We start from the raw sequence: 53,914 nt of genomic DNA on the forward strand, positions 1-53,914 counted from the left end.
CGCCTTCATTCCTGCAGCGATCCTGACGGCATTTGTGCTTTTCCCTGGATTGGTCGATCAACTGCACCAATTCGTCGAGGAAATGCTGCTTTCCAAGGCCGAGAGCCAGTCCGGCAGGGAGCGCTTCATGTGGAATGCCGTGGCCTTCCAGACCTTTCTCGATACCCATGGTTTCGGCGCAGGGCTCGGCAGCGCCCGCGCATCCAGCTATATCCTCGTCCTGCTCTCCAATGTGGGTGTCATCGGCTTCGTGCTGTTTGCCACATTCGTCTCCGCGGTTCTCGCCGCACGCCCATTGCGCAACGGCGGCGCGCTCGATATCGGCAATGCGACCGTTCGCGCGGCCAAGACGGGCCTGATCGCCTCGCTCACCGCCGCTTGTGTTTCCGGCACGGTCTACGATCTCGGGCTGATGTTTTATATCCTCGCCGGCAGCGCTGCCGCTCTTGCCAGCGAACGAGCGCCCGTGGGAAGCCCGCTTTCCGCTTCCGGCAACCTTCATTCCTTTCCGGTCGCTCCGGTGAGGCGGCGATGAAAATCCTGATCTTCAATGTGAAATACAGCGAGAATCTCGGAGACGGGATACTCGCACAATGCATCGAGCGCGCTTTGGCCGCCGATCCGGACGTAAGGGTCGAGACGATCGACCTGGCCGGACGCGCCGATTTCGGCACCACCCATCAGCATCGACAATACGCCATTCGAGTGCTTCACGCGCTGCCCGCATTCGCCCGGCGGGCGGCTGTCGAACGGATACTCGGGCCGAAACTCGAAAAACTCCGGGAGGACTGGGACCGGAAACTCGCTTCCGCCGATGCGGTGATACTGGGCGGCGGCAATCTCTTCCAGGACGACGACCTGAATTTTCCGTTGAAGATCGGCAGCCTTCTGGATTGCGTCAGCCGCAGCGGCAAGCCACTGGCAGTTTACGCCGTCGGTGTGGGAAGTCACTGGTCTGCCCGCGCCGTGGAATTGTTCGGACGTGTAAGGGCGACGGACCTAACCTGCCTTTCGGTGCGCGACGGCAAAGCCTATGACAACTGGATGAGCCATTTCCCCGAGGGGCCGGCTCCCGCGGTCGTTCCGGACCCAGGCCTGCTGGCCGGGCGTTTCTTCCCCGCTTCCGAGGAGCCGGCTTCCGTTCATGGCAAGGTCGGCATCTGTGTTACCGATCCGGTGATCCTCATGCGCCATGCCGGTCGGCATTCGCCGGACATATGCTTCAAAACCGCAAGCGACTATCGCGAACTGATCCGCGAGCTGGCAAAGCGGGGATATGCCATCCGGCTCTTTTCCAACGGAGCCCGTGAGGACCAGGCATTCGCCGAACGCATCCTGGATGAGAATGAGATGGCGCGGTACCGCACCACCGGCGTCGTCGACCTGGTCGAGCGTCCCCGCCTGCCTGAAGACGTCGTTCAGTTCCTCCGGTCCCTGTCCGTTGTCATCGCCCATCGCCTGCATGCCTGTATCGCCGCCTATTCGCTCGGCATTCCGCATGTCGGTCTGGGCTGGGATTCCAAGGTCGCGGGCTTCTTCCGATCCGTCGGTCGCGAAAGCTATTTCGCCGCCGGTAAAGCCGCGACACCGGCCCATGTGGCCACTCTGGCGGCCGCTGCGGAGGCAGAAGGAATCGACCCGGATCGGCACAACGCCACCCTCGCCGCCGCCCTGGAGGGCATACAGCACATGCAGACATGTCTGCGGCGACCGGAGGCCGATACCCTGGTTTCAGCCGGGTATCCCTCGCCTCTCTGACGCGGTTTTTCATCAATTCGCGAAATAACATTTTAATTCAGGACAATCTAATATTTGTTTCCTGAAATGTTATTGCCGTTCTGCCCACAAAAAATCCCTAGATTTTTATTAAAATTGCGAACAATTTGAGTGCACACAAGTGACTTTCTTATCTTAATATTTGCTGATACAATTTTTTCCGTCAAAAGGGGTAGTTTGGGTGGGCGTTTGAATGAGTACCGGCGATCTGTCGAATGACAGACAGACAGTAACGTTTCAGTACAGTAAGCACGGTCCGAAACTGAGTGGCGCCTATCTGCGCACCTATCCCGCCGGCGCCACCATCTTTGAACCCGACAACGACAGTTCACGCATCCTGTTCATCAAGAGCGGCTGGGTTGTCTCCAGCAAGAACCTGTCCAACGGCACGAGGATCGTCACGGAATTCGCGCTCCGCGGAGACATGCTGTCGTCGGTATCGGCCGCGCTGGCGCAGGAAAATGTCCAGGCGGTCTCGGCGGTCACCGGATATGAATTCGTCGGCCAGTTGCCCGGCAAGGGTTCCGACACCTCTTCGCAGCTCGCCCTGATTATCATCATCGAAATGATGAAGCGGCAGGCCCGCATGGCCGAGCGGCTCGCCAATATCGGCCGGCGCGATGCCCTGGAACGGACCGGTCATCTCCTGCTCGAACTCGCGACCCGTTCCGGCGCAAGCGACAGGCCGGGCTTCGACGGTTTCGAATGCCCCCTCAAGCAGTCGGATATCGGAGACGCGGTCGGCCTCTCGACGGTTCATATCAACCGCGTCCTCAAGGACATGCGACTGAACGGTCTACTCTCCTTCCGGAACGGGATCGTCGAGTTCCTGAACCGGAAGAAGCTCGAGGATCTCATCGAGTTCGACCCAGCCTATCTGGCAAGCCATATAGGCTGACGCGACGGACGGCCGACCCTGCTTAAAAAGCCGACCGACCTCGTGTGCCCTCGTCCATTCGTCGGACGTGCCGGGTGCTACCTCCACTTGCCGTTTATTTAGCCCTATGGCCTAACCCATCCGGGTAATACTGTAATCATATTTTATTTTTATCCAAGAATACGCAGTAATTCTTACCCTATTACGATTACAAATTAACTCACGTTAATGCGTTCAATATTATTTTATGAAAACCTGTCATTATACGTTGGTCGAGGATGCGAAGGATATCGCGATACGCCTATCGGCGGTGTTTCAAATCGAAACAAATATAGGAATCCCGACCTGCGTAAAGAAGAATGCAAAAAAACAACAGGGGCAGGAGAAAGTAAATGAACACGCATACTGCACTTCCCGATAAAATCGCATCTCTTCAACCGACTGACTTCAAGTACCTCTCGAAAATCACGGACAAGGGGACAGATCTCGACGCAGAAGAATATATCCTGATTATCGATCCGCGGGCTCTCGACCGCGAATGCCTGTCGCGCAGCCTTTCGATCTACAATCCGGCCATGAACATCGTCACCGCCGGGTCGATAGAAGAGTGGCGCAAACGGCATATGACCGATCATCCCTCCGCCATTCTCCTGGTCTTCAGCAGCAGGAAGCCGACGGAGGCCGATGCCTGTGACAAGATCAAGGCCGCGGCGGAAACCTTCAGGCAGAGTCCTGTCATCGTCATCGCCGATTCCGACGATCTCGGAGATATCCTGAAAGCCGTGGAATGCGGTGCTCGCGGCTATATTCCGACAAGCGTCAACATCAGCGTGGCCGCGGAAGCGATCGCCTTGGCGCGAGCCGGCGGGGTCTTCATTCCGGCGAGCAGCATTCTCGCCAAGAAGGATGTCCTGAGTTCCGTCGTAACCGGCTCAACCTACTCCAACGAAGCGTTCACGCCGCGCGAGATCGAAGTGGCCGAGGCATTGCGCCGGGGAAAGGCCAACAAGATCATCGCCTATGAAATGAACCTGTGCGAAAGCACGGTCAAAGTTCATATCCGCAACATCATGAAGAAACTGAACGCCACCAATCGCACCGAAGTCGCCTTCAAACTGAAGTGACCGACAATCCGCCGAAGCCGAACACGAAGGCTCCGGCCAAAATCGCTGGCGGCTGAAGACACCAAACCCAAACGAGCAGCAGAAAATCCCTCCCGTGCATCGCCTCAAGGCGGCACGGCAGGGCGCTCCGCCCGTTGGCCGTGTTTGGATGCAACCCGATGCACTCGACGCATCCTCTTGCCGTTCCGGCAGCGAACCGGCATGCGCGGCCGTCATCCCGGTCATCCTATTCCATTTTCATCAATCGCCGGGCAATCAGCAAATAGAGGACCAGCGTCAACACGGCAAGACCGACCGCATAGAAGACGACATATTCAAGCGGATGCAGGAAGAGGGCGAAAAAACGGGATGTGCTTCCCGAGGTCCTTGGGCCGCCCATCCCGTGCCGGTCAAGCGCGAGGTAACGTCTGGTGATGAGGTTCATGTCGGCACTCTCCTCCTGCCCCGCCAGGTTCCTCAATGCAGGGGAACCGGTCTGCCATCGCTGTAGAAGGACGCGGGAGCGAGAACGTCCGTCCCCTTCGCTCCGGGCGCCTTCTTCGCCGCAAGTTCGTCATCGATGATCTTCTGCATGCTGGCGCGAAACCTCGCGGCGCTGAACTGGGCCGCGTGCATGCGGATGGCATCGGGGTGAAAGCTTCGCTCCCGTTGCTCGAACGCATGGACCGCCTCGATCAGCGCGTCCACCGATTGCTCGTCGAAGAGGATGCCTGTCTGCCCCGGCACGACGGTCTCCAGGGCGCCGCCGCGACCATAGGCGATCACCGGTCGGCCGCTGGCCATGGCTTCAACCGGTACGATGCCGAAATCCTCCTCCCCGGGGAAGACCAGGGCCCGGCAATGAGCGAGATTGGCTTTCAGCACAGGAAACGCCGCCCGCCCCATGAAACGGACGCTCGGCCCGGCGATGCGTTTCAGCGCGTCCACGTCAGCCTTGGCGCCGTCGCCGATGATAACCAGTTGGCGTCCCATTTCGGAAAAGGCGCGCACCGCCAAATCGATCCGCTTGTAGGGAACGATCTGGCCAGCGCAGAGATAGAAGTCACCGAGATCGGCAGCCGGGGCGAAATCCTCGACCGCGACAGGGGGCGGAACGACCGTCGCCGAGCGGCGGTAATATTTGCGGATACGCCCGGCAACGTGGTGGGAATTGGCGACGAAGCGATCAACGCGCAGGCTGGAATTTGCATCCCACGATCGCAGCATCGGTGCCAGAACCGGCATCATCAGCCTGGCCAGCAGGCCGGCATTCTCCCGATAGGCATGGTAGTGATCCCAGATATACCGCATCGGCGAGTGGCAGTAGCAGACATGCGTCGCATGCGGCGGAGGAATGATGCCTTTCGCCGGCCCGGATTCGCTCGAAATAATGAGATCGTAGCCTCGCAGGTCGAAACTCTCGAGCGCGAAAGGCATCAGCGGCAGCAATGACTGGTAATAGCGCGTGGCACCGGGAATTTTCTGCAGGCCGGATGTGATGATCCTGTGACGGCGGATCTTCTCCGATATGCGGGCCTCGTCGCAGACGAGCGTGAAGATATCGGCGTCCGGATACATGTCGCAGAGCGCTTCGACGACTTTTTCGCCGCCACGCATCGACACAAGCCAGTAGTGGATAATCGCCACCCGCATTTCGCCCCTCGCATGAAGTTGTGCAGGCATCCTAGAGGCAGCCACAGCGCCCGGCACAGGACCACCTTAGGGCTGCCGCCCTAGTCAAAGGGGCGGATCGACCGTGGAGAAGGCCGGGCGGCTGGCCGATCGGTCAGGATCGTGGCGCAAACCTCGACCACGGCTCATCCATTCGAGGTGAAGGCTTAGAAAAACCTGCCCGAAGGGCGTATCCCCGTGACGACACGCAGGGGATTTACTCGCATCGCTTTGGGTCGACAATCGATCCTATCCGGTCCCGTTCAATCGCCGGAGCCGACATTTTCATTGTTGCCGGAATTGCGAGGCGCGTTCATGCCGATAGTCTGTTTCGAAAAACGGCTTAACTCCACAAGCAGGCGCATTGGTATCGCCTGCGCACTGGCGGGAATGCTGCAACTGGTTGCCGTTCCCGATGCGATCGCCGCGAGCGATGATGGCTTCCGCCTCCGCCCGCAGACCCGGGTCAAGGTCTCGATTGTCGAATGGGTCTCCTCCACCGGCGAGTACAAGGAGTGGACAGCCCTCAACGGCGAATATTCCGTCTCGCCGCTGGGCACGATCTCGGTTCCCCTCATCGGTGAACTTGTGGTGGCAAACGAAACCACCAGCGAAGTGGCGGATCGCATCGCCCGCAGCCTGAGGGAGAAGACCGGACTGTCATCGCCGCCGACAGCCACGGTCGAAGTCATCCGTTATCCGATGATCTATGTCTCCGGCGCGGTGGACCGCCCCGGAGAAATGGAATACCGCCCCGGCCTGACGGTCATGCAGGCGGTGGCAATGGCCGGCGGACGGGAGCGTCGCTCCAACCCCAATGGCTATTCGGACCTGGAACAGATCCGTTATGCCGGTGAATTGAACCGCTACGACCTTTCCCTGCAGCAGCTTCTGGCACGCCGCGCACGGCTTGTCGCCGAACTCAAGGAAAGCCCCAGGATCGACTTCCCGCCGGAACTTGCCAATGCGAGGGACCAAAGTACCGGCCGATTGATCGTCGAGAGCGAAAACGCGCTGTTTGTCGCGCGCGCTGAAGCGCTGAAGCGACAGCTGGATTCGCTCAGTGAGCTCCAGAGGCTGCTCGAGAACGAAATCAAGGTGCTGGAGGAAAAGTCCGCCGTTCAGGAGCGCCAGGTCAAGATCGCGCAGCAGGAGCTCGCCAACATTTCATCGCTCGTCGAGACCGGCACCCTGGCAAAATCGCGGGAAACCTCGCTCGAGCGCGTCGTCGCCGACTTGAACAGCGGCAAGCTCGATCTCGTCGTCGCCCAGATGCGTGCCAGGCAGAAGGTCAGCGAGACCCAGCGCGATGCAATCGCACTCAAGGGACAATTCCGCACGGAAGCGGGACGCAGCCTGCAGGAGGTCGAGGGGGAAATCGACGACACCAGGTTGAAGCGCGCCACGACCCTTCAGCTCCTTCAGGCAAGCGGCGCCTCGTTGTCCCGCTACAACGCCATGAAGGCCCTGGAGATCCAGCCGATGGAATACTGGATCACGCGCCGCAACAACGTCCGTTCCCCGGAAAAGGTGCAGGAGACGGCAATACTCGAGCCCGGGGATGTTCTCGACGTCCGCTACGATGTTTCCGCGGGTCTTGGGGGAGCGGTGCAGTTGTCCAGCGCTCCAGAGCAATCGCAATAGTCAGGTTGGTGCGGTCAAACAATGTGCAACAGGGTGGCGTAAATGGGATTCCATGAGTTCGGAAACGTCGAGACGATGTCCAGCCTCGACAAGAAGGATACCGCGAAAAAGGAATATGTTTCGTTCCGCGACGTCTTCAACTTCCTGAAGAAGAACCTGCTCATCCTCGGCATATGTTCCGCTTCCGGAGCGGTGCTCGGGGGCCTCTACATCCTCAACTCCGAGTCCACCTACATGGCGACGACACGCCTGGTCATGGACCCGGAGCAGGGCCGGATCGTCTCGCAGGACGCAGCCACCGGCACCGTAATCATTGAGGCCGCGGAGATCGCGAGCCAGGTTGAAATCGTCAAGTCGGAAGCGATCGCCCAGGCAGTAATACGTAAACTTGGGCTTACGGAAGATCCTGAAATCCTCAACACCCGTTCGTGGCAATCGATCGTCAAGGGCTCCTTGAAGGCGGTGGCTGACCTGTTTACTGGCGGAAGCGGCGAAGAGACGGAAGCGACCAGCGAAGAGGAAGTGATGAGACGCACGATGGGCGGCTTCCTGTCCCGCGTTTCGGTGCGCCGCGTTGGGCAATCCTACGTGCTGGAGATCGGCTATGCCTCCAGCGATCCGCAAAAGGCTGCAAGGACCGCGAATGCCCTGGCCGAAGCCTATATCCGTAACGGCATGAACGACCGCGCGGACGCCGCCAAGCGGGGCGCGATATGGCTGGAGAGCCGGCTGATCGAGGTCGGGCGCAAGGCACGCGAGGCAGCGCTGGCCGCTGAGGAATATCGCAACGAGCATGACATCACGGCCATGGCCAATTCCTCCACGCTCGACCAGCAGCAACTGGCCGAGGTCAGCAGCCAGATGCTTGCGGCAAGGGCAGCGACAGCCGCCGAATCCGCCAAGCTCACCACGCTGGTGAAGCTGATCGAGGGACGAGCAGCCGATGGCAACATGGAAGAGATCGCCAACAATCCGCAGATCCAGAAGCTGCGGGACGATATCCGGGCAGCCGAGACGCGGCTCGAAAGTCTCAGGAGCCGCTATAATGAAGGAAATCCGGCGATCACCGCCGCACACGACGAAATTGCCCGGCTGAAGGCGGCGATCAACGGCGAACTTCGCCAGATAGAGGCCGTCTACCGTTCCAACCTCGAAACGGCGCGGACGCGCGAACAACTGGCTGAGGCGCAATTCCTCAATGCGACCAAGAAGGGCGCGGACAAGAATATCGCCCGCGTCGAACTCTCGGAGATGGAAAGCCGGGCCAACACCTATCGGCGCCTTTATGAAAGCATCCTGCAGCAATATGTGGGCACCATGCAGACCCAGTCCTTCCCGTTGGGCAAGGCCCGCATCGTCACCGCAGCCACGGCACCGTTCGGCAGGATCTGGCCCAAGCCTTCCATCATCCTGCCGTTTTCGACCGTTCTCGGTTTTGCCGGCGGCTTGATGGCGGCGATCCTGCGCAACGGTCTCGACCGCCGCGCCGGCTCCGGCGAAAGGCTGCAGCGTGAACTCGGCATCACCTCGCTCGGAAGCATTCCCGTATACCGGCCGCAACTCGACAGCGGCAATGGCAGCAAGCCCCTGCCCACAACCATGCTGCCGCTAAGATCCGTGCTGGACATGCCATATTCGCGTTTCTCGGAAGCGCTGCGCAGTGTCAAGAACTCGCTCGACTCGATCATTCCGGCCAATGGCTCGATGGTGATCGGCGTGACCTCGATCGGCCCCGGCGAAGGCAAGACGACGGTCGCAACGAACCTCGCCCAGCTCTACCAGAACGAAGGGCAGTCCGTGCTTCTCGTGGATGCCGATTTCATCGGCTCCCGCCTTTCGCGGCTCGCCGCAAGCGCCGCGCAGGACGTCGGCATGAAGCCCGTCGACCTTTCCTATATCGGCGAACAGCCCCTCGTTCTGCAGAACAGCCGCACCTCCGCGGGCAAGGCGGCCCGGGGCGTAGCAGTCTCCGAACTCGAAAGGGAAAACCTCCACGTGGAGGAAGCGGATGAGGCGAACCCGGTCCCCCTCGTCACGGTCGAACAGATGAAGCAGGCTTCCGTGTCCAGCCAGCGCTACGGCCATCTGACCACGCTGAAGGAAGCCATCGCGAAGATGCGCCGGCGTTACAAGGTGGTGGTCGTCGACATGTCGGGTTTCGAGGACTCAGCCGACACCCGGACGATCTGCACCTATGTCGACGGGATCATTCTCGTCCTCGGTAACTCCAACAAGATGACGATCGAACGCCTGGCGGACGCGCTGTCCGCCTTCGGCAAGTCGCGTATCTCCTTGCTTGGGGTGATTGCCAACCGAAGTGATGCGCGACGGCGCCAGGCGACAGTCTAGAACCTGCAAAAGCGGAAAACAATTTTGCGCCGGGCGCCGCGAGAAACAAAGAAGCAGGGCATCGAAACCGTTGATCGGAAGCGCCCTGCCAGTGTGCTAGGAAGGCGGAAGCCCATGACATATGCCACGATCCAGATCGGCAAGCATCGCGATGAAGCTGCCAGTCCTCGTCAGTTCAGGCTTGTCGTTGGAATACCGAGCGCCGGAAGACGGGACATCCTCGCTGCGGTTCTCCCGCATATACCCCGTCAGATCCGCCTGCCCGATGAGGTCGTCATCTGTGTGCCCTCTGTCGAGGACGTGGATCATGCCGAACTGGCAAAGCTGCCCTGTCCGGTCAGGGTGCTCGTCTCCCGGCGCGGCAGCTGCCGTCAACGCAACCACATCCTCGAATCCATCCCCGAAGCGGATATCGTCGTGTTTCTGGACGACGACTTTCTCATGGCGCCGCCCTACCTCGAGCAGACCGAGGAGATCTTCGCCGCCAATCCAGATGTCGACATCTGCACCGGCAGGGTCATTGCAGACGGCATCACCGGACCCGGCATTTCCGTCGCCGACGGCTGGCGCATGCTGAAGGACCATGTGCGTCGGGACAACAGGAGCCCGCCTGTCGAGACGACCTATACCGGCTATGGCTGCAACATGGCCGTGCGCATGTCCGCCGTCAGGATCGGCGGCCTGCGCTTCGATGAGAACCTTCCGCTCTACGGATGGCTGGAGGACGTCGATTTCAGCCGGATCGCCGCCCGGCATGGCCGGATCGTTTCGTCGGCCAGCCTCGTCGGCGTCCATCTCGGGACCAAGGTCGGCCGCACCTCCGGCTTGCGGTTCGGCTATTCCCAGATCGCAAATCCCATATACCTCATGCGCAAGGAGACCATGAGCGTCCGCCATGCCGGCATCCAGATGGCGCGTAACCTGCTCGCCAACGTGGTGAAGATCTGGCGGCCGGAGCCCTGGATCGACCGGAAAGGACGATTGCGAGGCAATCTTCTGGCCTTTTCGGATCTCCTCGCCGGACGCCTTGCTCCGCGCAATATCGAGAGGCTGGAGTGATATCCGTGAACCAGAGACAACCCGACCGTGTCGTGGTCATCAACGACCGCTCCGCCATGGTCGGCGGCGCATCGAACCTCGCGATCCTCTCGGCCGGCCTTCTCGAACGGCGTGGCATCGGCGTGACCTATCTTGCCGGCGATACGGCGGAACATGAAAAACCAGCGGGCGACACCATCAATATCGCGGGAAAGCCGCTCGTGCAGCAGGGCAGGCTGTCTGCTTTCGCGGGTGGCCTCTATAATTCCAAGGCTTTCGAAACGCTTCAGGACCTGATCTCGATGCGCGATACTCCTTCGACCATCTATCACGTGCATGGATGGTCGAAGATCCTGTCGCCTTCCATTTTCCGGGCACTGGCCGCTGTACGCGATCGAACAGTCCTGCATGCGCACGATTATTTTCTCACATGCCCGAACGGTGGCCTCGCGAACTACCGCAAGCAACAGGTCTGCCATCTCCGGCCGATGTCGGCCTCCTGCCTTGTTACCCAATGCGACAAGCGAGGTTACCATGAGAAGCTCTGGCGCACGGCACGCCACCTGCTGCGGGAACACTTCTATCCCACCGGCGACCTGCCGGCGAACATCGTGGTCGTGCACGAGCGGATGCGGCAGATATTCGAGCGCGCCGGCCTGAATGTCGAACACGTCGAAACGATCCGCAACCCGGTGGAGCCTTTCCTTGCCGAAGGCGCGGAGCCGGCGGCGCATCGAACCTTCTATTTCATCGGCAGGCTGGAGCCGGAAAAAGGCTTCGAGGAAGCCGCCCAGGCGGCCAGGATCGCCGGCGTCGGACTGCATGTCATTGGCGACGGTGCCGGGCGAAGCATCCTGGAGCGGAATTATCCGGAGGTCGTCATTCATGGATGGCGGTCCCGGCAGGGTATGCGCGAGATCCTCCGGGATGCCCGAGCCATCGTGATTTCGTCCCGCGTACCCGAACCCTTCAGCCTTGCCGCCCTTGAAGCAGTGTCGAGCGGCATACCGGTCATCATGCCGGATTCGGCTCTGCTCGGCGCCGAAATTACTGCGCGGGAATGTGGCTTGGTCTTTCGGAGCGGCGACACCGTGGCTCTCGCCGAAGGGTTGCGCCACCTGGCGATTGACGACGGGCTTATCGGGAAGATGGCCCAAAATTGCCGGCGGGAGGCGCCTCGCCTTGCCCACACCGCCACGTCATGGATCGAGGCGCTGATGGCGCTCTACGGTCGAGTGCTGGAACGCTCGGAGACGTCCCGCTCCGCCGAGATTCGGCCTGTCCGTCAGTTCACAGCTTTTGGCTCACGCTTATTGAACCGTTGAAGCGAACCGAGGTCCATCGTCGAGCCTGAAGTAGAAACCGGCATTCTCGCTCGCCCCAAGCTCGGGATGGGTTTCGATGACATGGGAAAGCGAGGGGATAGCCCAGCGGTCGACCTTGCTATAGCCAAGCTTCTCGATATCCCTCAGGAAAGCGATCTCGTCGCGCATCTGGTAGGGCACATGAGCCTTGCCGATCCGCTCCAGGGTCACCACCGGACCGCCCTGCCGAAAGGCAACCTTGTTCAGCAGCAGATGCCGGGGGCGCGATGGAAGGCCTTCCAGCAGCGTTGAAAGGGGGATGTCGAGATATTGCAGGAGCCCTGACCCCAGAAAAAGCGGCGTCGCCGGAGCGTCTTCGATACGGTCGACGAAACGGAGCTGGGTCAGTCCTTCGCGCTCGGCCATGCGCCGCCCCGCCGAAACAATCGCCGGCAGGTCGTAAACCACCCAGTCGAACCCTTCGGGCAGGGACAAAAGATCGCGAAAGGCTCGATACTTCGTCCCCATGTGCCCGCCGGCATCGAGCAATCCGCCGACTTCGTCACGCAGGTTGCGGAGCCAGAACAGCACCGGATAGTCCCAGGGCATGACCCTGCACATCTGCTCGAAGGCAACGTGAGCGATCTCGTCATGGTCGTAACCGGCGAGGGCCTTGGTTTTGGCCGCGGCGATGGCCTCCTCGAAGGAACCATAAGCGCCGGAGAACCGGCGCGGAAAAGGCGACAGGTAGCGAAGCCGCCCGCCGATCGCGCGAAACGGCACAAGAGAATGCCCAAAGCCGCTCACCGTGCTCTGGAGAATGTTATGAACGCTTTTCCTCACAATCGCGGTATTCATTCCGGACCTTCCTCCGCTCCGTTCGACAAACCACACTCAGGTCTTTTGCGCCTTTCGCACAATGGCGAAAATAGGCACGGAACCGCCGTCGAGCCGCTGCAGGCCAGCCAGCGTACCGAGATAGATGATCGCTCCGGCGAGCATCTGCAGGAGATTGGTCGACAGTCCGCTCATGGCCGATCCCGCCGCAACGCTGCCGAGCAGAACGACCACGACGATCATCGCAAGAAGCGCGATCGCCGGATGGGCACAGCCCCGAAGGACCCGCGTCCAGCTTACCTCCCCGTAACGGCTTTGCAGGTGCGCCGAAATGGCGAAGGAGAAGACCGCTGCCGCGCATTGTCCGGCGGCGGCAGCCACCATGCCGAAGGGGGAAAGCGCGAACATGAAGGCGAGGGAAACGAGGCTGTTGACGAGGATCGCCGGCGGCATCTTCCGGATCGTGCCTGAAAGCGAGAGGATTGGCTCCGTGACGTAGCCGGGGATCAGCAGCACCTGCTTGATGGAGAGAAGCGTCACCAGAAAAGCAGCAGGCGCCCACGCATCGCCCAGTGCGATTTGGACCAGACTACCCGACATCAGCGCGAGACCGATGTAGACGGGCGCGGAAACCGCCATGAGGAGAACGACGAATTTGGTCGCGGCCGTGCCGATCCGCCTCGTCGCCTCGCCGTCGTCCGCACCGCGCACCGCAACTCTTCTCAGAACCACCCAGGCCAGCATGCGCGCAGGTTCGCCGACCACTTCCGAAAAGGCTGCGACCACCCTTTCGGCAGCCCGGTAGTAACCGGCCTCCGTCAGCCCCAGGACACTGCCAACGACGAGCGTGCCTGAATAGGACCGGACATAGATAATCAGCCGGTTGGCAACGATGTGGCGGGAAAACTCCAGAAGCTCCCGGAGAAAGACGGTATGAAGATGTATTTTCGGCACCCAGCGGAGAATCGCCGTGAAGAGCACGACGCTCACAATCTGGGTGGTCAGCCGCCCCGCCACGAGCGCAAGGATATTACAGCCGAAAAGGAGACCGGCAACGGCGACTCCCATGCCGCAGGCTTCCGCAACGATCCTGACGATTGCCTGCTGCCTCAGGCGGCCTGTGGCGACGAATACGCCGTCGCAGACAGCCGAGAACGGCGTCAGCAGCAGCCAGAGGCTGAACAGCACCACAAGCGCTGCGACCCCGGGAAGATGAAAAACGAGGCCGAGCACGATGGCGAAGCAGAGCCCCAGGGCCGTCGCGCACAGCCCGGCGAAAACGGCGACGCTGGCGATCTGGTCAAGCCGGTCGGCATCTTCCCGCATCTTCATCACGAATTCGCACCAGCCGCCTTCCGCAAAGATGACGAGCAGCGCCACTACCGCCGCGACATAGGCGAACAGCCCGAATTCCGCAGATTCAAGCACGCGGGCTGCGATGATGAACGTCGCCAGCTGACTGATCTGGATGAATATCTTCGCGCTCATCGTCCACATCGCATCGGTGACGAGAGACGGCCACCGAACGAGCGCACCCAGACGATTCTTCCACCGCTTCATTCGGCCGGTAGCTGCTGAAAGCAACAATTGCATAAGGGCTCCTGCCTTGACGGCTGTGTTTGCAGCCTCTTTTGTGAATGCCGGAAGGCCGTTTCCCCGGCCCTCCCGAGGGTCGGCCACAGGCGCGATTGCTCCAGCCGCTTCCTTTGCATGCTGGTCGCCCCGAGGGGCCGAGGCTTATGGGGCAACCGAATCGTGATATCTTCCGAGAGGGACAGAACCGGCAAGGAAGGCTTCATGCGCAACTGGGCCACTAAATTCGGGCTGCGATGGCTTGTCATTGTCGTCTGCCTTGCCTTCTGGATTGCCCTGCTCATGCTGTTCCTCCGCTGAAGCGCTTTCAGCGTTCGTTCTGCGCGAAGAGCACGACACCGACGGTCCGCAGGATGATTCCGACATCCCGGGAAAGCGAAACGCTATGATAGTAGTCGACGTCGAACCGGACCCGTTCTTCGTAGGACGTGTCCTCCCGGCGGGAGACCTGCCAGAGACCGGTGATGCCGGGGCTCATGGCCAGGTAGCAGTGAACCTGCGATCCGTAACGCTCCAGTTCCTCTGCAATGACCGGCCTCGGGCCGACGATGCTCATTTCGCCGCGCAGCACGTTGAACAATTGCGGAAGCTCGTCGAGGCTCGTGATGCGCAGGTATTTTCCGAGCCAGTGCACGCGCGGGTCGCTTTTGAGTTTCTGAGTCTCGTTCCATTCCCGAAGCCTCGCCGGGTTGCTGGCGAGAAGATCCTGAAGCGCCTTTTCCGCGTCCTTGCGCATGGTGCGGAATTTGAGGCAATCGAAGGTCTTGCCGTTTCGACCGACGCGCTTGTGGCGGAAAATGATCGGCCGGCCGTCGATGACCAGGAGAGCGAGCCCGATCAGGATCAGGGCCGGAAGCAGGAAGACGATCGAGAAGACGGCGAAAAACAGGTCGAAAACCCGCTTGCCTCCGCGGCTCCTGACACTCCTCGTCGCGGAGGCAGCGGCGTGCCGCTGCCCTATATTATCCGAAAAAAAAGACATCTCGCAGACCTCCAGCCATCGACAAGGCTGCCGCTGAAAGAGCAAGGATGCAATTGATACTGATAGGCAGCGCATCCTCTGTTGGAGGTAGACCATGCTCCCTTTTTTGGCTGGATAGCCGCAATAGCCAGCTAGACGCCTCCGCCTTCGCAAGGAAATCCCCTCTCCGCAAAATCCGGGAGAAAGGACGAAGCGAGGAAGGCCGTGATATCGAGACCACTGTCCTGCGGCCCGCTTTTCGGTGAGTTTAAGGATTATTCGAAGCGGCCGGTGGCAATCGCATCGCTTGCGGGGAACGTTTCCTGCAACGCCTCGTCCAGATTGTCGTCGTCGTGACGCTTCTTGCCCTCGGCAAGCCAGCACTGTTCCAGATCCATCGGCTCCGGCAGGCTTTCCTTACCGTCCCGTGACCATTGGGTATCATCACTGCTCTTCTGTTTCATGACGATCTCCTCGGAATGAACATCGATCGCAAGCGTCGTATTACACGACAGGCATCCTATCACACGGCCGCCGGTTTATCGCCCCTGAGGTGCACGCCCAGGCGAGATGGCTGGGCATGCCAACCGGACTCTGTCGCCGGCAAGGCGGGCGTCTCGCCGACGACAGGACCCGTTCAGACGGGGCGAACCGTCGTGACGAAATTTTCGAAAAAATCCGAGAACTTCGCGACCCGCATCGGCAGCTTCTCATAAGGCGGATAATAGAGGGTCAGCCAGAGTTCGGGCGCCTGCCAGTCGTGAAGGATCTGGACGAGACGACCTTCGGCAATCGCCTTCTCGACGATGAAGGACGGCAGGAGAGCAATTCCCTCGCCGTTTTCCGCAAGCCGCGCCGTCAACTCGCCGTTGTTTCCCGCGAGTATCCGCCCCGCCCTGACCTTGCGTGTCCGGCCGGCAAAAGCAAGCTCCCATGTTTCGGAAAGCGCTTCCTCGTCATAGGCGATGCAGGCGGCTTCATTGAGATCGTCAGGCGATTTCGGCGTTCCGTTGGCCGCCAGATAGCCCGGAGAGGCAACAAGCATCCGTCGCACCGGGCAGATCTTCCGCCAGATCGTGGACTTGTCCCGTGGCGGTTCGGAAATGCGGATGGCAAGGTCGAAACTGTCTGAGACGATATCGATGAACCGGTCCGTCAACGTCATCGACACCGCGATGCCGGGATTTTCGACGCGAAAGCCCGAGACGACATCCGGCAGAATTCGCTGCCCGAGCGATAGCGGCACATTGAGCCGGATGAGGCCCGCCGCATGGCCCGTTTCCGCTCGAACCTCATCGGCCACAGCCTCGAAGGCCTCCATCAGCGGTTCGATGCGCGCGGCATAGACCGCGCCCGCCGAAGTCAGGGACACATGCCGCGTGGTCCTCAAGAGAAGCTGCACGCCGAGGGCTTCTTCCAGCGCACTCACAGCCCGCGTGACTGTCGGCGCCGTCATCGAAAGATGCCGGGCAGCCGCGATGAAGCTGCGCTCCTTCGCAACAGCCAGGAAAATACGGATATCGTTGAGATCGCTCATGCGAGATAATTTCACTTTCTGAAATTATATTGTCAATATTATTTCTATTCACTTCGCCGCCCTTTGGCCCCATCTTCTGCCTCGGAACAAGGGATGCAATGGCATCCGAACAGAAGGATGGCAAAAATGCTTACTCAGATCAAAGGCTTGCACCACATCACCTCGATGGCTGCAGATGCCCAGCAAAACAGCGACTTTTTCACCAAGACGCTCGGCCTGCGCCGCGTGAAGAAGACCGTCAACTTCGATGCTCCTGATGTTTACCACCTCTACTATGGCGACGAGGCAGGCACGCCCGGCTCCGTCATGACCTACTTTCCCTTCCCGCATATTGCGGCAGGGCGCCCGGGTGCCGGTGAAGTCGGAGAATCCTATTTCGCCGTTCCGAAGGGTTCGCTGGGTTACTGGACGGAGCGCCTGACCAAGCTCGGCGTGAAGAACCTCTCGGCAACGGAAGTGTTCGGCGAAAAGCGTCTGCGCTTCGCCGGTCCGGACAGTGACGGCTTCTCGTTGGTGGAAGTCGACGATGACAAGCGCGAGGGCTGGCTGCACGACGAGATCGGCGCTGCCGAAGCCATCAAGGGTTTCCATGGTGCGAGCATGAGGCTCAAGGATACCGGCGCAACCCGGGAACTGCTCAGCTTCATGGGCTACGAGAAGGTCGACGAAAAGGACGAATGGGCTCGCTTTGCCATCGCCGGCGGCAACGGTGCGGATTTCATCGATCTCGAAACCGTCCCGCAGGCAGATTTTGCCCGCCTTGGCGCCGGTTCGGTCCACCACATCGCATTCGCGGTGGAAGACAGGGCGGCACAGCTCGAAGTCCGCAAGGCGCTTCTTGACACCGGCTACCAGGTAACCCCGGTCATCGATCGCGACTACTTCTGGGCGATTTATTTCCGCACACCGGGCGGCGTCCTGTTCGAGATTGCAACCAACGAGCCTGGCTTCGACCGTGACGAGGACAGCGCTCACCTCGGCGAAGCCCTGAAGCTGCCGACCCGCTACGAGCCCTATCGCGGCCAGATCGAAAAACAGCTTCAGCCGATCAAGGACTGAGGTTCGACAGGAAATGATGGAACGACGGGTCCGCATGGTCCCGTCATCAGGAGAAAGATATCATGAACACGAGCACCACTGCCTATCATGCCTTCATCAAGCCTGGTTCCGACGGCGCTCCACTCGTCTTTGCGTTCCACGGCACCGGCGGCAACGAATTCCAGTTCACCGAACTCGTCGAGCAGATCCTGCCCGATGCAGGGATCGTCTCGCCGAGAGGCGACGTCTCCGAACATGGCGCCCTGCGTTTCTTCCGCCGCACTGGCGAGGGCGTCTACGACATGGACGACCTCGCCCGGCGCACGGACAAGATGATCGACTTTCTCGCTCAGAAAAAAGCGGAGAACCGAGGCCGTCCCGTCTATGCGCTCGGCTATTCCAATGGCGCAAACATTCTCGCCGCCGTGGCGTTCAGGAGGCCGGATCTCTTCGACCGCATAGCTCTCCTGCATCCGCTGATCCCGTGGAAGCCGGAGAACAACAGCGCACTGAAAGACCGGCAGGTGCTCATAACCGCCGGGCAGCATGATCCGATCTGCCCGCTGCCGCTGACCGAAGCGCTTGTCGATTACTTCGAACGGCAGGGCGCGAAGGTCGAAACCAGCATCCACGCCGGCGGGCACGAAATTCGCCAGGCGGAACTGCAGGCGCTGAACGCCTTCCTGACCCGATAAGGGTTCCGACCGAGACGAAACTGCGAAACCAACGATCGGAGGCTACCGCCCCGATACAGTCCGGGAGAAAGACCATGATCCTGATCCACGAAAACATGAGCCGCGGCAAAACCAGCAAGGGCTGGCTGAGCAGCTTCCATACCTTCTCCTTCGGCGGTTTCCAGGACCCGACGCGCATGGGCTTCGGCCCGCTGCGTGTCATCAATGAGGACTGGATCATCCCGGGTTCCGGTTTTTCCGAACATGCCCATGACAACATGGATATCCTGACCGTCCTTCTGGAAGGCAGGCTGCGCCATCAGGACACCATGGGAAACGTCTCGACGATCGAAGCCGGCGAGATACAGCTGATGTCTGCCGGCACCGGGGTCCGTCATTCGGAGATGAATGCCTCGGAACACGAGACCGCCCATCTGCTGCAGATCTGGATGATTCCGGACATCAGGGGAACCGAACCGCGCTATCAGCAGGCCCGCCTGCCGGCAATGGAAGATGCCCGCGACTGGACGCCGATCGCATCCGGCACCGAAGGTGAGGCTCCCCTGCACCTCCTGTCCGACAGCAGGCTGCTGATCGCCAACCCGAAGGAGGGTGACGTCACCACCATCCCAGCCCGGCCCGGACGCCTCGTCTTCGTCCATATCGTGGACGGGCTGGCGAGGATCGAGGGAGAGGATCTGCGGCCCGGTGATGGCCTCCAGATCTCCGAACCCGAAACGCTTGAACTCGATTGGCTGACGAACGGAACGGCTCTCCTGTTCGACATGCCCCGTTGAAAACGGAAATCGTCAACGAAACGGCGGGAGACCCTCCCGCCGTCGCCCGGCAGAAGGGCGATCGTTCGGGCGAATGTCCGAAAGCCGTGAGGTCGTCCCGGCATTCCTCGGCCGCAGGCCGAACCGACACAGGCCGCCAGGAACGTCTCGGCCGAAACAAAGGTCCTGGTCACGAAACCGGGCGACCGGACATGCCCTGGTGCCCCGCCTATGCGGCGCTTCCGGTCGATCTTGAGCGGCCGCAACCTGCTGACCCGAGGGACGTCTTCCACGGTCAGCCGCGAAGCGCAAAAAGCGCCTTCTGGTCCTGCACGCCCTTCAGATGAAACGAACCGAGATCGTGAAATGCCGGACGCTGCTCCTTCGGCATCAGAGCGATGAATTCGCGGGAAGCGAGCGCGGTCTCCTTGATGGAACTGCACATCGCCGCCATGCGGCACACCTCGTTGACGGCGGGACCGATGACGGTGAAATCGAGGCGCTCGTCGCTGCCGACATTTCCGTAAAACACTTCGCCCTCGTGAAGGGCAAGATAGACGGAAGTCGTCGCGAGGTTCTCCTCGCGACGTCGCCGATTCAATTCCTCGATCCTGAGCGCCGCATCGGCCCGCGCCTGCAGCGCCGCCTGTGCCGCCGCACGCGGGTCGTCATGATTGAAGATCGCCAGAATGCCGTCGCCGACAAGTTTCAGAATATCGCCGCCGGCAGCATGTACGGCCGAAATGACCGCATCGGCATAGTCGTTGAGAAAGGCGATGAGCTGTCCGCTCTCCATGGTCTCAGACAGCGAAGTATAGTTTTCCATGTCGGAGTACCAGAGCACCGTCCGGATGGTCTCCACCCTGCCCCGTTCGATACTGCCCTCGAGCACCCGGCGGCCGGGATCGCGCCCGAGATAGACCTCGACGAGCGACTTGGCGATCTGGTTGAGAGAGGCCGCTTTGACCGCCAATGCCAGAGATGCGACAAGTATGCGCAGTGCGTTGAGATCGTCAGGCTTAAACCCGCCGGGCTTGGCCGACGACCAGCGGGAGCACATGTTTTCGATTTCGCCAATTCTGCTCTCGCCACCAAGCTTGTGGATCAGCGCGAAATAGTCGGTATGCCCTTCGGCGATGAGATCAGGGATGATCCCGAACTGGGATTCGACCGAACCTTCCAGCGGAATGTGAAGCTCGCAAAGGTCGCGTTCAGTCATATAGTAGAAAGGACTACCTCTCCACAACTCAGCATTGCGCATCGCCTCATGCCGCCAAAACTCCCGGACCTCCGAGCGCCCCTGGCTCGCCACATTCCAGAAAACGCCTTCTGATTCCTGCACAGGATGCAGCGTGTCGAAAAACAGCACCGCCTGGGCGATTTCCAGCCCGGTGTCGCGCAGGCGACTGCAGAATCCATCGACGAGCGCCGTCTCGCTCGCCCCGAGCAGTCCCTGTTCGATAAGCCAGCCATTGATCGAATCCAGCTGTTCCCGGTTCATGGAATGCCCTTCCGCCGCCAAAGCGCGCTCTCTTTTACCGGGCATTATCTGAAAACGGCGAGGCCGGATTTCAACCGGCGTTTCCAAAGATATATGAAGCGACGCAGGAGGAGGAATGGTCGAATGCTCTGACCAGAAGGAGGTCCCGATCAGAAACCGCCGCATTTGGCGGGGCCTATGGCGACTGTACCGAAAGGCTTCATCAAGGCCGGAATACTTCCGGAAGGCCATTCCAGAAGCTTTGTCGCCCTCTTTTCCAGCCGCCGATAACCCTTGCCACCTCGCGCACGGCATCGGCCGGACCGGCGCAATCGAGGAGTACGACGGTCGCGTCCCCTCCGACGGAGAGGCCATGGGGCTTGCCCATTAGCCACGCCGCGGACGCCGAGACCATGGAGAAGACGAGCGCCATGTCGTCGTCTCGCGAAAGCTGGGCGACATTGGCGTAGAGGTTCGCCATTCTGACCAGCGAGGCGTCGCCATAGGGCGTGAACGGGTTGAGCACGTTGTTGGTGGCAATCGAGGTGACGACCCCGCATTCGGCAAGGAGATGTGCGGGCGCGACACCGCGCGGAACAAGCGCCTCATATGCACGGCCATTGAGGAAGAGGTCGGTCGCGGGCAGAGCGGTAAGCGCGATACCGGCTTCGGAGAGGCGCGCGGCAAGCGCCTTGACCGCATCCGCCGGAAGCGCCGAGAGGTTGGTGACGTGCCCGACCGAGACCTGCCCGCCCCAGCCGTGCCGCACCGTCTCCTCGATGACGGCGGGAAGATTGGTGTTATCGGGATTGAGGTCGAAATCGAGATGAAAATCGACGGCGACATCATGTTTCAGGGCGAGTTCGAAGATCAGTTCCACATGCCGGCGCGGATCGGGATCGGTATAGGGGCAGCCGCCCACGAGGTCCGCCCCTTCCGACAGGGCCTTGTCCAGCATGGCAAGTGTCTCCGGCTCCTGCGTCAGCCCTTCCTGAGCGAAAGCGCAGATCTCGATGTCGATGGCGAAGGCATAATCCGCCTTCACCCTGAGGATCGCCTCGAAGGAGCGGAAGCCAGCGCGCGGATCGATCTCGACGAAGGTGCGCAACCGCGTCGTGCCGTTGATGATTGCCTTTTCCACCACGCCCGAGGCACGGGCATAGACATCCTCCACCTCGAAGCCCTTCTTGGCGCGGGCGGTTTCCCGGACTGCTTCGGCAAGCGTGCCTTCGCAGATCGTGCAGCGGCCGAGAATGCCGGCCTTGTCGAGATGAATATGGCTCTCGACGAAGCCGCTGAAGGCAAAGACCCCCTTCGCGTCGGTCTCCGTCACGGCCTCGCAGCGGAATGCGGGCTCGATGGCCGCGATCACGCCGTCCTTCACGGCGATATCCACCGGTCCACCGTTCTGCTCGGTCAGCGCATTTCGTATCACCAGATCGAACAGCATGCCGCCTTTCCTTTGCGAATCCCGTTAGATGGCAATGGCCCCGCCATCGCTGCGCGGATCGTGCGCGCCATGCATGGTGCCATCGGCATCGATGCGGATCACACCCGCCTGCCCACCCAGCGGACTGAGCGCGCCGATGGGCGAGACGGTATGGCCGAGCGCCTGCAGGGCGGCGAACACGGCTTGCCCGGCATTTTCCTCGAGTTTCAGGCTGTCGCGGCTGTCGGAAAAGGTCTTGCCGAGCAGAAAGCGCGGCCGTGCCAGCGCTTCCGCCGGGTTAAGACCGTGGTCGATCAGCAGACTGAGCAGCAGCGCAAGCGTCTGCGGTTGGCCGTCCGCCCCTTGCGTGCCATAGACGAGATGCGGCCGGCCGTCTTTCAGCGCGAGGCCGGGATTGAGCGTGTAGAAGGGCCGCTTTCCCGGTGCAAGACGATTGGGACTTTGCGGATCGAGGCTGAAGGCCGCCCCGCGGTTCTGCCAGAGAATGCCCGTGTCGCCTGCGACGACCCCGCTTCCCCAATCGAAATAGATGCTCTGCAAAACGCAGGCCGACCGCCCCTCGGCATCGACGGCGGCAAGAAAGGAGGTGTCACCGTGACGGTAGGCATGCGGCCAATCCATCGCCCTGTCGGGATCGATGGCCGAGGCCTTTGCCGCGAGACGGGCAGGATCGAGCATCGCCGTCATCGGGCCGATGTCGCTGAAATCCGGATCGCCGAGCCGATGACGGTCGAGGAAGGCCTGCTTCACCGCCTCGACGAGATAGTGATAGTAGCCAGGGCTTGCCGATTCCATATCGGGTATCGGGTGATGGCCGAGCACACCCATGATGCCGAGCGTGGTGGTGCCCTGGGTCGGCGGCGGCGGAGCAAAGAGCGTCACATCCCGGTAATCGAGACCGGCAGGCTCTGCGAACCGGGCCTGCGTTACAGCGAGATCCGCGGATGTCAGCGGCGAACCGGCCTCGGTCAGCCCGCGGGCTATGCGGGTGGCGAGTTCGCCTTCGTAGAAGGTTCTCGCACCCTCACGGGCGATGGCCTCCAATGTGCGGGCAAGCTCGGGCTGGCGTTGGATGCCCTGGCCGACGAAGAGCGTGGCAAAGCCCGGCCACATCTCGCGTTCGCCGGCGCGGAAGTCGAACCAGAAACGTTGCGAGGGGCTGACTTCGAAGCCCTCTTGGGCAAGGACAATGGACGGCTCGAGCAACCGGGCAAGTGTCTCACGACCTCCCCACCGGTCGGAGGAAAGGGAGAGCAGTTGCTGCCAGCTATCAACCATGCAGGCCGTGGTCAGCGTCGAACCCGGCCCGCGCACGGGTATCTCGCTGATATCTGCCGCACCTGCCGCTTCCGCCGCCTGTCCGATGCCGAGCAGGCAGGAAACATTCCCCGATGCATCGCCGATCATCCACACGGCATCGCCGCCGAGGCCGCAGAAATGCGGATAAAGCACGGAAAGGGCGGCTCCTGCAGCAATCACCGCCTCGATGGCATTGCCGCCGCGCTTCAGCACCTCGGCGCCGGCCTGGCTTGCCTGCCAGTGCGGCGCGACCACCATGCCCTTGCGGCTGGCTGCGGTGCTCTTGTCCGTCATCTCGCCGCCAGCGGGCTCCATCACCGCAGGACCTTGCCGTTTTCGGCGACGAGGCGTCCGGCCTTGAACACCCGGCGGTTCTTAGGCACGGCGACGACGGCCTGAGGCACGTGTTCGGCGTCGAGCGTGGTGAAATCCGCTTTTGCGCCCGGTTCGATGCCATAGCCTTCGAGCCTCAGCGCCTTTGCGCCCCCCGATGTCACGACATCGAAGGCGAGCGACAGTTCGGGGTCGGTGTAGAAGCCGGAGCGGTAGCCGATGATTTCGGCGCGGCGCAGCATGTCGCCGTCGCCATAGGGCCACCAGGAATCGCGGATGTTGTCGCTGCCGGAAAACACCGTCACGCCTTCGCTGGCGAGAAGGGCGACCGGCGGGAAATTATGGGCCCCGGGGGCATTGGTCATGATCGCGACGCCGCTCCTGGCAATCAGGCCGGCGATCTTGCGGGCCGCATCCGCTGCCAGATCGCCAAGACCATAGGCGTGGCTCACCGCCACATGGCCCTGCATGCCGAGTGCCGTGGTGCGCGCGCAGATTTCCTCGATAGTGAAGGCGCCGAGCGTGGCGGCATCGTGCAGGTGGATATCGACATCGACGCCGCGCTTTTCCGCGACGCCGAACACGACATCGAGATGGCCGGTGACATCGCGGTCGAAGCTTCCCGGATCCAGCCCGCCGACGACATCCGCACCGAGCTCGATCGCCTCATCGAGCAGCGCCGGCGTACCGGGGCTTTTCAGGATGCCGCTCTGCGGAAAGGCGACGAGCTGGATCTCGATGATCCCGAGATATTCCTCGCGCACGGCCAGGATGGTTTCGAGCGATTTCAGCCCGACCGAACCGTCGACCATCACATGGCTGCGCATGGCGAGCGAGCCATTGGCGATACAGAGGTCGAGCTGGTTGCGGGCGCGTGTCGCCATGGGCGCGGCGTTCGCCATGTTCTCGGCCTGGAAGGTCACACGCTCATGCACGTCGAAACCGTTGGTGCAGGGCCGATGCGGTATCCACTTGTCGCCGTAGAAGCTGGTATCGAGATGGATATGCCCCTCGACGAAGCTCGGCACGAGAAGCGCGCCGGCGATATCCACCGTGGACCCGGTAACCACAACCGATCCCGCGGCTTCGATGGTGGCTATGCGGCCGTCCTTTATGGCGATATCGACAAGACGGCCGTCGGCCAGCCTGGCATTGGTGAAAACGGTATCGGTCAAAGCCCTTCGCCCCTTCTCATGCGCTCCATCGAACCCCGATGCAGGTGTGCATTGCATCATCCCTGCAAGGTATAGCGGACCCGGCGAACGGATCGCCAGATCGTTTTTTGAGGCGCCCTGAACTCAACCACTCTGAGCAGCGCGATAGGCCCGCCAGCCGCCATAGGCGGTGATGTCCGGCTGGCCGGCGACAGCCGCGCTTTCGCAGAGGAAACCAGTCACCTCAGAACCGTCCGCCAGCGTCAGCTTGCCGACTCCGAGCGGGGCCGGAATGCGGCCGATGAAATCGCCGAAGCCCGCAACCGGCAAGGCCCAGATCTCGACGGTCACAGGCGCGCCGCCTTCGGCGCGGATGAGACCCGGCTTTGCCGGAACGGTGCCGGTCAGCGCATAGAGCCTGTATTCGCCGCTGGTGGTAGTGGAGCGACGGAAGAAGCCGCCGCGCTCGGTGAGTTCGTAGTTGAGCGGCATGCCGGTGAGATGGGCGCCGACCACGGCGATTTCCCGGTAGCCTTCCGGCAGCGGCTGTTCGGTCGCTTCCGGATAGGGATTGTCGAACTTGGCGAGCTTGAGGCCCGTCGCCCGGTGGAAGGCTGCGGCGATGCCGGCCGCGCGGGCCTCCTCGAAACCCGGCGCGAGGAAGGTGACGCCGAGCGGCAGGCCGTCCTTGCGGAAGCCGTTGGGCACGGCGATGCCGCAAAGACCCATCAGGTTGACAAAGTTGGTGTAGATGCCGAGCCTGCTGTTCAACTCGATCGGGTTTTCGGCGATCTCTTCCTTGGTGTAGATGGTCGGCGTCGTCGGCACCATCAGAACGGCGATGTCGTCCCATACGGCGCGAGTATCGCGCTTCAGTTCCGCGATGCGGTGGATTGCCGCGAAGGTATCGATGGCGCTGAAATTGCCGGATTTAGACAGGATCTGCCGGGTGACCGGATGGATCGCATCCCGGTATTTCTCAAGCACCCTGTCGAGGCTGAGCGCGCGTTCGGAAATCCACGGACCGTCATAGAGAATGCGCTGGGTTTCCTCGAAGGGAGCGAAATCCACCTCGACCTTCTCCCCGCCCATCGCGATGAGCCGTTCGACGGCCTCGCTGAACAGACGTTCGGCCTCGGCATCGCCGAAAAAGCGCAGGGCATCGCCTGCCGGCACGCCGAAACGGAATGTCTTGGGCGGTGCGATGGGAACCAGCGGAACGCCGTCGGCTTCCGGTTTCGAGAACGGGTAAGACGGGTCGTAGCCGGCCATCAGGTCGAGCACCTTCATGCCGTCCTCCACCGTCAGCGAAAATACCGACAGTGTTTCGATGGTCTTCACGCAGCCGCCGCCGGAGACGCAGGCATTGCTGACGAGGCCCGGCGTCGGCTTGATACCGACGATGTTGTTGAAGCCCGCCGGAACGCGGCCGGAGCCGGCGGCATCGTTGGCGATGGAAAAGCTGGACAGGCCGGCGGCAACGGAAACGCCCGAACCGGAGGAGGAGCCACCGGAGATGTAACGCTCGTCGAACACCGATGAGCAAGCGCCGTAAGGCGAGCGCATTCCGACGAGGCCGATGCCGAACTGGTCCATGTTGGTCTTGCCGATCAAAAGCGCGCCGGCGGAAAACAACCGGTCAAGCGCCTGGCCGCTGGAGGTGGCGACATAAGCGCCTTCCTTCAGCGCATTGGTGGTCGGCAGCCCCACGATATCGTTGCAGTCCTTGACCGAGAAGGGAATGCCCCAGAGCGGCCGGCCGTCATGGCCTTCGGCTTCCAGTTCGGCCGCTGCCTTCAGCGCGGTTTCGCGCGGCACCAGATAGATCCACACATGATCGTCGCCACGCGCTTCGATGCGGTCGTAGATGGCATTGACGACGCGGGTCGGCGTCAGCGCTCCGCTGGCATAGGCATTGCCGAGCGTGGCGAGATCGAGACTGCCCGTGGCGTCGGACCAGGTGAATTCTGACATGGTGCTACTCCTGCGATGTCTTGAGAGCCGCCAGAACGTCGGCGGTGGTGGCAACGGCGCCGAAAAGGCCGTTGCCGAAGGTCGTGATGCGCAATTGCGCGGTATGGCGCGGGTCGGACGTGCCCTTGCAGGCATCCGCGACCGCAAGGCATTCGAAACCCATGTCGTTGGCCGCGCGCTGGGTGGCATGCACGATGCCTTCGGTCGGAAGGCCTGTGACGATGAGGTTGCGGATGCCGCGCCGGAGAAGCTCGTCCTCAAGTCCGGTGCGAATGAAGGCGTTGTCGCCGCCGAAATCGACGACAATGGCATCTGCGGGAAGCGCCAGCCGGTCGCTGATCTGCCATTCGCGGGAATGCCTGTCGGGAACGCGGTCGCCAAGCAGGCGGCGGCGCGCCGCAAGCGGGTCCTGCGCACCATCCGCACCCCGGCGGGCGGCGACCACGGCAACGCCTGCCGATTTCGCAGCATCGAGCAGGGATGCGGCGGCCTCGAGTTCCGCCCCGGCGGAAAGCTCGGCGATCATGCCGTTCTGGAAGCCGAGCAGCAGAAGGGCGGTATCGCCGGCAGACCAGACTCCGTCGAACGGCCAGGCATAGGGATTGGCGGCGATGCTACGAAAGGTGCTAGGATGGTGCTCAGTCATCGGCCTTCTCCAGCATCGACTTGAACGCTGCGCGATCGGAGACGCCGCCCCAGCGGCCGCCGAAGGATTTCAGGATCTCGATGGTCGCCTCGTGATTGGGGGTCTCGACGGCGGCGGTGCAGTCTTCGAGCAGCACGCATTCGATGCCGTATTCGAAACCGTCGCGCAGGGTGGACTGCACGCAGCAATCCGAGGTGACGCCGGCGACGACGAGGCGGGTGATGCCGCGCTTTTCCAGCTCGTCCGCCAGTTCGGTGCGGTGGAACGAGGACTTGCCCGGCTTGTCGATGACGAGTTCGCCTTCGGCGGGCTGAAGTTCGGGGATGATCTGCCAGCCCGGTTCGCCCTGCACGAGGATGCGGCCGGTCTTGCCCATGTCGCCGATGCCGAGACCATGGACGCGGGTGCGCCACTGCTTGTTGGCATGAAGGTCCGACAGATCCGGCTTGTGGCCCTCGCGGGTGTGGATGACGGTGATGCCGGCTTTCCGGGCGGCGTCCAGCGCGTCGCGGATCGGCCCGATGACGGAGCGGGTGTTGGAGACGTCTTCGCCGAGCTGGTCGACCCAGCCGCCGGGCGCGCAGAAATCCACCTGCATGTCGATGATGATGAGCGCGATCTCCGCCTTCGAGACGGGACCGCCGAGCGGCCAGAAGCCGCCGTTATTAGGCCTATTCACAAGGTTACTCCCGTGTCCGGGTCGAAAACGAGGATGGCGTTGGGATCGATTGCGAAGTTGACGCTCTCATCGCGGGAGACGCGGTGGCTGCCGTCGATGCTCGCCTTCAGCTTCGGCGAGGATTTCATCACGTCGCGGTCGTCCTCGGTCATGTCGGCATGGCCCATGGCAATCTCGCCGGAATCGAGATGCAGCAGGAGGTCGGCGCCGAGATCCTCGACGAACAATACCTTGGCCGAGAGCATGCCCGGTCCCGTCGGGCCGGCCGCCACCTTGAAGGCCTCGGGACGGATGCCAGCGATGACCTTGCCGCCGATGCGGGGCGAAAGCCTGTCTGCGGAAGCCGGCAGCGGCAGCAGGAAGGGGCCGATGCGAAGCGCCGGCGCGCCTTCATGGGCAACCAGGATCGCCTCCATGAAGTTGATCGGCGGCGAACCGATGAAGCTTGCGACGAACATGTTGACCGGGCTGTCATAGAGCCTGCGGGGGCTGTCGAGCTGCTGCAGCGTTCCCTTGTTCATTACCGCGACGCGATGGCCCATGGTCATCGCTTCGACCTGGTCGTGGGTCACATAGACGGTGGTGACGGCGCGCATGCGCTGGAGCCGCGAGATTTCCGCGCGCATCTGGCCGCGCAGACGCGCATCGAGGTTGGAGAGCGGCTCGTCCATCAGGAAGGCGTTGGGCGAGCGCACCAGCGCGCGGCCCATGGCGACGCGCTGCCGCTGGCCGCCGGAAAGGCGGGCGGGCTTGCGGTCGAGGAATTCGGTGAGTTCCAGCAACGCCGCCGTCTCGCGTACCTTGGTCGCGACATCCTCGGAAGACGCGCCGCGGACCTTCAGCCCGAAGGCGATGTTTTCGCCGACCGTCAGATGCGGATAGAGCGCATAGGACTGGAACACCATGGCAATGTCGCGGTCGCGGGGTGCGAGATCGTTGGCGACGGTGTCGTTGATCTTCAGCGTGCCGCCGGTGATCTCTTCAAGCCCCGCGATCATGCGCAGCGCCGTGGTCTTGCCGCAGCCGGAGGGGCCGACAAGCACCATGAACTCGCCGTCCTTGATCGTGAGGTTCAGGTCCGTCAGCGCAGCGGACTTGCCGCCCGCATAGGTCTTGGACACGTTCTGAAACGAAATCTGGGCCATCTCGGAAATCCTACTGTACGCCGTTTGTCGCGCCCTGGACGAAGTAGCGGTTCATGAACAGCGCCATCAGGACAATCGGAATTGTTGAGAAATGGGCGAGCGCGCCGAGCGTGCCCCAGGTGATGTCCTTGGTGCCGTAGGCGGTGAGCAGCGCCACCGAGATCGGCTTGGAATCGAGCGTGGTCAGGAACATCGGGTGAAGGAAGTCGTTCCACGAAAACATCATGCAGAACAAAGCGCAGGCGATCATGCCGGAACGGGTGGCGGGAACCGCGACCTTGAGGAAGGCTCCCATCTGCGTGCAGCCGTCGGTCAGCGCCGCCTCCTCCATGTCGGGAGGCAGGGACTTGAAATAGGAAAACATCATCCACGTCACGAAGGCGCAGTTGAGCATGGTGTTGAAGACGATGACCGCCCACCAGCTGCCGAGCAGGCCGATATCGCGCATCAGGAGATAGAAGGGGATGAGGGCCGCAATCGCCGGGATCATGCGGATCGCCAGGAAGAAATAGGCGAAGCCCGCCGCATAGCGCGACTTGGCCCGCGCGAGAGCATAACCGGCGGGAACGCCGAGCAGCAGCGACAGGATCGTCGTACCGATGCTGATGATGAGCGAGGATCGCACCAGCGACACCACGTCGAAGGCGGCGAACGCCTTGCGGAACTGGTCGAGTGTCGGCTCGAAGAGCAGCGTCGGCGGCACGGAGAAGATCTGGTTCGAAGGCTTGTAGGCGGTGGCGATCAGCCAGCACACCGGCAGCAGGAACAGCACGGTAATAGTGAGAACGGCGGTGCGCTCGACGATGATGCGGCGTCTGGTGACCATGGCCATCGCGTTACTTCCCGTTGATCCGGACATCGGCGCGGCGCACCACCAGCATCAGCACAGTCGCCATCAACGCGATGAACAGCAAGGTGACATTGCCAACGGCCGATGCATAGCCGACATTGAAAAACTGCAAGCCTTCCTTCACGCCCAGCATCATCAGCGTGTTCGTCGCATCGTCGGGGCCGCCGCCGGTGGTGACGAAGACCGTGTCGAAGACGCGGAAGGCATCCATGCTTCTGAGCGTCAGCGCCAGAAATACCGAAGGCAGCATCAGCGGCAGGATCAGCATGCGGAAACGCTGCCATGCGGTGGCGCCATCCACCCTTCCCGCCTCCAGAACGTCCGTCGGCAGCGCCTTCAGCCCGGCAAGCAGGATAAGGGCCATCAGCGGCGTCCACTCCCAGCAGTCGATGAGGATCAGCATCCAGAGCGCCGTGTCGCCGCTGGTCAGGAGGCCGCTGCGCGGTCCAATGCCGGCTTCGGAGAGGAAATAGCCGATAAGGCCGTAATCCGCGCCGAGCAGCGCCTTGAATATCAGGCCGACCACCAGCGGGGTGATGGTTGCGGGAATGAGCAGGAAGGCAAGCACGATGCGGTTGAAGCGGCTGTCGCGCCACAGGAGAAGCGCAAGGCCGAAGCCGAAGATGAGCTGCAGTCCGACGCTGAAGATGGTGAACTGGAAGGTGTTGAAAATGGCCTTCTGGGTCGACGGGTCCGAGAATATGTCGATGTAATTCTGGAAACCGACGAACTTGGTGCGGGCGGGCCGCAGAAGATTGTAGCGGTAGAAACTGTACCAAATGCCCTGCCCGAGCGGCCACAGCCCGATGGCCGCGACATAGAGGACGGCAGGGGCTGCCATGAAGAACAGGAAAAACCTGCGACGGTCTGAGAAGCTGTAACGCACAGGTAGAACGCGCTCCACTCTAGAGCGCCTCGGGTGAAACAGGATCACCGGCGGTGCTCTGCATGTCTTGTCTTTATGCAATTCCGGAGCGCGATGCTGCGCACATGTCCGATGGAACTGCTGCAAATCCGGCATACAGTCGCCGTGACGGACCGATGCCGAAGTCTGTCATAGTGCCCGCAATTTCTCACGCGTTGCAATCGGGTGGCCGCCCGCCGTTGTCGCGGCGGCGGGCGGAGCTCTTCGTCAGAACAGTTCTTCAGCGGCGGCCTGCGCCTTGTCCAGTGCTTCCTTCGGCGTAACAGAACCGGAAAGCGCCGAGTTCACGGCGGTGCCGAGCAGATCCTGGATTTCCGGATACTGCGGAATGCGCGGACGGAACTCACCATTCCCGTGTTCGTAGGTTTCTTTGAGAACCGGCAGGAAATCGAACTTGGCGTTCAGGTCGGCGTCATCGAGCTCGCTCTTGCGGATGAAGCCGCCGGCACCGAGCATGTTGAATTCCTTGTGAATCTTCTTGCTGGTGATCCACTTGATGAAGGTCCAGGCCGCTTCCTGCTTGGTCGCATCGATATCGGCATTGATCGACAGGCCCCAGCCGCCGACGCCATATTGCGGTGTCATCCCTTCGGCAACGGGTGCAACCGAGATGCCGACCTTGCCGACGATATTCGACACCTTGGGATCGGAATAGGATGTGGCGCCGACGGACCAGGTCTGCATGAAGGCTGCGAGACCCTGGCGGAAGCTTTCCTCGCGGCCGCCCCAGTCATATTCGATGGCGCCGGGAGGGGCAGCTTCCGTGAAGAGCTTCTTGTAGACTTCAAGGCTCTTGATGTTGGCTTCGGAATTCAGCGCTGGCTTGCCGTCCTTGTCGAGGATCGAGCCGCCGAGTTGGCTGTTGTACTGCATCCAGTCTTGCGCCACGGCCGGCCCCTTCTGGCCGTTGGCGACGAAACCGTACTGCTTCTTGGCGGGATCGTTGAGCTTCAGCGCGTCTGCGACCAGTTCGTCCATGGTCTTCGGAACCGGAAGGCCGGCGGCTTCCAGGAGGTCCTTGCGATAGGCGAGAACGTTGGCATAGGCGGCGAGCGGATAGGCGACATACTTGCCGTCATACTGGCCGAGCGACGTCAGGATGACCGGGTAGATATCGTCGAGATCGAGTTCAGCGGCGTCGCGCTTGACCCAGTCCGTCAGGTCGACGCTGTACTTGTTTTCCGCGTAGGACCCGGCCCAGACGATATCCATGGTGACGAGGTCGTAACCTTTGGTGTCGCCGATGAAGTCGGCCGTCGTCTTGGTCAGCAGCGTGCCGTAGTCCATGATCTCGACCTTGACGTCGGCGCCCGTCTCTTCCTTGAAGGCCGGGGCGAGCGTCTGCAGCACATTGGCGAAACCGTCGTTCATCGAGGCGATCGTCAGCGTCACGCCGTCGAGAGACTTGGCCTCCGCATAGGCGGTGGACGCCATGAGCGCGAGAACCGATACCGCCAGCCTGCCGGACCGGACGGTCATGCGTGGTGAGGATAGTTTCATCATGGACTGCCAACCTCTTCTTTCTTCGGAACGGGATGAAGGCATGGTCAGTCATGACCGTTTTCAAGTCAAACAAAAATTCACATCCATCACAAAAAACATACCATCTCCACCCTCTTTGATTAATCCATTTGCAAGATGATGAAAGCGTAATCGCGATTTGATCCAATTTCGGGCAAGAATGCCTGATTTTTCATCCCATTGTTTTTGCTTTGATATTTTTGTTGCATCTGTTCAACGGCTGTTTTCCACCGGAAGATCGTCCAGGAAGGCGTGTCAACAGGTGTGCATGTGCGAAAAAATTGAAAACAACACAATCAAACACTTTACAACTTTTCCACTCTCGATACTCTGGCATCGTTCCCGGAGAAATGTCGCCATGCAGCCATCGATAGCGGATGTTCCAGCTTCCCCCTGCCCCGCATATGGAACGGCGGCGCTTGCCGCACTTGAGGCACAGGTGGCGCGCGAGCTTACCATGATCGAGGCAGGCCAGCGCGAGTGGGTGCCGCAGCGGCGCGACGCCTCGGGCGAGGTGATGGCCGATGTGGTCATTGTGGGCGCCGGGCTCTCGGGTCTATCGGTTGCCTTCGGGCTGAAACGGCAAGGCGTTCAGCGCGTGCTGCTCATCGACGCCGCACCGGAGGGCCGCGAGGGGCCGTGGGTCACGACGGCGCGCATGCGCACGCTTCGCTCGCCCAAGACGCTGACCGGGCCGGATCTCGGAATACCCTCATTGACCTACCGGGCCTGGCACGAGGCCAAATACGGAACTGAAAACTGGGACGCGCTGGACAAGATCGACCGGGTCGACTGGATGGCCTATCTCGCCTGGTTCCGCTCGGTTCTCGGACTAAAGGTGCGCAACCATACCAGACTGATCCGCATCGAGCCCGGCGAAGGATATCTGCGCCTGCTCGTGGAAGAACATGGCGCAGCGAAAGAAATTGCCAGCCGCAAAGCGGTGATCGCCACCGGCCTTGAAGGTGCAGGCCGGCTGAACGTGCCGGATGTCATCCGCGAAAACCTTGCGCGGGACCACTGGACCCACAGCGGCGAGGAGATCGATACGGGCTTTCTCGCGGGCAAACGAATCGGCGTTCTGGGAGCTGCGGCATCGAGCTTCGATTGGGCGGTGACGGCGCTGGAAGCCGGCGCCGAAAGCGTCACGGTTCTGGCGCGCTCCTCCGTCATGCCGCGCACGGAACTGCTGGACTGGTCGAACTTTCCGGGATTCCTCAATCATTTCGCCGATCTCGACGATCGCAGCCGCTATCGCTTCACCCGGCGGATGTTCGCCTTCAAGACGCCGCCGACCAACGAGATGTTCAACCGCGCCATGGCCTTCGACGCCTGCCGGCTGGTGACGGGGGCCGACCTGCGCTCGGTCGCCATGGATGGCGATGACATCCTGATCGGCACCAGCGCCGGCGATTTCCGCTTCGACCACCTGCTGCTCGGCACCGGCTACCGCGTCGATCTCGCCTGCCGGCCGGAGCTTTCCAACCTGATCGGCTCGGTTGCCACTTGGGCCGACCGCTTCGTGCCCAACGAGGGCGAGGACGACAGCGATCTGCTCGCCTATCCCTATCTCGGCCCGGCCTTCGAATTTCAGGAAAAGACGCCGGGTGCACTGCCGATGCTCGCCGATATCCACGTCTTCAACAACGCAGCGGTTCCAAGCCTCGGACCCGTGTGCAACGGCATTACCGGTCTGAAATCCGGCGTACCGAAACTCGTCGCCGGCATCTGCCGCGGCCTCTTCCAGGCCGATGCCGAGTATTTTTACCGCTCGCTCGACGGCTACGACAAGATCCATTTCCAGCCGGAATATTGCTGCGACGGGGCGGCCTAAAGGGTGGGTGCTGCGTTTGGGGCTGACGAGGGCTTTAAGCGCCTCGGGTGAATGCAAACGAAGTGCATCACGCCGCCTTTAGGCCTTCGGCCTGCCGGCCATCTCCCCCTCCAAGGGGGAGATCGGCAGAACGGTCGGCCTCTTGCCTTCCTGACCTTCCCGCACCGTGATCGGAAAAGCACTTACGTTTGATTGGGAGCGAGCGGCATCCACTATCCAATCTCCCCCCTTGAAGGGGAGATGCCCGGCAGAGCTGAGGGGGGTAACCGCGGAAGCCACCGTTGTCTTTTATCTCCCGGAACACGGAAGATAGCGGCTCACCTCAGCGCGTCGCTTCCTTCCGCTTCTCAGTGTGGCCGGCGATTGCGCCGGCCATCCGGGCGCGCATCACCGCGCGCCCCGCAAACCGTTCAGTCGCCAAACTCCACCAACCCCACGCGCCGCGCGGCGACGACCTTGTAGAGGGGGTCACCGGTGTAGCGGAATTCCTCAAAGGCCGAGAACACCAGGGAGTGATCGTGTTCGTCGTTAGAGGCGACGGCGGCGGCTGCGATGACGTCATCGGGCGGGACCGGCATGGCGCGCCAGCGATCGAGAACCTCGGGCGAAGGCGGAGCGGGCATGCCGATCTTCGGGTAGAGCGCCATGACGACTTCCCAGAAATGCATGGCGAGGCGCTGCGGTTCGTCCAGATGGGGACTGACCAGCCGCAGCCAGTGGCAACCGGTGACGGCATGCAATGCCTCGAAGCTCATGGTGGCGGCAAAAAGCGTGAGCGATGCGGGGCGCATGCGGTCCAGGATATCCGGCGTTGGCGCGAGCCGCCCGAGATATCCCTGAAACGCCGGGAGCCTGCCCATGGCCTCGATCCATTTCCACAGGAGATGGGTGGGAGCATCGACATCGCGAAGGCGGGAGTCGGCATGCATGTCGAGGATCGGCGCGAGCGGATCGGCGGTATCGCGGCGGTTTTCCGCCGGAATGGCCTCGAAAGACAGATAAGTGGCGGCCCAGTAGCCGAGAGCGACGGCGATTTCGGCGTCGTCATTGCGCAGCACCGCATAGGCAAGCCGCATCAGGCCATGAGTGGCGGAAGCGGCAACGCCGGGGAAGAGCCGCGGCAGATAGCGCCTTATGGTCTCGTGACCGCCGATTTCGGTGACGACGCCCGCAAAGAAGCGCCGGAGATCGCCCTCACGCTCGCGCTTTCCGAGCGCGTTTTCCCAACTGCTTTCATCAAGGGGCGTAACCGGCGCCGGCGGGAAGGGAACGGCATGGATGCGGGTGTAATGCTCTGCATATTCCTCAAGCCGCGCCGGCGAAGCGCCGAGTCTCCCCATGGCTTCCAGAACCATGGGAAGGTGATTGGCGAGCAATACAGGAAATTCGCCGCTGTGACGACCGACATCGGCAATCAGCGAAGGCAGCCGCTCACCGGCCGAGGGATCGGGATAAATGCTCTTCAGGACAGTGACCATGATTGCGAAACCGTTCTTTCTTCCCGGAAATACCCTCGTGAACGCGGGCGACAGCCTTGGGGCGCCAAACCATCATTAAATAACAATATCTAACACAAAGAAACAAAAAGCAACCTGACACACTTTCGGTCCGGCCAGATTTATCGGCTTGTCTGGTGTTTTTCGACAGGCCCCTTTCGCGACGGAAGCACGTCATCGGGCAAAGCCGAAGGCTTCCTGCGCGTGCCGGCGATAGAGAGCAGAACAGCCATTTTCCTGCCCTCCCGGGCGTTTCCCGATCCAGAGCGGATTACAGCAGCGGATCGATTGCCATTCGCAAGCGATCGCGGGTCGAGCATATCGAGGTCTGCTCAGCCGACGACGATGATCTCGACGCCGGCGTCGGTCAACGCCCTGTAGAGATCGCCCGTCGGCATCTCGTCGCAGATCAGCGTGTTGAACTCGGTGAGTGCGGCGACATAGACCAGCGACATGTTGTTGAACTTGGTGGAATCGCACAGCACGACACGCCGTGAGGCACGCGACAGATAGATACGCTTCATGTCGGTTTCTTCGAAGGAATAGTCGAAGATGCCGTCCGGGGTCAGCCCGGAAACGCCGACAAAGGCGACGTCGAACCAGAGAGATTCGAATTGGCTCATGGCGGATGGGCCGCTGGTCGACATTTCCTCGCCACGAATGCGCCCGCCCGCAAGATAGATTTCGGCGCCCTTGCCGGCGAGATGCGCCGCGCTGCGGATGCTGTTGGTGAAGATCTTGGTGTGAGGACGGACCGACAAGGTTTCCGCGACGAAATAGGTGGTCGTGCCGACATCGAGCGCGATGCTGCGGGCACCGGCCGCCAGATCGGCGGCAGCATGGGCGATGCGCCGCTTCAGGTTCTCGTTACGTACAAGACGCGTCTCGAAAGCAGGTTCCTCGCTATCGACGCTTTCGCCCGCAGACATGGCCGGAGCGCGGTCGGGCTTGACCGCGCCGCCATGGGTGCGGATCAGCTTTCCTTCCTTTTCCAACTCGACGAGATCGCGGCGAACGGTCATTTCCGATACGGAAAGCTGCTGTGCCAGTTCGCTGACCGTCACGGAGCCGACGCGGCCGATCGCTTCCACGATCGCGGCCTGCCGGACCTGCGCCAGGAATTTGGGCCGCTCGTTCGTTTTTACCGCCGACTGTTCCCTCGCCATATGTCTCTTGTCTTTCGTCTGTCGCCAATGCCCTTACGGCAAAGATGGATACCAGCTTAGCCGAAAGGGAGAATGTTTCAAACAAAGCCTGTTCGAATCAAACACGCAATGCACAGACGATTATGGTCACCTCTGTGCGAAAGTACAGGTTGTGCAGGATGGGGGTGGGTGGGCTATGAGTTTGTGGCCTACCCCCCTCTGGCCTGCCGGCCATCTCCCCCACAAGGGGGAGAACCGCAGAACGGCCACCCTTGTTCGCATCTTTTCCAGCGATGCGATGACATCTTCGGTCGAGAGGGAGCGAGCGGCATCCCCTGTCCGATCTCCCCCTTGTGGGAGATGGCCGGCAGGCCAGAGGGGGTTTGAGCTACAAGCGAAAGCATCGTGCACTCCGAACGAGATCGCACGCAAACCCCGCTCTACGCCCGTCGCGCGAGGCTCCCTGCCCGCTCGACCGAAAACAGCGAGACGATGTCGGAAATTGCGCTGACCGTCATGTCCGGCGTCACGCCCGCGCCCTCTGCCGCCGTATCCTCGCCCTGCGCCGTGTATAACACCGCAAAGAGGCCCGCATCTCTCGCAGAAGCAAGACCGGTGAAACTGTCCTCGATGGCGACGATCGAACCCGCGGGAAGGCCGAGTCGTTCGGCGGCCATGCGATAGGGGATGGGTGAAGGTTTGCCTTCCGTCACGTCGTCAAGGCTGACCGAAAAGCAGATGGAAGACGCAATGCCCATTGCATCGAGATTGGCGTCGACCACCGCCCGGCAGGAATTGGAAACGCAAACCTGGGGAATGCCGAGATCGGCGAGCATGCGGACGGTCTCGACGGCTCCAGGCATGGTCGTAAGACTGTGGCGATGTTCGATATAATGGCGGTTGATCGCGTCCAGCCACTCCTGCTCGGCAAGCCCCGGTGGAAAGCGCGGTTGCAGGCGCTTCCATACGTCGCCCATGTGAACGCCGCGAAAGGCCATGTCCGGCAGGTCGGCGAGATCGACGCCGAAACCCTTCGATGCCGCCACCAGCGCGCGGTGATGCAGCGGTTCGCTATCGACCAGCGTACCGTCGATATCCCAGGCGACGGCCGAAAAAACCGGCATGAAACCCGGAATGCTCACGATCCCGCCTTCCAGCGCGGTGCCAGCCGGTCGTAGAGGTCGCGGTAACGGCGGTAGCCGTCTCGGTAGGCCTCTACATTTCCGGCCTGAGGCTGAAGCACTTCCGAGAAGGTGACGAAGCGGGTCACGCCCCGCCAGTCATTCTCCAGGCCGACGCCGATTGCCGCCGTCCATGCCGCCCCGATGCAGGAGCCGGGATGGCCTGATAGCCGCTGCACCGGAGCATCGAGCACGTCAGCGACGATCTGCATCCAGACGGTGCTCTGCGAGCCGCCGTCGGAGACGAGGAAGCGCCGCGGATCGTGGCCCATGTCGATCAGAACCTCGATATGGTGGCGGATGGCATAGGCATAGGATTCCAAGAGCGCGCGCCAGAGATGACCTATATCGTGGGAAAGAGTGAGCCCTTCCACGACGCCTCGGGCTGCCGGATCATGGATCGGCGTCTTTTCCCCGAGGAGATAAGGAAGGATGGTCAGCCCGTCAGCGCCTGGCGGGCGGGCGGAAGCGAGCGTATCGAGATGCTGGTGGAGGCTTTTCCCCTCTGCCTGTGCAGCTTCGCGCTCGCCGCCGGCAAAGGTTTCGACGAACCAGTTGAGCGCCGAGCCGCCGGTCGACATGCAGCCGTTCGGCATGAACAGGCCCGGTACCAGATGATAATCGAGGAAGAGACGCGGATCGGGCTTCACCACATCGGTCGCGGTGAGGATATCGACCGCGCCGCCGAATTTCAGGAGCACGTCGCCGGCATCGATGACCCCTGCTCCGAGCGCCGAGGCGATCATGTCGGCAGCACCACCGACGACGGGCGTGCCGGCCGCAAGGCCGGTTTCGGCAGCACCACGCGCGTCAATCACGCCCATGATCTCATGGGAGGCCCGCTTCGGCGGAATGGCATCCGGGCCGACATGGGCAAGCCGCACCAGTTCGTCGTCGATCAGCCCCGTCGAGACATCGACGAAGCCTGCTTCGAGCGCCCAGTTCTGCTCGACCGCGCGGGTGCCGGTCAGGCGATAGTTGATGTAGTCGTAGGAACCGAACACGGTGGCGATGCACGAGAAGACGTCGGGCTCGTGGCGCTCGATCCAGCGCAGCTTGGCAGTGACGAGCTGCTGGTTGATGCCGTTACCGGCGCGCTTGAGGAAATCGGCCTCGTCCCACTCCTGCCGGAGTTCAGCGACTTCCGCCCCGCAGCGACCGTCGCTCTGCTGGATACTGGGGCGCAGCACATTGCCTTCGGCATCGAGCAGCACCACGGCCGGCAGCATGCCGGTGACACCGACCGCCTTGATCGCCGTGACGTCGAGGCCGCCCTGCTGGAGCAGGTCCGCAACAACGGCGCGGACATTCTCCCACCATTCCGCCGGGTTCTCCTCCGCCCAGCCTGCCCGAGGAGAGGAAAGCGTCACCGGGCGGGTAGCGGTTGCCAGAATGCGGTCGGGAAGCCCGACCAGAATGCCGATGGTCGAGGTTGTCCCGATATCCAGGCCAAGAACGACGGTCATGAGGGGTTCCGTATCAGCGCAGGGTTTCGACGACGTCCATGAAGCGCTTGACGCGGCTGCCGTCAACCGCGTTCCAGGTGTTGCCATCGACCTTGAAGTGGGTGCCGATGACGACGCCCTGCGCCATGGAGAGGATGTCGCGCACGTTGTCGATGTTCACGCCGGTATTGGCGAAGACCGGAACGTCCCTGATGACCTCGCAGACCTCCCGTAGGTCCGACTGGTTGGCCGGCTGGCCGGTGATCGGGCCGGAAACGAGGATTGCATCTGCAAGCGAGGAAAAAACGGCGCTCTTGGCGCGAAGCGCAATCGGACGCTGATCGAGCGAATGGGCGAATTCCGCATTGATGTTGAACAGCATCTTCATGTCCTTGCGGCCGAGATTGGCACGCAGGCGCGCAGCTCCAGCGCAATCCGGCTCCCACAGGCCCATGTCCGAAGCGAACAGGCCGGTAAAGATTTCACGCACGAAGCTTGCGCCGGTAACCGCGCCGATGGCGACGCTCGAAAGCGGATCCCAGAGATAGTTGACACCGAACGGCACCTTCAGCGACGGTTTGATCGCCTGCACGATGACGGTCATCGCCGCGATGCTTTCCGGCGAGCCTTTGAACACATAGGGACGATCGTTTTCATTGCCGAACATGATGGCATCGACGCCGCCGGCCTGGAGCTTTTCGACGTCCGACATCACATCGGCGATGAGCTTATCCACGCCACCATCGACGTCATAAAGTGGAGACCCCGGCAGCGCCCCGATATGGGCCATGGCAATCACGACTTTCTTTCGGGCTCCAAAGCAATCAAAAACCATTTCCAGATCCTTCAGCGGCGTCTAATTTTCGGGCGAAACTGCCCGTCCGGCGATATTTTACGGCCCGTGCCGCTGGCGCGGTGAAGGACCTTAGGGAGGAGCGGCGCAGCTCCGGAAGCCGCGACACGAATGTGAGTTGCAGGGAGCATAAACAGAGAAACGAACGCAAGCAAACAAAAAAAACATTTGATAAGTTCGATTTTGTTTCTTATCGTGTTGCAGCATAATAAGGAGTGCCCATGACTCATCCGGTTTTCCCAGAACTCAGCGGTCGTCGCGCGTTTCTCACAGGCGGCGGTACCGGGATCGGCCTTGCGATTGCCCGCGCGCTTGCGGCTCAGGGTGTGGCGGTCGCCATTGCGGACATCAATCTGAAATCGGCGGAAGATGCGGCGGCGGAAATCGGCAACAGTGCGATTGCGGTGGAAATCGACGTGCGCAAGCGTTCCTCGGTCGAGGCAGCATTTTCGACAGCACTGGAAAGGCTCGGCGACATCGACATCCTGATTGCCAATGCCGGTGTCTCCACCATGCAGAAGGCGCTGGAACTGACCGACGAGGAATGGGACTTCAACTTCGATGTGAACACCCGCGGCATTTTCCTGACCAACCAGATCAGCGGGCGCCATTTCTCTCAAAAAGGCAGTGGCTGCATCGTCAACACCGCATCGCTGGCCGCCAAGGTCGGCGCGCCGCTTCTGGCGCATTATTCCGCCAGCAAGTTCGCCGTGCTGGGCTGGACCCAGGCTCTGGCGAGAGAACTGGCGCCGCAGGGCATCCGGGTGAACGCCGTCTGCCCCGGCTTCGTCAAGACCGGCATGCAGAGCCGCGAAATCGAGTGGGAGGCGACATTGCGCGGCATCTCGCCGGAACAGGTTTTCAACGAATATGTCGGCCAGACGCCGCTCGGCCGCATCGAGACGCCCGAGGATGTCGCCGACGTCGTCGTCTTCCTGTGTTCGGAAAGCGCCCGCTTCATGACGGGACAGGGCATCAACGTCACCGGTGGCGTCTACATGACCTGACGCTTAAGACCGCCAGGTAGACCAGCTGTTTGAGCAGGAACAGAGTTTTCACAGGGATTATTGGTTGCGGGGGCCTGATTGCGCGGAGACTTGTAAACGGATGCCTTGAGGAGATTTGAACCGCTGACCACCAACTGTCATTGCTATCGCGCTATTTCTGCAGCGTTTTTTCGAAGACTGCGAAGAAGCCAGTCACGAAAGACGATCACGTTGGAATTATGAGATTTGCGCTCTGGATAAACCAGATAATAGGAGTCATCCGACTGCACCGGCTCGCCAAAGGGCATATGAAGCTGCCCACTCGCGATCTCGTGCCGGATGTAGAAGGTCGGCACGACGGCAAGGCCGAGGCCGTGGATCGCAGCGTTGATGATCATTTCGTGATGAGCAAAGCGCGTTCCCTGGATGCGGCCACTATATGAGAGTTTCGCAAGCCGCAGCCAGTTGAGCCACAGACTGGGACGCCCGGCATTCTGCAAGAGGGGAAACTCCGAGAACTGAAGTGGATCTAGTTTCCTATCTGGAGGAATGAGGGCAGGAGACGCGACAACCGCCAGCACTTCGGGAAAGAGCTCGATCGAACGGGCGTGAACCCAAGTTCCGGCGCCGCGCAGAATAGCGACATCCAGCCGCGTCGTTTCAAAATCCATCGATGGCAATGCTGGCATGACTTCAAGCGGAATGTCGGGGTAAGAACTGATGAAGGCTCCGAGCCGCTCCGGTAGCCAGCGAGAGGCGAGCGTCGGGTGCGTGCCTATCATCAGCGAAGAATCGACACTGCGCCCGCGAACCGCATCAATCGAGATCTCCTCCAGCCGGTCCAGGGTCAGTGCGAGGTTACGATAGTAGTTGGCACCGGTCTCAGTCAGGACCAGGCGAGGACCTGATCGGTGAAACAGTGTAGCCCCGAGGAACTCCTCCAAATTTCGGATCTGGCGGCTAATGCCGCTCTGCGTCAGTCCAAGGTCGTCCGCCGCACGGGTAAAATTCATGTAGCGCGCGGCGGCCTCGAAGGCATGCAAAGCGGAGAGCGAAGGTAGGTAGCGGCGCATCCTTATGATTTCCCATCATGACAAAAACTCATGCATGACGGAGTATTCGCAATTTCCCTCGGACAGCAAGATGCAGCAAGCTTCTCTCCGGTCAGTCGAATGTTGACAAAGAAAGCTCTGACAAGGGCACGACGGCATGACACAGGATCTGCGCAGGCTACTGGGTGCCTGCGGTGGATTTGAGCGCATGAAGCAACAAAAGCAACAATGAGGGGTTTGACATGAACAGACGTGAATTTGCAGGTTTTCTCGGCCTTGCTGGCGCCGGAGTTGCCGCAACGGCTCTCGCCACACCAGCCATCGCACAACAGGCAGCAGGATCGACCTTCGACAAAGTCCGGAGCACCAAAAAGCTGCGTGTCGCCGGCATTGTCGGAACGGAGCCATACTACCACAAGGACATTGCCACGGGCGAATGGAGCGGGTTCTGCATGAGCATGGCCCGTGATCTCGCAAAGTCTCTGGAAGCCGAAGTGGAAATCAGCGAGACCACCTGGGGCAACTCGGTACTCGATCTGCAGTCCAACAAGATCGACATCATGTTCGGCCTCAGCCCGACACCGTCGCGCGCGCTGGTGGTCGAATTCACGCGTCCAATCATGCAGAACACCTTCACGATCATCGCGAAAGCCGGTCTGGAGCCGAAAAGCTGGGAAGAGCTGAACAAGCCGGAAGTCCGCATCGCCGTCGATATCGGCTCTACCCACGATCTGTTTGCACGCCGCGTCTTGCCGAAAGCAACACTTGTGGCGCTGAAGACACCAGATGAGGCGACCCTCGCCGTGCAGTCCGGTCGCGCAGACGCGGTCATCCAGGTGGCGATGCTGTCTCTGGTTACGGTCAAGAAAAATCCGAATGTCGGCAAGATTGTCGTTCCCGGTCCAATCGTCCGTCAGCCGACCTGCGCCGGTGTCCGTGCCGAAGATAGTCCGCGCTTCCGCACGTTCGTGGACAACTGGCTCGAATTCAACAGGTCATCCGGTGTCATGAGCGGATGGATCACCTCGAGCCTTGAGCTGGTCGGCGTCCAGAAGCAGGATATTCCTTCGGATATCCAGTTCTGAGGTTGGCAGCCGCTTCAACCTGATCCGTCGCGTTCAATCATACGTGCAGCCGGGATCCTTATCCCGACTGCACGGCCCGCCAATGGTGCAAGAATGACGAAACCTCTCGGTATCCTGATGCTCGATACATCATTCGAGCGTCCAGTTGGAGACGTGGGAAACGCTGCAAGCTGGCCGTTTCCCGTGCTCTACAAGCGCATCAGCGGCGCAACAGCACGCAAGGTGGTCTCCGGGCAGGATGACGACCTTGTGGACGCATTTGTTGCAGCTGGACAGGAACTGGTGGCAGAAGGTGCATTCGCACTGACAACCTCCTGCGGCTTTCTGGCTCTTCGTCAGTCGCAGCTTTCCATGCGTCTGACTGTGCCGGTTGCCACCTCCAGCCTTTTGCAGATTCCGTCACTCTTAGCGACGCTGCCCAGGGGCAAAACGGTGGGCGTCATCACCTATGACCGTGCATCCTTGACAGAGCGACATTTCCAGGAAGTCGGCGTCAAGGACATGCCGCCCGTCGCGGGATTGCCGAACGGGGGCGCTTTTCGCGGCCTGATCGAAGGGGGCATGAAATACGATGCGCAGGCTTTGGCGGGCGAATTGTCCATGACGGTCGAACACCTGCTTCACCATCACTCCGATATCGGAGCCTTGGTATTCGAATGCACGAACCTGCCGCCATTCTCCTCGGGCATCTCACGGAAGTTCGGGCTTCCGGTCTTCGATATTCTGACTCTCGGCAAATGGCTGCATTCAAGCCAGCCCGGCGCTTGACGCCAAATCTAAGAATACAAGGGGTTCTACGATGCAGTATCAATGGGACTTCGGGTTCCTGCTTCAATACAAGGGCCTGATCTGGACCGGTGTTCTCTACACCATCGGTTTTACGGTTGGCACAGCCTTGTCGGGTCTGGCTCTCGGCTGCTTCATCGCAATGGCACGTCTATCGGGCATTCGTATTGTCCATGCGCTGGTCATCGGATTCACCGAGATTTTCCGCTGTACACCGGTTCTGGTCCAATTGGTGTGGTGCTATTACGCGCTGCCGATGCTGACAGGGATCGAGCTTTCGGCGGGTGCTGCGGCATTCGTGACTCTGACGCTCTACGGCGGCTCCTTCTTCGGAGAAATCATCCGCGGCGGTATCATTTCGGTCGATATCGGCCAGTGGGATGCCGGGCGCGCAATCGGCATGCGCCGGCATCAACTGATGGCGAGGATCATTCTGCCGCAGGCGTTTCGCCGCATGGTTCCGCCGCTGATGAACCAGACGGTGCTCCAGTTGAAGAACACCTCCCTGCTCTCTGTCCTGGCGGTACCCGACCTGCTGTACCAAGGTCAGTTGATCACATCCGCCAGCTACCGACCGCTGGAAACCTACACGATGATTGCAGTCATCTATTTCGTTCTCCTGTTCCCACTGACCCGCTTCGCCCACCGGCTTGAAGCGCGCAGCGGCCACTGACCTCGCGCGGAAGTTCACCACATGACCAACGAGACCATGATTGAACTGATCGGTGTCCAGAAGTCCTTCGGCGACTTCGCGGTGCTGAAGGACATTACACTCAATGTGAAGAGAGGCGATGTCGTTGCCCTCATCGGGCCAAGTGGTTCGGGAAAATCCACGCTGCTGCGCAGCGTCAACCTTCTGACGGTTCCTGAAAAGGGCTTCATCCGTGTCGGCAGCCAGGCCATCGACTTCTCGACAACCCGCAACTTGCCGGGCGACAAGGAACTGGCGTCGTTTCGCGCACGCACCGGCATGGTGTTCCAGAGCTTCAATCTGTTTCCGCACATGACGGTGGAGCAGAATGTGATGGAGGGGCCAGTCACGGTATTGCGCACGCCGAAGGCCGAGGCAAAGGCCATTGCCCATGACCTCCTTGCCAAAGTCGGGCTTGCCGACAAGGCGACAGCGCACCCAGACAGTCTTTCCGGCGGGCAGAAGCAACGTGTCGCCATCGCACGTGCCTTGGCCATGAAACCCGAGGTGATGTTGTTCGACGAAGCCACGTCGGCGCTCGATCCCGAACTGGTGGGAGAAGTCCTCTCTGTCATCCGGTCGCTGGCAGCGGAAGGAATGACGATGCTGCTGGTTACCCACGAAATGGCCTTTGCGAGAGATGTGGCAGACAGGGTGATCTTCATGCGCGATGGCTGCGTGGTGGAAGAAGGGGAGGCCCGGCAGGTGATCGAACAACCGAGAGAACCCGCGACCCGGGCCTTTCTCAGTCATTTCCACGGTGGCTTGATCTAAAAAAACCGGATCGGGAGGCGGACCTACGGTTCGCCTCCCGACGACAAACACCACACGGCTGCCTCCCCATCTCGTCCTGTCGCTGACCGGACGCGGGAGATGCATTGCCTGCTCATAAACCAATGGCACTGGATAAGGGGCCAAACATGCATGTTACTGTCATAGGCGCCGGCATCGTTGGAGCGTGCACCGCTCTCGAACTGCTGCGCGATGGCCACCAGGTCACGATTATCGAACCGGGTGAACCGGGCGGGCGACAGGCCGCGAGCTACGGCCATGGATGCTGGATCAGCCCTGCTTCGGTTGTTCCCATGTCGACGCCGGGTCTTTGGAAACAGGTGCCTGGTTATCTTCTCAACCCAAATGGCCCGCTCGTCATCCGCTGGGCGAATATCGTCCAGCTTCTTCCTTGGCTGAGCCGCTTCCTGCTGGCCGGTTCTACATTGAGACGGGTCGAAAGGACGGCCAGGGCGCTCGCCACGATCTTGAAGGACAGCCCCGAACGACACATCGCGCTCGCAAAGAGTATCGGGGCTTCGGACCTGATCAGACGCGAGGGGTTGCTGTATGCCTATCCCGACCGCGCTGCCTTCGAGACCGAGAAGCTCGCCTGGCACTTGCGGCGGATCACGGGGCTCGAATGGCAGGAGCTGGACGAACAGAGCCTGCGGACACGCGAGCCTGCGCTGTCCGCCCACTATCGCTTCGGTGTACTGGCCGAAGCCGGAGCCCATTGCACCGATCCGGGCCTCTATGTGTCTGCCCTTGTCTCGGAGGCGGTCAAATATGGCGCGCGCCTCATCAAGACGAAGGCCACCAGCTTCCGCCTGAAAGGCGAAAGACTGGAAGCGATCGAAACCGACCAGGGTGAAATCGTCTGTGACCGCACCGTGGTCGCGGCCGGTGTCTGGTCGAAGGCCTTGGCGCGAATGGCCGGAGACCGCATTCCACTGGAATCGGAGCGTGGCTATCACGGTGTCATCGGCACACCGGTCAATGGGCCCGCGCATCCTGTCATGCCAAGCGACGGCAAGATGGCCAACACGCCGACGGCGCATGGCCTTCGCCTTTCTGGGCAGGTGGAACTGGCAACCGTGGACACGCCGCCCAACTGGAAGCGTGTCGATATCCTGCTCGATCATGCACGCAGAACCTACGCCGGGCTACCGGAAACCCGTGACATCTCGGTTGATCGTTGGATGGGGCATCGCCCCTCCACACCAGACGGTCGACCGGTCATTGGCAGGGCATCTATCTCGACAGACGTAATCTACGCCTTCGGCCACGGTCATGTCGGCTTCGCTTCAGGCCCCATCTCCGGAAGGCTCGCTGCGGATCTCGTGAGCGACAAGCCACCCGAACGCGATCTTGAACCCTTTTCACCGCAGCGCTTCCGGTGATGACAGATTGCGGACCTGGGCGGGGAAATAATCCGCCCATTCCGCCCATCGAAGGCGCCGCCGAAACCCACCGTCACATTGCGTGACATCCTCAACTCAAATAATCGGGAGATTGCCGTGCGCGGTGCAGATATCCTTGTCGAAATGTTGATTGGCTACGGAGTCGAAGTGATCTTCGGCGTACCAGGCGATACCAACGTTCCTTTCTACGAAGCCCTGCAAGAGAATGAGGGCAAGATCCGTCACGTCATGGCGCGTGACGAGCGCTCCGCAGGCTACATGGCGGACGCCTATGGCCGCTTCACCCGCAAACCCGGTGTCTTCGAATGCCCATCGGGCGCAGGCGCCATGTATTCCCTGCCGCCGGTGGCGGAATCAAACTCCTCCTCCGTGCCTGTCATCCTGCTGACCATCGACATTCCGCTGCCGGGCGAAGGACGCGGCGTGCTCACGGAGCTCGATTGCGCCCGCCTGTTCGACCCCATTACCAAAATGTCCGTGCAGGTGAAAAGCGCTGAAAAGCTGCCGGAAATCATTCGCCGCGCCTTCCGCGTCGCCTGCTCCGGCAAGCCGGGGGCCGTGCATCTGCAGATTCCGGAAGACATGCTGCTGGCTGAGATCGATCCTGCCCGCGTTTCGCTGCACGTCGAGACCGAGTGCAAACAGTTCCCGGCCTATCCGACGCTTCCGGCCCCGGGCAAGCTGGAGACTGTTCTGGATTTGCTGACATCCTCAAAGCGACCGTTGATAGTCTCCGGCGGAGGCGTCAACCGGTCCTGCGCCGGACCGGAAGTCACAGCTTTGGCGGAAAAGCTGAATATTCCGGTGTGCACCACCATGACCGGCCAGGGCACGATGCCGGACGATCACCGGCTGGCCGTTGGCGTGATCGGCGACAACGGCTTCCATCCGCACGCCAACTGGGCGCTGGAACACTCAGATTTTGTTCTGTTCGTCGGCTCCCGCATGGGAAGTGTTGTTACCATCGGCTGGACCTTCCCCAAGATCACGCTGAACAAGCGGGTGGCACAAATCGATATCGATCCGGAGATCATGGCCAATAACTATGAGAACGTCGTGTCCGTTCAGGGTGACGCGCGCTTAGTGCTGGAACAGCTGATCGGCATGGCTCCTGAAAAGAACGATGCGGCCCGCACGCAGGACTGGGTTGATGAATTGAACGACCTGCGCGCCGATTTTTGGGAAAATGCGGAGGCATTGCTCAATTCCGAATCAATGCCGCTGCGCCCCGAACTGGCGGTACGATGCTTCAACGAGGCATTGGAAGCCTATGGCAAGCCCGCGCACATCTATTCTGATGCCGGCACCCCTACCCCGCATATGACGCGCTTCCTGAAGCTCAGAGACCGGCGCACGCGCTTTGCCATTCCGCGCGCCTTCGGTGGTCTTGGCTCGGCTTTGCCCGCCACCGTCGGCGCCTGGTTTGCCGACAAGGAGCGCCGACCGATCGGCATGTTTGGAGACGGCTCCTTCGGCATGAGCGTCGGCGAATTGGAAACGCTTGTGCGCCTCCAGGTGCCTGCCATTCTGCTGCTGTTCAACAACGGCACCTTCGGCTGGATCAAGGGCCTGCACCGGCTGAAGGGCCACAACCGGTGCTTTGGCGTGGACTTCATGCCACCCAAAGGGCAGGCCATCGCCGAAGCATTCGATGTGAAGGCCTGGACGGCGAAAAACGCGAAGGAGCTTGATGCGGCTCTCAACGAGGCGTTCGCCCATACGCAGGGACCCTGCCTGATCGACATCCATGTCGAGTCCATCGCAGACCGCGTTCCGCCGGTTTATTCCTGGCTCAGCAAACGCGGCAAGGACCCGTTGAGCACCAAGGCCGAAGAGGTTCGCTACTTCTGATCGGCTGTCCGAACCCGCACATCAGGCGCCGGCAAATCATGCCGGCGTCTTTGCTTTACCGGGAAATCCTTGTGAGAGGACGATCAGTGACACGGTCCGTTCCACGCGATCAAGATTGCCGACGTCCCAGATCCTCTAATCCAACGCGAGAATGCACTGCGCCAAATGACCTGAGGTCAGGTCGAAATGGTCGCTGTGACCTGAGCCCCTGAACTTCCTCCAGAATTTGGTAGAGTCCGTCACATCAAGGAGACGGACGAATGAAGCGTTCACGGTTCACGGAAGAGCAGATCATCGGGATATTGAAGGAGCAGGGTGAGCTTTGGCGAACGGCGCGAAGACAGTCGATGTCTGCCGCAAGCACGGCATCTCGGATGCAACCTTCTACAAATACAAGGCGAAGTATGGCGGCATGGACGTGTCGGATGCCCGCAAGCTGAAGGCGCTCGAGGACGAGAATGCCAAACTGAAGAAGCTGCTCGCCGAGGCCATGCTGGACAATGCGATCCTGAAGGATGTCGCTGCAAAAAAATGGTGACGCCCGATGTGAAGAGGAAGTTCAGGGGCTCAGGTCATGCCGAACAGGAACAACGCCAGATCATCCAGCAGATCAGCGATCGCGCAGCCGAGGGCCGGCCGCGCCTTACCGCCCTCGACGATATGCTCGACACGCTTGAGGAACGCCGTGCCGGCCTCGAGGCGCGCCTGAAGCAGGCGCCGGCGGAGGAAGATTTCGGGGAGAAGATCAGGAAGCTGAAGGCGGAAGTCAGTCCCGAAGCTGTCGAGCGGGTCATCAATTCGGCATTCTATTACCTGCGCGAGCACGCGAACACGGAAACGAAGCAGCCGTTCATCAACATCGCGCGCCAGTTCATCCAGAAGGTCGTCATCGGCAAGACACCCGGCCACCAGCCGGCATCGCTCGAAGTCCATGGCCGCATTGCCTCGATCCTCGGAGCGATGAAAGCCGCGACAATTCTGGAGAAGCAGTTCGAAGCACTGAAGCAGCACGATTATCTCGATAAGCTTCGCGCTGGCGAGATCGACACTGCGCAGAAACAAAAAAAGCTCCTCGAGGCGTACTCAGAGGAGCTTTTGGTTCGGTTTCCCGAGTGGGAGAATTTGCAAGTCTCGGTGGTTGCGGGGGCAGGATTTGAACCTGCGGCCTTCAGGTTATGAGCCTGACGAGCTACCGGGCTGCTCCACCCCGCGTCACCGAGAGAACTGGCCGATTTTGGCCTGTTCGTATGTGCAAGCCTGCTTGGCTTGCGGAGTTTGTCAAACGGATTGGTTTGACGGTTTTTTTCGTCATGATGACGAGAAAGCAAAAAGGCCGCGTTGGATGCGGCCTCGTTATGGGCTTGAGGCCCTTTTTTGTGTCGAGAAGACGGTCTTGATCCTTTTCCCTTGCGGCTTTTTGGACATGTCATGTCCAGTGCATGGGCATGTTGCGTTTTGCAGACCTGGCAGCGACCTACTCTCCCGCGTCTTGAGACGAAGTACCATTGGCGCAGGGGCGTTTCACGGCCGTGTTCGGAATGGGAACGGGTGCAGCCGCCCCGCAATAACCACCAGGTCAGCGAAGCGCAACATTTGAGAAGCTGGCAGGCCTTCGCCTGTTTTCTTTTTAAACACGTCTTGATCTTCTGTCTTTGCGCTGCCGCGATCTTCGATCGCTACGCTGCAGACGGCGCACCAAACTCTTGGCGACGAACTGGCATTCTGTAGCGCTGCCAAACTCGATGTCAAGCAAGGCAGCCATACAGCGCTGAAGCGCGTCGGCATTGTTGGCCGGCCCGTCCGGAGCGCTTTTGCGCACCAGGACAAGAAGATGGCATCATCGAACAAAGTTCGATGAGCATTACCAATGAGAACGATCAAGCCAATCGAGCTATTAGTACCGGTAAGCTTCACACATTGCTGCGCTTCCACACCCGGCCTATCAACGTGGTCGTCTTCCACGGCTCTGATAGGGAATACTCGTTTTCAGGTGGGTTTCCCGCTTAGATGCCTTCAGCGGTTATCCCTTCCATATATAGCTACCCTGCTATGCCGTTGGCACGACAACAGGTCCACCAGAGATATGTCCATCCCGGTCCTCTCGTACTAGGGACAGATCCTGTCAATATTCCTACACCCACGGCAGATAGGGACCGAACTGTCTCACGACGTTCTGAACCCAGCTCACGTACCGCTTTAATTGGCGAACAGCCAAACCCTTGGGACCTGCTCCAGCCCCAGGATGCGATGAGCCGACATCGAGGTGCCAAACAACCCCGTCGATATGGACTCTTGGGGGTCATCAGCCTGTTATCCCCGGCGTACCTTTTATCCGTTGAGCGATGGCCCTTCCACGCGGGACCACCGGATCACTATGACCGACTTTCGTCTCTGCTCGACTTGTCAGTCTCGCAGTCAGGCGGGCTTATGCCATTGCACTCGACGAGCGATTTCCGACCGCTCTGAGCCCACCATCGCGCGCCTCCGTTACTCTTTCGGAGGCGACCGCCCCAGTCAAACTACCCACCATACACTGTCCCGGATCCGGATAACGGACCGCGGTTAGACATCCATGACGATAAGGGTGGTATTTCAAGGATGGCTCCACTCAAACTGGCGTCCGAGCTTCAAAGCCTACCACCTATCCTACACATGCCGACACGAATGCCAGTGTAAAGCTATAGTAAAGGTGCACGGGGTCTTTCCGTCTAACCGCAGGAACCCCGCATCTTCACGGGGAATTCAATTTCACTGAGTCTATGCTGGAGACAGCGGGGAAGTCGTTACGCCATTCGTGCAGGTCGGAACTTACCCGACAAGGAATTTCGCTACCTTAGGACCGTTATAGTTACGGCCGCCGTTTACTGGGGCTTCGATTCAAAGCTTGCACCTCTCCTCTTAACCTTCCAGCACCGGGCAGGCGTCAGACCCTATACGTCGTCTTGCGACTTCGCAGAGCCCTGTGTTTTTGATAAACAGTCGCTACCCCCTGGTCTGTGCCACCCCATCTGACTTGCGTCAAAAGGGGTCACGCTTCTTCCGAAGTTACGCGTGCAATTTGCCGAGTTCCTTCAGCATAGTTCTCTCAAGCGCCTTGGTATACTCTACCTGACCACCTGTGTCGGTTTCGGGTACGGTCTATAAGGTGGAGCTATTTCCTGGAACCGCGTCCCCGCCCTGGTAATCCAATAAACCAGAACAAGTTAAGCGATCCGTCACTACCACCAGGCCCACGAATATTAACGTGGTTCCCATCGACTACGCGTGTCCGCCTCGTCTTAGGGGCCGGCTAACCCTGCTCAGATTAACTTTAAGCAGGAACCCTTGGTCTTTCGGCGAGGGAGTCTCTCACTCCCTTTATCGTTACTCATGTCAACATTCGCACTTCCGATACCTCCAGGACCCCTCACAGGTATCCCTTCACAGGCTTACGGAACGCTCCGCTACCACTCCCTTGCGGGAATCCTCAGCTTCGGTGCATGGCTTTAGCCCCGTTACATTTTCGGCGCAAAGACCCTTATTTAGACCAGTGAGCTGTTACGCTTTCTTTAAATGATGGCTGCTTCTAAGCCAACATCCTGGTTGTTTTGGGATCCTCACATCCTTTCCCACTTAGCCATGACTTGGGGACCTTAGCTGGAGGTCAGGGTTGTTGCCCTTTTCACGACGGACGTTAGCACCCGCCGTGTGTCTGCCGACTAGTACTCCTCGGTATTCGGAGTTTGGTTAGGATCAGTAAGACGGTGAGTCCCCATAGCCCATCCAGTGCTCTACCCCCGAGGGTATTCGGTCGACGCTCTACCTAAATAGATTTCGCGGAGAACCAGCTATCTCCGAGTTTGATTGGCCTTTCACCCCTAGCCACAAGTCATCCCAATCTATTGCAACAGATGCGGGTTCGGTCCTCCAGTTGGTGTTACCCAACCTTCAACCTGCTCATGGCTAGATCACTCGGTTTCGGGTCTAATGCAACGAACTGAACGCCCTGTTCAGACTCGCTTTCGCTACGCCTACACCTACCGGCTTAAGCTTGCTCGCTACACTAAGTCGTTGACCCATTATACAAAAGGTACGCTGTCAGCCTTGCGGCCTCCAACTGCTTGTAGGCATCCGGTTTCAGGTTCTATTTCACTCCCCTTGTCGGGGTGCTTTTCACCTTTCCCTCACGGTACTTGTTCGCTATCGGTCATGCACGAGTACTTAGGCTTGGAGAGTGGTCTCCCCATGTTCAGACAGGATTTCACGTGTCCCGCCTTACTCAAGGACAATGCCTGTTCTACGTCTACGGGGCTGTCACCCGCTATGGCCCAACTTTCCAGAAGGTTCGACTTTATTCAGCATTGCCACTGGCCTGGTCCGCGTTCGCTCGCCACTACTTGCGGAGTCTCGGTTGATGTCCTTTCCTGCAGGTACTTAGATGTTTCAGTTCCCTGCGTTCGCTTCTTACACCCTATTTTATTCAGGTGCAGATACCTTATCTCAATACTTGGAAACCCAAGCCGAGCCTCAACTCAGTTTGGATTTTCCAAGTATCTAAGGTGGGTTGCCCCATTCGGAGATCCATGGATCAAAGCTCATTCGCAGCTCCCCACGGCTTATCGCAGCGTATCACGTCCTTCTTCGCCTGTGCATGCCAAGGCATCCACCAAATGCCCTTACGACACTTAATCGTTCTCATTG

Annotated in this window: 44 protein-coding genes, 1 tRNA gene, 2 rRNA genes and 1 pseudogene (1 of these 48 only partly in view); 20 read left to right on the forward strand and 28 right to left on the reverse strand. The window is 60.6% G+C overall.

Annotated elements, in window-relative coordinates; all coding sequences use genetic code 11:
• The 4 genes from ACLBKR_RS15330 to ACLBKR_RS15345 all read left to right on the forward strand — a co-directional run.
• A protein-coding gene (locus ACLBKR_RS15330; protein WP_113486128.1) for a hypothetical protein crosses the window boundary here: on the forward strand, positions 1-535 show its final stretch. The gene continues 914 nt to the left of window position 1, outside the view; 535 of the gene's 1,449 nt are visible here — the last part of the coding sequence; its start codon lies beyond the left edge, outside the window; the stop codon is at positions 533-535.
• The gene (locus tag ACLBKR_RS15335; RefSeq protein WP_113486126.1) at positions 532-1,758 is read left to right on the forward strand and encodes a polysaccharide pyruvyl transferase family protein; all 1,227 of its coding nucleotides are present in this window, start codon (positions 532-534) and stop codon (positions 1,756-1,758) included. Before ACLBKR_RS15330 ends, ACLBKR_RS15335 begins: the two co-directional genes overlap by 4 nt.
• A 211-nt stretch (positions 1,759-1,969) precedes the next feature.
• A complete protein-coding gene (locus ACLBKR_RS15340; protein ID WP_112828479.1) occupies positions 1,970-2,674 on the forward strand; it encodes a Crp/Fnr family transcriptional regulator in 705 nt (234 codons plus the stop codon).
• A 371-nt stretch (positions 2,675-3,045) separates the two neighbouring features.
• Positions 3,046-3,777, forward strand: coding sequence for a response regulator transcription factor (locus tag ACLBKR_RS15345; RefSeq protein ID WP_113340996.1), 732 nt, complete (start codon positions 3,046-3,048; stop codon positions 3,775-3,777).
• Between the two features lie 226 nt (positions 3,778-4,003).
• Here the strand turns inward: ACLBKR_RS15345 and ACLBKR_RS15350 are convergent, their stop codons facing one another.
• Together ACLBKR_RS15350 and ACLBKR_RS15355 are read right to left on the reverse strand one after the other, a co-directional pair.
• The gene (locus tag ACLBKR_RS15350) at positions 4,004-4,201 is read right to left on the reverse strand and encodes a hypothetical protein (RefSeq protein WP_113486124.1); all 198 of its coding nucleotides are present in this window, start codon (positions 4,199-4,201) and stop codon (positions 4,004-4,006) included.
• 32 nt (positions 4,202-4,233) lie between these two features.
• Positions 4,234-5,409: a glycosyltransferase gene (locus ACLBKR_RS15355; RefSeq protein WP_112828482.1), complete on the reverse strand. Its 1,176-nt coding sequence runs from the start codon at positions 5,407-5,409 to the stop codon at positions 4,234-4,236.
• A gap of 333 nt (positions 5,410-5,742) precedes the next feature.
• Here ACLBKR_RS15355 and ACLBKR_RS15360 point away from each other — a divergent pair, with 333 nt between their 5' ends.
• The 4 genes from ACLBKR_RS15360 to ACLBKR_RS15375 all read left to right on the forward strand — a co-directional run bounded on the left by ACLBKR_RS15360 (position 5,743) and on the right by ACLBKR_RS15375 (position 11,783).
• Entirely contained in the window at positions 5,743-7,071 is a 1,329-nt protein-coding gene (locus tag ACLBKR_RS15360) for a polysaccharide biosynthesis/export family protein (protein WP_113486122.1), read from the forward strand.
• 42 nt (positions 7,072-7,113) lie between these two features.
• A complete protein-coding gene (locus tag ACLBKR_RS15365) occupies positions 7,114-9,420 on the forward strand; it encodes an exopolysaccharide transport family protein (RefSeq protein ID WP_113447179.1) in 2,307 nt (768 codons plus the stop codon).
• A 114-nt stretch (positions 9,421-9,534) separates the two neighbouring features.
• The gene (locus ACLBKR_RS15370) at positions 9,535-10,479 is read left to right on the forward strand and encodes a glycosyltransferase (RefSeq protein ID WP_113447180.1); all 945 of its coding nucleotides are present in this window, start codon (positions 9,535-9,537) and stop codon (positions 10,477-10,479) included.
• A 5-nt stretch (positions 10,480-10,484) separates the two neighbouring features.
• Positions 10,485-11,783, forward strand: coding sequence for a glycosyltransferase family 4 protein (locus ACLBKR_RS15375; RefSeq protein WP_414899555.1), 1,299 nt, complete (start codon positions 10,485-10,487; stop codon positions 11,781-11,783).
• Here ACLBKR_RS15375 and ACLBKR_RS15380 read toward each other — a convergent pair.
• The 5 genes from ACLBKR_RS15380 to ACLBKR_RS15400 form a co-directional block, all read right to left on the reverse strand.
• Positions 11,769-12,620, reverse strand: coding sequence for a methyltransferase, TIGR04325 family (locus ACLBKR_RS15380; protein ID WP_113439278.1), 852 nt, complete (start codon positions 12,618-12,620; stop codon positions 11,769-11,771). The two genes, ACLBKR_RS15375 and ACLBKR_RS15380, sit on opposite strands and share 15 nt — an antisense overlap.
• Before the next feature lie 36 nt (positions 12,621-12,656).
• Positions 12,657-14,159 (reverse strand): oligosaccharide flippase family protein, encoded by a 1,503-nt coding sequence (locus ACLBKR_RS15385; RefSeq protein ID WP_414899557.1) that lies wholly within the window; start codon positions 14,157-14,159, stop codon positions 12,657-12,659.
• Between the two features lie 340 nt (positions 14,160-14,499).
• Positions 14,500-15,174 carry a sugar transferase gene (locus ACLBKR_RS15390; RefSeq protein ID WP_113486118.1) on the reverse strand — a complete coding sequence of 225 codons (675 nt, stop codon included), beginning with the start codon at positions 15,172-15,174 and terminating at the stop codon, positions 14,500-14,502.
• Positions 15,175-15,428: 254 nt separating this feature from the next.
• On the reverse strand, positions 15,429-15,617 hold the full coding sequence (locus ACLBKR_RS15395) for a hypothetical protein (protein ID WP_113426570.1): 189 nt from the start codon (positions 15,615-15,617) through the stop codon (positions 15,429-15,431).
• A gap of 173 nt (positions 15,618-15,790) precedes the next feature.
• Positions 15,791-16,690 (reverse strand): LysR family transcriptional regulator, encoded by a 900-nt coding sequence (locus tag ACLBKR_RS15400; RefSeq protein ID WP_112828490.1) that lies wholly within the window; start codon positions 16,688-16,690, stop codon positions 15,791-15,793.
• 126 nt (positions 16,691-16,816) lie between these two features.
• Between ACLBKR_RS15400 and ACLBKR_RS15405 the strand changes: the two genes are divergently transcribed.
• The 3 genes from ACLBKR_RS15405 to ACLBKR_RS15415 all read left to right on the forward strand — a co-directional run bounded on the left by ACLBKR_RS15405 (position 16,817) and on the right by ACLBKR_RS15415 (position 19,199).
• Positions 16,817-17,749 carry a VOC family protein gene (locus tag ACLBKR_RS15405; protein WP_113443724.1) on the forward strand — a complete coding sequence of 311 codons (933 nt, stop codon included), beginning with the start codon at positions 16,817-16,819 and terminating at the stop codon, positions 17,747-17,749.
• Between the two features lie 62 nt (positions 17,750-17,811).
• Positions 17,812-18,423: an alpha/beta hydrolase gene (locus tag ACLBKR_RS15410; RefSeq protein WP_113341004.1), complete on the forward strand. Its 612-nt coding sequence runs from the start codon at positions 17,812-17,814 to the stop codon at positions 18,421-18,423.
• 74 nt (positions 18,424-18,497) lie between these two features.
• Positions 18,498-19,199 carry a pirin family protein gene (locus ACLBKR_RS15415; RefSeq protein ID WP_113341005.1) on the forward strand — a complete coding sequence of 234 codons (702 nt, stop codon included), beginning with the start codon at positions 18,498-18,500 and terminating at the stop codon, positions 19,197-19,199.
• 274 nt (positions 19,200-19,473) lie between these two features.
• On the opposite strand, the gene ACLBKR_RS15420 is transcribed toward ACLBKR_RS15415, so the two are convergent.
• The 11 genes from ACLBKR_RS15420 to ACLBKR_RS15470 all read right to left on the reverse strand — a co-directional run bounded on the left by ACLBKR_RS15420 (position 19,474) and on the right by ACLBKR_RS15470 (position 32,616).
• On the reverse strand, positions 19,474-20,679 hold the full coding sequence (locus ACLBKR_RS15420) for an adenylate/guanylate cyclase domain-containing protein (protein WP_414899562.1): 1,206 nt from the start codon (positions 20,677-20,679) through the stop codon (positions 19,474-19,476).
• A 202-nt stretch (positions 20,680-20,881) separates the two neighbouring features.
• Positions 20,882-22,108: an amidohydrolase family protein gene (locus ACLBKR_RS15425; protein WP_414899564.1), complete on the reverse strand. Its 1,227-nt coding sequence runs from the start codon at positions 22,106-22,108 to the stop codon at positions 20,882-20,884.
• Positions 22,109-22,132: 24 nt separating this feature from the next.
• Positions 22,133-23,701: a gamma-glutamyltransferase family protein gene (locus tag ACLBKR_RS15430; protein WP_414899566.1), complete on the reverse strand. Its 1,569-nt coding sequence runs from the start codon at positions 23,699-23,701 to the stop codon at positions 22,133-22,135.
• A gap of 20 nt (positions 23,702-23,721) precedes the next feature.
• Positions 23,722-24,915, reverse strand: a complete 1,194-nt coding sequence (locus ACLBKR_RS15435; RefSeq protein ID WP_414899568.1) for an amidohydrolase family protein — start codon at positions 24,913-24,915, stop codon at positions 23,722-23,724.
• 123 nt (positions 24,916-25,038) lie between these two features.
• Positions 25,039-26,868 (reverse strand): allophanate hydrolase, encoded by a 1,830-nt coding sequence (gene atzF, locus ACLBKR_RS15440; protein WP_113447187.1) that lies wholly within the window; start codon positions 26,866-26,868, stop codon positions 25,039-25,041.
• Positions 26,869-26,872: 4 nt separating this feature from the next.
• On the reverse strand, positions 26,873-27,514 hold the full coding sequence (locus tag ACLBKR_RS15445) for a cysteine hydrolase (RefSeq protein WP_414899570.1): 642 nt from the start codon (positions 27,512-27,514) through the stop codon (positions 26,873-26,875).
• Positions 27,507-28,193, reverse strand: coding sequence for a cysteine hydrolase family protein (locus ACLBKR_RS15450; protein WP_414899572.1), 687 nt, complete (start codon positions 28,191-28,193; stop codon positions 27,507-27,509). The genes ACLBKR_RS15445 and ACLBKR_RS15450 overlap by 8 nt, the downstream gene beginning before the upstream one ends.
• A complete protein-coding gene (locus ACLBKR_RS15455; protein WP_414899574.1) occupies positions 28,190-29,338 on the reverse strand; it encodes an ABC transporter ATP-binding protein in 1,149 nt (382 codons plus the stop codon). Before ACLBKR_RS15455 ends, ACLBKR_RS15450 begins: the two co-directional genes overlap by 4 nt.
• A 10-nt stretch (positions 29,339-29,348) precedes the next feature.
• A complete protein-coding gene (locus ACLBKR_RS15460) occupies positions 29,349-30,170 on the reverse strand; it encodes a carbohydrate ABC transporter permease (protein WP_112828501.1) in 822 nt (273 codons plus the stop codon).
• 4 nt (positions 30,171-30,174) lie between these two features.
• Complete coding sequence (locus tag ACLBKR_RS15465; RefSeq protein WP_112828502.1) at positions 30,175-31,074, reverse strand: carbohydrate ABC transporter permease; 900 nt, start codon at positions 31,072-31,074, stop codon at positions 30,175-30,177.
• A gap of 246 nt (positions 31,075-31,320) precedes the next feature.
• Positions 31,321-32,616: an ABC transporter substrate-binding protein gene (locus ACLBKR_RS15470; RefSeq protein WP_112828503.1), complete on the reverse strand. Its 1,296-nt coding sequence runs from the start codon at positions 32,614-32,616 to the stop codon at positions 31,321-31,323.
• 376 nt (positions 32,617-32,992) lie between these two features.
• Between ACLBKR_RS15470 and ACLBKR_RS15475 the strand changes: the two genes are divergently transcribed.
• Entirely contained in the window at positions 32,993-34,468 is a 1,476-nt protein-coding gene (locus ACLBKR_RS15475; RefSeq protein ID WP_414899577.1) for an FAD-dependent oxidoreductase, read from the forward strand.
• Between the two features lie 410 nt (positions 34,469-34,878).
• Here ACLBKR_RS15475 and ACLBKR_RS15480 read toward each other — a convergent pair whose 3' ends face one another.
• The 5 genes from ACLBKR_RS15480 to ACLBKR_RS15500 all read right to left on the reverse strand — a co-directional run bounded on the left by ACLBKR_RS15480 (position 34,879) and on the right by ACLBKR_RS15500 (position 40,570).
• Positions 34,879-35,946, reverse strand: a complete 1,068-nt coding sequence (locus ACLBKR_RS15480; RefSeq protein WP_113447193.1) for a questin oxidase family protein — start codon at positions 35,944-35,946, stop codon at positions 34,879-34,881.
• Between the two features lie 350 nt (positions 35,947-36,296).
• Complete coding sequence (locus ACLBKR_RS15485) at positions 36,297-37,130, reverse strand: DeoR/GlpR family DNA-binding transcription regulator (protein ID WP_113437799.1); 834 nt, start codon at positions 37,128-37,130, stop codon at positions 36,297-36,299.
• Between the two features lie 419 nt (positions 37,131-37,549).
• Positions 37,550-38,251, reverse strand: coding sequence for an HAD family hydrolase (locus tag ACLBKR_RS15490; protein WP_414899580.1), 702 nt, complete (start codon positions 38,249-38,251; stop codon positions 37,550-37,552).
• Entirely contained in the window at positions 38,248-39,756 is a 1,509-nt protein-coding gene (locus ACLBKR_RS15495; protein ID WP_113447194.1) for an FGGY-family carbohydrate kinase, read from the reverse strand. Before ACLBKR_RS15495 ends, ACLBKR_RS15490 begins: the two co-directional genes overlap by 4 nt.
• 13 nt (positions 39,757-39,769) lie before the next feature.
• A complete protein-coding gene (locus ACLBKR_RS15500) occupies positions 39,770-40,570 on the reverse strand; it encodes a BtpA/SgcQ family protein (protein WP_113447195.1) in 801 nt (266 codons plus the stop codon).
• Positions 40,571-40,809: 239 nt separating this feature from the next.
• Between ACLBKR_RS15500 and ACLBKR_RS15505 the strand changes: the two genes are divergently transcribed.
• The gene (locus ACLBKR_RS15505) at positions 40,810-41,595 is read left to right on the forward strand and encodes an SDR family oxidoreductase (protein ID WP_113447196.1); all 786 of its coding nucleotides are present in this window, start codon (positions 40,810-40,812) and stop codon (positions 41,593-41,595) included.
• 143 nt (positions 41,596-41,738) lie between these two features.
• On the opposite strand, the gene ACLBKR_RS15510 is transcribed toward ACLBKR_RS15505, so the two are convergent.
• The gene (locus ACLBKR_RS15510; protein WP_113341023.1) at positions 41,739-42,647 is read right to left on the reverse strand and encodes a LysR substrate-binding domain-containing protein; all 909 of its coding nucleotides are present in this window, start codon (positions 42,645-42,647) and stop codon (positions 41,739-41,741) included.
• 221 nt (positions 42,648-42,868) lie between these two features.
• On the opposite strand from ACLBKR_RS15510, the gene ACLBKR_RS15515 reads away from it, so the two are divergent.
• The 7 genes and pseudogenes from ACLBKR_RS15515 to ACLBKR_RS15545 form a co-directional block, all read left to right on the forward strand.
• Entirely contained in the window at positions 42,869-43,711 is an 843-nt protein-coding gene (locus ACLBKR_RS15515; protein WP_113486114.1) for a transporter substrate-binding domain-containing protein, read from the forward strand.
• A 93-nt stretch (positions 43,712-43,804) separates the two neighbouring features.
• The gene (locus tag ACLBKR_RS15520) at positions 43,805-44,479 is read left to right on the forward strand and encodes an aspartate/glutamate racemase family protein (protein WP_113447197.1); all 675 of its coding nucleotides are present in this window, start codon (positions 43,805-43,807) and stop codon (positions 44,477-44,479) included.
• 31 nt (positions 44,480-44,510) lie between these two features.
• Complete coding sequence (locus ACLBKR_RS15525) at positions 44,511-45,170, forward strand: amino acid ABC transporter permease (protein ID WP_113447198.1); 660 nt, start codon at positions 44,511-44,513, stop codon at positions 45,168-45,170.
• 21 nt (positions 45,171-45,191) lie between these two features.
• On the forward strand, positions 45,192-45,962 hold the full coding sequence (locus ACLBKR_RS15530; RefSeq protein WP_113447199.1) for an amino acid ABC transporter ATP-binding protein: 771 nt from the start codon (positions 45,192-45,194) through the stop codon (positions 45,960-45,962).
• Between the two features lie 146 nt (positions 45,963-46,108).
• Positions 46,109-47,362, forward strand: coding sequence for an NAD(P)/FAD-dependent oxidoreductase (locus ACLBKR_RS15535; RefSeq protein ID WP_113447200.1), 1,254 nt, complete (start codon positions 46,109-46,111; stop codon positions 47,360-47,362).
• A gap of 117 nt (positions 47,363-47,479) precedes the next feature.
• Complete coding sequence (locus tag ACLBKR_RS15540) at positions 47,480-49,234, forward strand: thiamine pyrophosphate-binding protein (protein WP_113447201.1); 1,755 nt, start codon at positions 47,480-47,482, stop codon at positions 49,232-49,234.
• Between the two features lie 260 nt (positions 49,235-49,494).
• Positions 49,495-49,766: pseudogene (locus tag ACLBKR_RS15545) on the forward strand (transposase); the annotation flags it as partial.
• Positions 49,767-49,801: 35 nt separating this feature from the next.
• Here the strand turns inward: ACLBKR_RS15545 and ACLBKR_RS15550 are convergent.
• The 4 genes from ACLBKR_RS15550 to ACLBKR_RS15565 form a co-directional block, all read right to left on the reverse strand.
• Entirely contained in the window at positions 49,802-50,296 is a 495-nt protein-coding gene (locus ACLBKR_RS15550) for a hypothetical protein (protein ID WP_414899586.1), read from the reverse strand.
• A gap of 73 nt (positions 50,297-50,369) precedes the next feature.
• Positions 50,370-50,446 (reverse strand) — tRNA-Met (locus ACLBKR_RS15555).
• Positions 50,447-50,695: 249 nt separating this feature from the next.
• Positions 50,696-50,810, reverse strand: a 5S ribosomal RNA gene (gene rrf / locus ACLBKR_RS15560).
• A gap of 297 nt (positions 50,811-51,107) precedes the next feature.
• A 23S ribosomal RNA gene (locus ACLBKR_RS15565) occupies positions 51,108-53,904 on the reverse strand.
• Positions 53,905-53,914 lie beyond the last annotated feature (10 nt).

It is taken from the genome of Paenirhizobium cremeum (assembly GCF_047553425.1).
Classification (GTDB): Bacteria; Pseudomonadota; Alphaproteobacteria; order Rhizobiales; family Rhizobiaceae; genus Allorhizobium; species Allorhizobium cremeum.

Excerpts from the sequence above, each read along its gene's own strand:
- ACLBKR_RS15335 (WP_113486126.1), top strand. The coding sequence starts at position 532 with ATGAAAATCCTGATCTTCAATGTGAAATACAGCGAGAATCTCGGAGAC.
- ACLBKR_RS15340 (WP_112828479.1), top strand. The coding sequence starts at position 1,970 with ATGAGTACCGGCGATCTGTCGAATGACAGACAGACAGTAACGTTTCAG.
- ACLBKR_RS15345 (WP_113340996.1), top strand. The coding sequence starts at position 3,046 with ATGAACACGCATACTGCACTTCCCGATAAAATCGCATCTCTTCAACCG.
- ACLBKR_RS15350 (WP_113486124.1), bottom strand. The coding sequence starts at position 4,201 with ATGAACCTCATCACCAGACGTTACCTCGCGCTTGACCGGCACGGGATG.
- ACLBKR_RS15355 (WP_112828482.1), bottom strand. The coding sequence starts at position 5,409 with ATGCGGGTGGCGATTATCCACTACTGGCTTGTGTCGATGCGTGGCGGC.
- ACLBKR_RS15360 (WP_113486122.1), top strand. The coding sequence starts at position 5,743 with ATGCCGATAGTCTGTTTCGAAAAACGGCTTAACTCCACAAGCAGGCGC.
- ACLBKR_RS15365 (WP_113447179.1), top strand. The coding sequence starts at position 7,114 with ATGGGATTCCATGAGTTCGGAAACGTCGAGACGATGTCCAGCCTCGAC.
- ACLBKR_RS15370 (WP_113447180.1), top strand. The coding sequence starts at position 9,535 with ATGACATATGCCACGATCCAGATCGGCAAGCATCGCGATGAAGCTGCC.
- ACLBKR_RS15380 (WP_113439278.1), bottom strand. The coding sequence starts at position 12,620 with ATGAATACCGCGATTGTGAGGAAAAGCGTTCATAACATTCTCCAGAGC.
- ACLBKR_RS15385 (WP_414899557.1), bottom strand. The coding sequence starts at position 14,159 with ATGAAGCGGTGGAAGAATCGTCTGGGTGCGCTCGTTCGGTGGCCGTCT.
- ACLBKR_RS15390 (WP_113486118.1), bottom strand. The coding sequence starts at position 15,174 with ATGTCTTTTTTTTCGGATAATATAGGGCAGCGGCACGCCGCTGCCTCC.
- ACLBKR_RS15395 (WP_113426570.1), bottom strand. The coding sequence starts at position 15,617 with ATGAAACAGAAGAGCAGTGATGATACCCAATGGTCACGGGACGGTAAG.
- ACLBKR_RS15400 (WP_112828490.1), bottom strand. The coding sequence starts at position 16,690 with ATGAGCGATCTCAACGATATCCGTATTTTCCTGGCTGTTGCGAAGGAG.
- ACLBKR_RS15405 (WP_113443724.1), top strand. The coding sequence starts at position 16,817 with ATGCTTACTCAGATCAAAGGCTTGCACCACATCACCTCGATGGCTGCA.
- ACLBKR_RS15410 (WP_113341004.1), top strand. The coding sequence starts at position 17,812 with ATGAACACGAGCACCACTGCCTATCATGCCTTCATCAAGCCTGGTTCC.
- ACLBKR_RS15415 (WP_113341005.1), top strand. The coding sequence starts at position 18,498 with ATGATCCTGATCCACGAAAACATGAGCCGCGGCAAAACCAGCAAGGGC.
- ACLBKR_RS15420 (WP_414899562.1), bottom strand. The coding sequence starts at position 20,679 with ATGAACCGGGAACAGCTGGATTCGATCAATGGCTGGCTTATCGAACAG.
- ACLBKR_RS15425 (WP_414899564.1), bottom strand. The coding sequence starts at position 22,108 with ATGCTGTTCGATCTGGTGATACGAAATGCGCTGACCGAGCAGAACGGT.
- ACLBKR_RS15430 (WP_414899566.1), bottom strand. The coding sequence starts at position 23,701 with ATGACGGACAAGAGCACCGCAGCCAGCCGCAAGGGCATGGTGGTCGCG.
- atzF (WP_113447187.1), bottom strand. The coding sequence starts at position 26,868 with ATGTCAGAATTCACCTGGTCCGACGCCACGGGCAGTCTCGATCTCGCC.
- ACLBKR_RS15445 (WP_414899570.1), bottom strand. The coding sequence starts at position 27,514 with ATGACTGAGCACCATCCTAGCACCTTTCGTAGCATCGCCGCCAATCCC.
- ACLBKR_RS15455 (WP_414899574.1), bottom strand. The coding sequence starts at position 29,338 with ATGGCCCAGATTTCGTTTCAGAACGTGTCCAAGACCTATGCGGGCGGC.
- ACLBKR_RS15460 (WP_112828501.1), bottom strand. The coding sequence starts at position 30,170 with ATGGCCATGGTCACCAGACGCCGCATCATCGTCGAGCGCACCGCCGTT.
- ACLBKR_RS15470 (WP_112828503.1), bottom strand. The coding sequence starts at position 32,616 with ATGATGAAACTATCCTCACCACGCATGACCGTCCGGTCCGGCAGGCTG.
- ACLBKR_RS15475 (WP_414899577.1), top strand. The coding sequence starts at position 32,993 with ATGCAGCCATCGATAGCGGATGTTCCAGCTTCCCCCTGCCCCGCATAT.
- ACLBKR_RS15480 (WP_113447193.1), bottom strand. The coding sequence starts at position 35,946 with ATGGTCACTGTCCTGAAGAGCATTTATCCCGATCCCTCGGCCGGTGAG.
- ACLBKR_RS15485 (WP_113437799.1), bottom strand. The coding sequence starts at position 37,130 with ATGGCGAGGGAACAGTCGGCGGTAAAAACGAACGAGCGGCCCAAATTC.
- ACLBKR_RS15495 (WP_113447194.1), bottom strand. The coding sequence starts at position 39,756 with ATGACCGTCGTTCTTGGCCTGGATATCGGGACAACCTCGACCATCGGC.
- ACLBKR_RS15500 (WP_113447195.1), bottom strand. The coding sequence starts at position 40,570 with ATGGTTTTTGATTGCTTTGGAGCCCGAAAGAAAGTCGTGATTGCCATG.
- ACLBKR_RS15505 (WP_113447196.1), top strand. The coding sequence starts at position 40,810 with ATGACTCATCCGGTTTTCCCAGAACTCAGCGGTCGTCGCGCGTTTCTC.
- ACLBKR_RS15510 (WP_113341023.1), bottom strand. The coding sequence starts at position 42,647 with ATGCGCCGCTACCTACCTTCGCTCTCCGCTTTGCATGCCTTCGAGGCC.
- ACLBKR_RS15515 (WP_113486114.1), top strand. The coding sequence starts at position 42,869 with ATGAACAGACGTGAATTTGCAGGTTTTCTCGGCCTTGCTGGCGCCGGA.
- ACLBKR_RS15520 (WP_113447197.1), top strand. The coding sequence starts at position 43,805 with ATGACGAAACCTCTCGGTATCCTGATGCTCGATACATCATTCGAGCGT.
- ACLBKR_RS15525 (WP_113447198.1), top strand. The coding sequence starts at position 44,511 with ATGCAGTATCAATGGGACTTCGGGTTCCTGCTTCAATACAAGGGCCTG.
- ACLBKR_RS15530 (WP_113447199.1), top strand. The coding sequence starts at position 45,192 with ATGACCAACGAGACCATGATTGAACTGATCGGTGTCCAGAAGTCCTTC.
- ACLBKR_RS15535 (WP_113447200.1), top strand. The coding sequence starts at position 46,109 with ATGCATGTTACTGTCATAGGCGCCGGCATCGTTGGAGCGTGCACCGCT.